Origin of the sequence: Pseudohongiella sp. (genome assembly GCF_040877505.1) — a bacterium.
GTDB lineage: Bacteria > Pseudomonadota > Gammaproteobacteria > Pseudomonadales > Pseudohongiellaceae > Pseudohongiella.
Window position 1 is genome coordinate 313144 of sequence record NZ_JBBDNQ010000006.1, and the last position, 57671, is coordinate 370814.

The 57671-nt window shown below is 54.2% G+C and carries 55 protein-coding genes (2 of these 55 only partly in view); 34 read left to right on the forward strand and 21 right to left on the reverse strand.

Annotation, left to right across the window (positions count from 1 at the left end):
* Positions 1–1585, reverse strand: the 5' portion of a protein-coding gene (gene nadB, locus WD071_RS01565) for an L-aspartate oxidase (RefSeq protein ID WP_368046528.1). It extends 62 nt beyond the left edge of the window; the window shows 1585 of its 1647 coding nt (coding positions 1–1585); the start codon lies at positions 1583–1585; its stop codon lies beyond the left edge, outside the window.
* 179 nt (positions 1586–1764) lie between these two features.
* Between nadB and rpoE the strand changes: the two genes are divergently transcribed.
* From rpoE to WD071_RS01645, 16 genes are all read left to right on the forward strand, one after another.
* On the forward strand, positions 1765–2343 hold the full coding sequence (rpoE, locus tag WD071_RS01570; RefSeq protein WP_368046529.1) for an RNA polymerase sigma factor RpoE: 579 nt from the start codon (positions 1765–1767) through the stop codon (positions 2341–2343).
* Between the two features lie 135 nt (positions 2344–2478).
* Positions 2479–3135: a sigma-E factor negative regulatory protein gene (locus WD071_RS01575; protein WP_368046530.1), complete on the forward strand. Its 657-nt coding sequence runs from the start codon at positions 2479–2481 to the stop codon at positions 3133–3135.
* Between the two features lie 284 nt (positions 3136–3419).
* Positions 3420–4817, forward strand: a complete 1398-nt coding sequence (locus WD071_RS01580; RefSeq protein WP_368046532.1) for a Do family serine endopeptidase — start codon at positions 3420–3422, stop codon at positions 4815–4817.
* A gap of 108 nt (positions 4818–4925) precedes the next feature.
* Positions 4926–6725 (forward strand): translation elongation factor 4, encoded by a 1800-nt coding sequence (gene lepA / locus WD071_RS01585; RefSeq protein ID WP_368046533.1) that lies wholly within the window; start codon positions 4926–4928, stop codon positions 6723–6725.
* Positions 6725–7495: a signal peptidase I gene (gene lepB / locus WD071_RS01590; protein ID WP_368046534.1), complete on the forward strand. Its 771-nt coding sequence runs from the start codon at positions 6725–6727 to the stop codon at positions 7493–7495. Before lepA ends, lepB begins: the two co-directional genes overlap by 1 nt.
* A 46-nt stretch (positions 7496–7541) precedes the next feature.
* Positions 7542–8246 carry a ribonuclease III gene (gene rnc / locus WD071_RS01595; RefSeq protein ID WP_368046535.1) on the forward strand — a complete coding sequence of 235 codons (705 nt, stop codon included), beginning with the start codon at positions 7542–7544 and terminating at the stop codon, positions 8244–8246.
* Positions 8247–8248: 2 nt separating this feature from the next.
* Positions 8249–9139: a GTPase Era gene (gene era, locus WD071_RS01600; RefSeq protein WP_368046536.1), complete on the forward strand. Its 891-nt coding sequence runs from the start codon at positions 8249–8251 to the stop codon at positions 9137–9139.
* Positions 9140–9194: 55 nt separating this feature from the next.
* A complete protein-coding gene (gene recO, locus WD071_RS01605; RefSeq protein ID WP_368046537.1) occupies positions 9195–10025 on the forward strand; it encodes a DNA repair protein RecO in 831 nt (276 codons plus the stop codon).
* Positions 10026–10126: 101 nt separating this feature from the next.
* Positions 10127–10999 carry a cysteine synthase CysM gene (cysM, locus tag WD071_RS01610; protein ID WP_368046538.1) on the forward strand — a complete coding sequence of 291 codons (873 nt, stop codon included), beginning with the start codon at positions 10127–10129 and terminating at the stop codon, positions 10997–10999.
* 9 nt (positions 11000–11008) lie between these two features.
* Complete coding sequence (gene rlmD / locus WD071_RS01615) at positions 11009–12412, forward strand: 23S rRNA (uracil(1939)-C(5))-methyltransferase RlmD (RefSeq protein WP_368046540.1); 1404 nt, start codon at positions 11009–11011, stop codon at positions 12410–12412.
* Between the two features lie 8 nt (positions 12413–12420).
* Positions 12421–14463: a bifunctional (p)ppGpp synthetase/guanosine-3',5'-bis(diphosphate) 3'-pyrophosphohydrolase gene (locus WD071_RS01620; protein ID WP_368046541.1), complete on the forward strand. Its 2043-nt coding sequence runs from the start codon at positions 12421–12423 to the stop codon at positions 14461–14463.
* Positions 14460–15308, forward strand: coding sequence for a nucleoside triphosphate pyrophosphohydrolase (mazG, locus tag WD071_RS01625; protein WP_368046542.1), 849 nt, complete (start codon positions 14460–14462; stop codon positions 15306–15308). Before WD071_RS01620 ends, mazG begins: the two co-directional genes overlap by 4 nt.
* 49 nt (positions 15309–15357) lie before the next feature.
* Positions 15358–16008: an adenylate kinase gene (gene adk / locus WD071_RS01630; RefSeq protein WP_368046543.1), complete on the forward strand. Its 651-nt coding sequence runs from the start codon at positions 15358–15360 to the stop codon at positions 16006–16008.
* A 163-nt stretch (positions 16009–16171) separates the two neighbouring features.
* Positions 16172–17071 carry a hypothetical protein gene (locus WD071_RS01635; protein WP_368046544.1) on the forward strand — a complete coding sequence of 300 codons (900 nt, stop codon included), beginning with the start codon at positions 16172–16174 and terminating at the stop codon, positions 17069–17071.
* A 151-nt stretch (positions 17072–17222) separates the two neighbouring features.
* Complete coding sequence (tsaB, locus tag WD071_RS01640) at positions 17223–17951, forward strand: tRNA (adenosine(37)-N6)-threonylcarbamoyltransferase complex dimerization subunit type 1 TsaB (RefSeq protein ID WP_368046545.1); 729 nt, start codon at positions 17223–17225, stop codon at positions 17949–17951.
* Positions 17951–18775, forward strand: a complete 825-nt coding sequence (locus WD071_RS01645; protein WP_368046546.1) for a class I SAM-dependent methyltransferase — start codon at positions 17951–17953, stop codon at positions 18773–18775. Before tsaB ends, WD071_RS01645 begins: the two co-directional genes overlap by 1 nt.
* On the opposite strand, the gene dapE is transcribed toward WD071_RS01645, so the two are convergent.
* The 5 genes from dapE to map form a co-directional block, all read right to left on the reverse strand.
* The gene (gene dapE, locus WD071_RS01650) at positions 18768–19937 is read right to left on the reverse strand and encodes a succinyl-diaminopimelate desuccinylase (protein ID WP_368046547.1); all 1170 of its coding nucleotides are present in this window, start codon (positions 19935–19937) and stop codon (positions 18768–18770) included. The genes WD071_RS01645 and dapE overlap by 8 nt on opposite strands.
* Before the next feature lie 48 nt (positions 19938–19985).
* A complete protein-coding gene (gene dapD, locus WD071_RS01655; protein ID WP_368046548.1) occupies positions 19986–21026 on the reverse strand; it encodes a 2,3,4,5-tetrahydropyridine-2,6-dicarboxylate N-succinyltransferase in 1041 nt (346 codons plus the stop codon).
* A gap of 84 nt (positions 21027–21110) precedes the next feature.
* Positions 21111–21455 (reverse strand): Spx/MgsR family RNA polymerase-binding regulatory protein, encoded by a 345-nt coding sequence (locus tag WD071_RS01660; RefSeq protein ID WP_368046549.1) that lies wholly within the window; start codon positions 21453–21455, stop codon positions 21111–21113.
* A 4-nt stretch (positions 21456–21459) separates the two neighbouring features.
* A complete protein-coding gene (locus WD071_RS01665; RefSeq protein ID WP_368046550.1) occupies positions 21460–24171 on the reverse strand; it encodes a [protein-PII] uridylyltransferase in 2712 nt (903 codons plus the stop codon).
* A 71-nt stretch (positions 24172–24242) separates the two neighbouring features.
* Positions 24243–25016 carry a type I methionyl aminopeptidase gene (gene map / locus WD071_RS01670; protein ID WP_368046551.1) on the reverse strand — a complete coding sequence of 258 codons (774 nt, stop codon included), beginning with the start codon at positions 25014–25016 and terminating at the stop codon, positions 24243–24245.
* Between the two features lie 221 nt (positions 25017–25237).
* On the opposite strand from map, the gene WD071_RS01675 reads away from it, so the two are divergent.
* From WD071_RS01675 to WD071_RS01705, 7 genes are all read left to right on the forward strand, one after another.
* Positions 25238–26461, forward strand: coding sequence for an acetyl-CoA carboxylase biotin carboxylase subunit family protein (locus tag WD071_RS01675; RefSeq protein WP_368046552.1), 1224 nt, complete (start codon positions 25238–25240; stop codon positions 26459–26461).
* The gene (locus WD071_RS01680; RefSeq protein WP_368046553.1) at positions 26454–28430 is read left to right on the forward strand and encodes a hypothetical protein; all 1977 of its coding nucleotides are present in this window, start codon (positions 26454–26456) and stop codon (positions 28428–28430) included. The genes WD071_RS01675 and WD071_RS01680 overlap by 8 nt, the downstream gene beginning before the upstream one ends.
* Before the next feature lie 91 nt (positions 28431–28521).
* The gene (locus WD071_RS01685; protein WP_368046554.1) at positions 28522–28950 is read left to right on the forward strand and encodes a VanZ family protein; all 429 of its coding nucleotides are present in this window, start codon (positions 28522–28524) and stop codon (positions 28948–28950) included.
* 21 nt (positions 28951–28971) lie between these two features.
* Positions 28972–30036, forward strand: a complete 1065-nt coding sequence (locus WD071_RS01690; RefSeq protein ID WP_368046555.1) for an NAD-dependent epimerase — start codon at positions 28972–28974, stop codon at positions 30034–30036.
* 16 nt (positions 30037–30052) lie between these two features.
* On the forward strand, positions 30053–30670 hold the full coding sequence (locus WD071_RS01695; RefSeq protein ID WP_368046556.1) for a glutathione S-transferase family protein: 618 nt from the start codon (positions 30053–30055) through the stop codon (positions 30668–30670).
* Between the two features lies 1 nt (position 30671).
* The gene (gene dbpA / locus WD071_RS01700) at positions 30672–32054 is read left to right on the forward strand and encodes an ATP-dependent RNA helicase DbpA (RefSeq protein WP_368046557.1); all 1383 of its coding nucleotides are present in this window, start codon (positions 30672–30674) and stop codon (positions 32052–32054) included.
* Between the two features lie 91 nt (positions 32055–32145).
* Positions 32146–32829: a tellurite resistance TerB family protein gene (locus WD071_RS01705; RefSeq protein ID WP_368046558.1), complete on the forward strand. Its 684-nt coding sequence runs from the start codon at positions 32146–32148 to the stop codon at positions 32827–32829.
* Between the two features lie 28 nt (positions 32830–32857).
* Here the strand turns inward: WD071_RS01705 and WD071_RS01710 are convergent, their stop codons facing one another.
* Together WD071_RS01710 and WD071_RS01715 are read right to left on the reverse strand one after the other, a co-directional pair.
* Positions 32858–34195: a UDP-glucose/GDP-mannose dehydrogenase family protein gene (locus WD071_RS01710; protein WP_368046560.1), complete on the reverse strand. Its 1338-nt coding sequence runs from the start codon at positions 34193–34195 to the stop codon at positions 32858–32860.
* Positions 34196–34281: 86 nt separating this feature from the next.
* Positions 34282–35412 (reverse strand): patatin-like phospholipase family protein, encoded by a 1131-nt coding sequence (locus tag WD071_RS01715; RefSeq protein ID WP_368046561.1) that lies wholly within the window; start codon positions 35410–35412, stop codon positions 34282–34284.
* Between the two features lie 104 nt (positions 35413–35516).
* On the opposite strand from WD071_RS01715, the gene WD071_RS01720 reads away from it, so the two are divergent.
* Both WD071_RS01720 and cysB read left to right on the forward strand, forming a co-directional pair.
* Positions 35517–36467: a 5'-nucleotidase gene (locus WD071_RS01720; RefSeq protein WP_368046562.1), complete on the forward strand. Its 951-nt coding sequence runs from the start codon at positions 35517–35519 to the stop codon at positions 36465–36467.
* A gap of 2 nt (positions 36468–36469) precedes the next feature.
* On the forward strand, positions 36470–37447 hold the full coding sequence (cysB, locus tag WD071_RS01725) for an HTH-type transcriptional regulator CysB (RefSeq protein ID WP_368046563.1): 978 nt from the start codon (positions 36470–36472) through the stop codon (positions 37445–37447).
* A gap of 36 nt (positions 37448–37483) precedes the next feature.
* Here cysB and WD071_RS01730 read toward each other — a convergent pair whose 3' ends face one another.
* Entirely contained in the window at positions 37484–38206 is a 723-nt protein-coding gene (locus tag WD071_RS01730) for a phosphoadenylyl-sulfate reductase (RefSeq protein WP_368046564.1), read from the reverse strand.
* Between the two features lie 183 nt (positions 38207–38389).
* Between WD071_RS01730 and thrH the strand changes: the two genes are divergently transcribed.
* On the forward strand, positions 38390–39007 hold the full coding sequence (gene thrH / locus WD071_RS01735) for a bifunctional phosphoserine phosphatase/homoserine phosphotransferase ThrH (RefSeq protein ID WP_368046565.1): 618 nt from the start codon (positions 38390–38392) through the stop codon (positions 39005–39007).
* 23 nt (positions 39008–39030) lie between these two features.
* On the opposite strand, the gene pabB is transcribed toward thrH, so the two are convergent.
* From pabB to WD071_RS01770, 7 genes are all read right to left on the reverse strand, one after another.
* Positions 39031–40440: an aminodeoxychorismate synthase component I gene (gene pabB / locus WD071_RS01740; RefSeq protein WP_368046566.1), complete on the reverse strand. Its 1410-nt coding sequence runs from the start codon at positions 40438–40440 to the stop codon at positions 39031–39033.
* Positions 40440–41102 carry a hypothetical protein gene (locus WD071_RS01745; protein ID WP_368046567.1) on the reverse strand — a complete coding sequence of 221 codons (663 nt, stop codon included), beginning with the start codon at positions 41100–41102 and terminating at the stop codon, positions 40440–40442. Before WD071_RS01745 ends, pabB begins: the two co-directional genes overlap by 1 nt.
* A gap of 27 nt (positions 41103–41129) precedes the next feature.
* Positions 41130–42353, reverse strand: coding sequence for a cupin domain-containing protein (locus WD071_RS01750; protein ID WP_368046568.1), 1224 nt, complete (start codon positions 42351–42353; stop codon positions 41130–41132).
* 51 nt (positions 42354–42404) lie between these two features.
* On the reverse strand, positions 42405–43772 hold the full coding sequence (gene purB / locus WD071_RS01755) for an adenylosuccinate lyase (protein WP_368046570.1): 1368 nt from the start codon (positions 43770–43772) through the stop codon (positions 42405–42407).
* Between the two features lie 64 nt (positions 43773–43836).
* On the reverse strand, positions 43837–44508 hold the full coding sequence (gene hflD, locus WD071_RS01760; protein WP_368046571.1) for a high frequency lysogenization protein HflD: 672 nt from the start codon (positions 44506–44508) through the stop codon (positions 43837–43839).
* Entirely contained in the window at positions 44489–45595 is a 1107-nt protein-coding gene (mnmA, locus tag WD071_RS01765) for a tRNA 2-thiouridine(34) synthase MnmA (protein WP_368046690.1), read from the reverse strand. Before mnmA ends, hflD begins: the two co-directional genes overlap by 20 nt.
* Positions 45596–45600: 5 nt before the next feature.
* Positions 45601–46074 carry an NUDIX hydrolase gene (locus tag WD071_RS01770; RefSeq protein ID WP_368046572.1) on the reverse strand — a complete coding sequence of 158 codons (474 nt, stop codon included), beginning with the start codon at positions 46072–46074 and terminating at the stop codon, positions 45601–45603.
* A gap of 159 nt (positions 46075–46233) precedes the next feature.
* Between WD071_RS01770 and moaC the strand changes: the two genes are divergently transcribed.
* From moaC to moaE, 3 genes are read left to right on the forward strand one after another with little or no spacing between them, the layout of a single operon-like run.
* Positions 46234–46716 carry a cyclic pyranopterin monophosphate synthase MoaC gene (moaC, locus tag WD071_RS01775; RefSeq protein WP_368046573.1) on the forward strand — a complete coding sequence of 161 codons (483 nt, stop codon included), beginning with the start codon at positions 46234–46236 and terminating at the stop codon, positions 46714–46716.
* A gap of 5 nt (positions 46717–46721) precedes the next feature.
* On the forward strand, positions 46722–46973 hold the full coding sequence (gene moaD, locus WD071_RS01780) for a molybdopterin converting factor subunit 1 (RefSeq protein ID WP_368046575.1): 252 nt from the start codon (positions 46722–46724) through the stop codon (positions 46971–46973).
* Between the two features lie 2 nt (positions 46974–46975).
* Positions 46976–47443 (forward strand): molybdopterin synthase catalytic subunit MoaE, encoded by a 468-nt coding sequence (moaE, locus tag WD071_RS01785; protein WP_368046576.1) that lies wholly within the window; start codon positions 46976–46978, stop codon positions 47441–47443.
* Between the two features lie 94 nt (positions 47444–47537).
* Here moaE and WD071_RS01790 read toward each other — a convergent pair whose 3' ends face one another.
* Positions 47538–48095, reverse strand: coding sequence for a pseudouridine synthase (locus WD071_RS01790; RefSeq protein WP_368046577.1), 558 nt, complete (start codon positions 48093–48095; stop codon positions 47538–47540).
* A gap of 149 nt (positions 48096–48244) precedes the next feature.
* On the reverse strand, positions 48245–48466 hold the full coding sequence (cspD, locus tag WD071_RS01795) for a cold shock domain-containing protein CspD (RefSeq protein WP_368046578.1): 222 nt from the start codon (positions 48464–48466) through the stop codon (positions 48245–48247).
* Between the two features lie 229 nt (positions 48467–48695).
* Between cspD and clpS the strand changes: the two genes are divergently transcribed.
* Both clpS and clpA read left to right on the forward strand, forming a co-directional pair.
* Positions 48696–49031: an ATP-dependent Clp protease adapter ClpS gene (clpS, locus tag WD071_RS01800; RefSeq protein WP_368046579.1), complete on the forward strand. Its 336-nt coding sequence runs from the start codon at positions 48696–48698 to the stop codon at positions 49029–49031.
* Between the two features lie 64 nt (positions 49032–49095).
* On the forward strand, positions 49096–51408 hold the full coding sequence (clpA, locus tag WD071_RS01805) for an ATP-dependent Clp protease ATP-binding subunit ClpA (protein ID WP_368046580.1): 2313 nt from the start codon (positions 49096–49098) through the stop codon (positions 51406–51408).
* A gap of 49 nt (positions 51409–51457) precedes the next feature.
* On the opposite strand, the gene infA is transcribed toward clpA, so the two are convergent.
* The 3 genes from infA to trxB form a co-directional block, all read right to left on the reverse strand.
* Positions 51458–51676, reverse strand: a complete 219-nt coding sequence (gene infA, locus WD071_RS01810) for a translation initiation factor IF-1 (RefSeq protein WP_058021674.1) — start codon at positions 51674–51676, stop codon at positions 51458–51460.
* A gap of 68 nt (positions 51677–51744) precedes the next feature.
* Positions 51745–52458 carry a leucyl/phenylalanyl-tRNA--protein transferase gene (aat, locus tag WD071_RS01815; RefSeq protein ID WP_368046581.1) on the reverse strand — a complete coding sequence of 238 codons (714 nt, stop codon included), beginning with the start codon at positions 52456–52458 and terminating at the stop codon, positions 51745–51747.
* 23 nt (positions 52459–52481) lie between these two features.
* Complete coding sequence (gene trxB / locus WD071_RS01820) at positions 52482–53420, reverse strand: thioredoxin-disulfide reductase (RefSeq protein WP_368046582.1); 939 nt, start codon at positions 53418–53420, stop codon at positions 52482–52484.
* 285 nt (positions 53421–53705) lie between these two features.
* Here trxB and WD071_RS01825 point away from each other — a divergent pair, with 285 nt between their 5' ends.
* From WD071_RS01825 to WD071_RS01835, 3 genes are all read left to right on the forward strand, one after another.
* Positions 53706–56030 carry a DNA translocase FtsK gene (locus WD071_RS01825; RefSeq protein ID WP_368046583.1) on the forward strand — a complete coding sequence of 775 codons (2325 nt, stop codon included), beginning with the start codon at positions 53706–53708 and terminating at the stop codon, positions 56028–56030.
* A gap of 78 nt (positions 56031–56108) precedes the next feature.
* Positions 56109–56807, forward strand: coding sequence for an outer membrane lipoprotein chaperone LolA (gene lolA / locus WD071_RS01830; RefSeq protein WP_368046584.1), 699 nt, complete (start codon positions 56109–56111; stop codon positions 56805–56807).
* A protein-coding gene (locus tag WD071_RS01835; RefSeq protein WP_368046585.1) for a replication-associated recombination protein A crosses the window boundary here: on the forward strand, positions 56788–57671 show its 5' portion. Its footprint extends 478 nt past the window's final position; 884 of the gene's 1362 nt are visible here — the first part of the coding sequence; its start codon is at positions 56788–56790; its stop codon lies beyond the right edge, outside the window. The genes lolA and WD071_RS01835 overlap by 20 nt, the downstream gene beginning before the upstream one ends.

The window sequence follows — 57671 nt, forward strand, 5'->3', positions numbered from 1 at the left end:
CCGGGTAGTCGAGCGTAAAATGCAGGCCCCGGCTTTCTTTCCGCATCAAAGCTGACTCTATTATAAGACGTGCCACGAGCACCAGGTTGCGCAGTTCAAGCAGATCTCTTGATATCATATGATGCCGGTAATGCTCATATATTTCCTGTTCCAGCAACTGAATGCGTTTGTGGGCAAGATGCAGGCGCCGGTCACTTCTGACAATACCCACGTAGTCCCACATCATGCGACGAAGCTCATCCCAGTTATGCGAGACCACCACCTCTTCGTGTGAGCGGGTCACGCGACTGTCGTCCCAGTCAGGAATGTTATCCGGCGCGGGCATCGCTGAGTCCAGGCGTGCGCGAATATCGTCTGCAGCGCCAAAGGCCAGTACAAAACATTCCAGCAGTGAATTACTGGCCATCCGGTTTGCTCCATGCAGACCGGTGCAGCTGGTTTCGCCGATGGCGTATAGATTGTCAATACTGGTGCGGCCAAGTTTGTCGACAATGACGCCACCGCACGTGTAGTGTGCAGCCGGCACCACGGGTATGCGATCCGTGGTTATGTCGATGCCAAAATCAAGGCACCTGGAATAAATGGTCGGGAAATGTTCTTTGACAAATTCTGCTGGTTTGTGCGTTATGTTCAAATAAACACAGTCGCATCCCAGTCGCTTCATCTCATGATCAATGGCGCGCGCGACGATGTCACGCGGCGCCAGTTCGCCGCGGCTGTCAAAGGCCGGCATAAAGCGGGTGCCGTCGGGCAGCTCCAGCGTAGCGCCTTCACCACGCAGCGCTTCGGTAATCAAAAATGAGCGCGCGTGTGGGTGATACAGACAGGTGGGATGGAACTGATTGAACTCCATGTTGGCAACCTGACAGCCAGCGCGCCATGCCATCGCGATACCATCGCCGGTCGCGCTGTCCGGATTGGTTGTGTACAGATAAGCCTTGCTTGCGCCGCCGCTGGCGAGCACCACGAAGCGGGCGCGGAACAATTCTACTTTTTCCTGTTCCTTGCAGTAGACATAGGCGCCTACACAGCCAGTGCCGCTGAGGCCGAGTTTCTCGCGGGTGATGATATCGACCGCCAGCCGGTTTTCGAACAGGGTGATGGCAGGATTGCTGAGGGCGCGATCGCGCAGTGTTTCAAATACGGCGCGGCCTGTTGCGTCGGTAGCATGAATAATTCGGCGCTGGCTGTGGCCGCCTTCCTGAGTCAGGTGCAGCGGTTTCAGGTTGTCCCGGTTCAGAGGTCTTGATGCGGCCCCCGTGCCGGCCTCTTCAGCAGACTGCAGCGTGAAGGGGACTCCCTGTTCTACCAGCCAGGCAATCGCATCCTCACTGTGCTCGACGATGTGTCTGACCATCTCCTCGTTGCACAGGCCGGCACCCGAGTCCAGTGTGTCGGCTATGTGGGCATCAATACTGTCGTTCTCATCCAGCACGGCGGCAATGCCGCCTTGCGCCCAGTATGTTGCCCCCTGGCTCAAAGTGCCCTTGCTGAGAACTGCAACACGGGCGAAACCGGCGGTCCTGAGCGCAAGACTGAGTCCGGCGGCACCACTGCCAATGATGAGAATGTCGAAGTCGTGCACGGTGGCGGGTTCCGAGTGGTGCGAGGGAGTAGAATTCTATAGACTCTGAGAACTTTTGCAAATCCCTGCGGTCTTCTGTTGCTGTGGTTTATAATGGGCGGTGTTTGCAGCGACGATAGTGTCGAAGTTCCAGGAGCCGGGAATTTTCAGCGGTTTGATTTTAGGCTCGTAACGGACGTATGAAAAATCAGGATTCAGATAACCAACTGGTAGAGCGTGTTCTTCAGGATGACAAACAGGCGTTCACGTTGCTGGTGCTTCGTTACCAACATAAGGTATTGGGCCTGATCAGCCGCTTTGTGAAGGACCCCCATGAGGCTGAAGATGTGGCTCAGGAGGCATTCTTCAAAGCTTACCGGGCGTTGCCGAGCTTTCGTGGTGACAGCCAGTTCTACACCTGGCTTTATCGGATAGCCGTGAATACTGCCAAGAATTACCTGGTATCAAAGGGACGGCGGCCGCCCAGCACCGATGTCGATATGGAAGATGCACAACAGGTCGACGATAGCAGCATGCTGCGGGAAATGGATACCCCGGACGCTAACCTTGAGAAGGAGGATATGCGGCGGGTGATCAACATGGCGATTGAAGATCTGCCGGAGGAATTGCGAACAGCATTTACCTTGCGTGAATTTTCCGGACTCAGCTATGAAGATATTACCGAGATCATGGGTTGTCCGGTAGGCACTGTCAGGTCACGGATTTTTCGGGCCAGAGAGTCAATTGACAAGCGTATCAAAGAGTTATTAAGATCTTGAAAATATGGAATTTATCTGGTTTTCGTCAGTTTTCTGACAGATTTCCGGCCGGATCGGGAACTCGGCGCAGGCTTTGTGGTCAAAGACCCATAGCAAGTTAACTGACAGGGCGATATTGGCAAGGTGGGCTTTTGTATGAAGCACAACGAAGAAAATACGCAGGACCGGTTGCTGGACCGCGAGGCCCTGTCGGCCTTGATGGACAATGAGCTCAGCGATTTCGAATTGCGTCGTTTGCTGCAGCGTGTTGAGCAGAAGCCAGAGCTGCTGGCGGAATGGGAGCGATTGAGCCTGGTTCGTGCAGCTCTGCAACCCGATCCATTGCGATTTCCGTCTTCTCCTGATTTTGCCAGTCGGGTCATGGCAGACATTGATCAGTCCATCGCACACGCCGGACCGTTGTCTGCATCTGTAGACAGGGTGTCCTCGCCGCGCCAGCCCGGCTCGGCGAACTGGATACGCAATACCTCGCGATTTGCGGTGGCTGCATCAGTAACCTTTGCTGTCTTCATGGGCATGCAGGCAGTGCTGCAAAACCCGGGCGCAGGGGACTCAATGCCGGCCGTGGCATCGGGCGACAGTGCTGACAGTATTCAGACTCAAAATCAACAACTTGCTGTTGATGCTGACGCACAGCAGCGACTCAATGATTATATCCGCAGCGTGACTATTCCTGCACGTGTGGAGTCACAATCCGCTCCGTATAACGTTCTTCTGGACTCGCCTCAGTTGCGGCCGGTGTCAGACCGCGAGTTGGTGGAGCAGGTCGAGCGTGACTCCCGGCAGCCTTGAACCCCCGGCCGCCCGTTAATGTAGAAACAAGAAAGCTGGTAGAAAAAAGCTGATAGAAAAGCTGGCAGAAAGCCAGCACGGATTGACTTGAACACAAAACAGTCCCGATCGGGTCTTTGGTTGAGATGGCAGTGCCCACAACCGAAGACCGGCCGGGACTTTTTTGTGCCCCTCAGATTTTGCTGATTGAACCCCCGGGCGCAAAGCGGTATGTTTAGAGCATTATTCTTTCCTGGTCAGGGTGATTCCCATTTACCCTCAGGTCTGTAAGTGGAGTGTCTGGAATGAGAACGTTGTTGATGATGTCCGTGCTGTTGCTGTCGGCCACACTGAGTTTGCAGGTCAGCGCAAATCTGCCTGATTTTGCCGAACTGGTGGAGGAGAATTCGGTCTCTATCGTCAATATTACGACCCGGCAGCAGGTGCCAGCGCGATCCGGCGCCGAGCAGCGGGACCTGGAAGAACTATTGCGCCAATTGCGGCCGGACGGAATTCCCGATTTGGAACCAGAGAGCGTGCCCGGACGTCCGCGTAGCGGGGTAGGTTCAGGTTTCGTGATGAGCAGCGATGGTTTCATCATTACTAACCATCATGTGGTTGCCAATGCTGACTCAATCACCGTAACCCTGACCGATCGCCGGGAGTTCACCGCAGACATCATAGGAACCGATGAGCTGTCTGATATTGCATTGATCAAGATTGATGCAGAGGGCCTGCGAGCGGTGCGATTCGGTGACTCAGAGGGTGTCCGGGTCGGCGAATGGGTACTGGCCATTGGGTCGCCGTTCGGGCTGGAATTCTCTGCTGCAGCGGGTATTGTCAGCGCCAAATCGCGCAATGTGCCGTCGCGTGGTCCGGCCAACTATGTGTCATTCATTCAGACCGATGTCGCCATCAACCAGGGTAATTCCGGTGGCCCGCTGTTCAATCTTGAAGGTGAAGTCATTGGTATAAATTCACAAATTCTCAGCAGCACGGGTGGCTCCAACGGTATCTCTTTCGCAATACCCAGCAATATGGCACTTAATGTCCTTGAGCAGTTGCGCGAATCCGGTGCAGTCAGCCGGGGCCTGCTCGGCGTTCTGATCAAGGACGTTGATCATGCCCTGTCCATGGCGTTTGACATGCCCCGACCCTATGGCGCATTTGTAGACGACGTGCAGCCCGGCAGTCCGGCTGAAGATGCGGGGGTTCAGAACAATGACATTATTCTCGCGTTTAATGGCATTATTATCGAGCAGTCCTCGCAGCTGCCGTTCTACGTGGGCCAGGTCCGGCCCGGCAGTTCAGCTGATTTGACGGTGATGCGCGATGGCGACACGCTGGAACTGCCGGTCATTGTGGGCGCCTTGCCCGCGAATGACCAGGCCTTCGGCGGCGGACAACCGCCGGAACCGCGTGGCAACAGTCTCGCGTTGAGCGTTGGTGAGCTGGACCCCGGTTTGCAGCAGGAAGTGCCTACCCTGGCGCAAGGCGGGGTGCAGATAGAACAGTTGCGTGACGGCCCGGGCCGCAGCGCCGGGCTGGCGACAGGGGATGTTATAGTGTCGTTGAATCACCAGCCTGTGCGCAATGTCCGGGAGTTCAACCGGATCATGGAGTCGCTGCCTGAGACCGGGTTTGTGCCCATCAGAATCGTTCGTGATGGCCGGGGTACAACCCTGGTGTTGGAGTTGCAATAACCCGCGCAGTGCTCCCTGTTTACACCGTGATACTGCTCGAAACCTCCTGACAGCGCACGGCAGATCATGTAGACTTGGCGCCTCTTGATTGACTGGTGATTCCCTTACGTGACTGATTTAAGCCGCATCCGCAATTTTTCCATTATCGCGCATATTGACCACGGCAAATCCACCCTGGCAGACCGCTTCATACAACATTGTGGCGGTCTGACCCAGCGTGAGATGGCTGAGCAGGTGCTGGACTCGCTGGACATCGAGCGTGAGCGCGGGATTACCATCAAAGCGCAAAGCGTGACGCTGTTCTACGAAGCCAGGGATGGGCAGCGTTATCAGCTGAACTTCATCGATACGCCCGGCCATGTCGACTTCTCCTACGAGGTTTCCCGCTCCCTCGCTGCCTGCGAGGGTGCCTTGCTGGTGGTAGATGCCGGGCAGGGCGTTGAAGCGCAATCAGTTGCGACCTGTTATACCGCCATCGAACAAGGCCTTGAGGTCATTCCGGTGCTCAACAAGATGGATTTGCCGCAAGCTGATCCGGACAAAGTGCGCAAGGAAATCGAAGAAATTATCGGTATCGATGCTTCCGCTGCCGTGAGCGCCAGTGCTAAAACCGGCATGGGTATCACTGATATTCTGGAAGAACTGATCCGCCTGGTGCCCGCGCCCGTGGGTGATCGCGACGCTCCTTTGCAGGCCTTGATCATTGATTCCTGGTTCGATAATTACCTGGGCGTGGTGTCGCTGGTTCGTGTCAAACAGGGAAGCCTGAAAAAGGGTGACAAGATCATCACCAAAACCATTGGCAAGGCGCACGTGGTTGACCATGTGGGTTACTTTGACCCCAAACGTCACGACATGCCCATGCTCCAGGCAGGCGAGGTCGGCTACATCATTGCCGGCATCAAGGAGATCCAAGGCGCACCGGTGGGTGACACCATCACCCATGCCTCAACCCCTGACGCACCCATGCTGCCCGGCTTTCGCCGGATTCAGCCACAGGTTTACGCTGGTTTGTATCCGGTATCAGCGGATGATTTTGAAGATTTTCGTGATGCCCTGGCCAAACTTACCCTGAATGATGCTTCGCTGTTCTACGAACCGGAAAGCTCTGATGCGCTGGGTTTTGGTTTCCGGTGTGGCTTCCTGGGCATGTTGCACATGGAAATCATTCAGGAGCGGCTGGAGCGTGAATATGACATCGACCTGATTACTACCGCACCAACCGTGGTTTACGAAGTAGTGATCCGCAATGATGAAGTAGTGCGTGTTGAAAGCCCGTCGTCACTGCCACCGGTAGCCTCAATAATCGAAACCCGCGAACCTATCGTGCTGGCAAGCATGCTGGTGCCTCAGGAGTATCTGGGCAATATCATCAATCTTTGTGTCGCACGCCGTGGCGTACAACGGGACATGCAGTTTATCGGTAACCAGGTGTCGCTGAGTTATGAGTTGCCGATGGCTGAAGTGGTCATGGACTTTTTTGACAAACTGAAATCTGCCAGCCGCGGTTATGCCTCGCTGGATTATCATTTCATCCGGTTCCAGACCGCCAGTCTGGTGCGACTCGACGTCTTGATTAATGGTGACCGGGTAGATGCACTGGCCCTTATCGTGCATCGTGATCAGGCACAGGGCAAGGGGCGGGCACTGGTCGAAAAAATGAAGGAACTGATCCCGCGGCAGATGTTTGATGTTGCCATACAGGCAGCGATTGGCGGGCAAATTGTGGCGCGGCAGACAGTCAAAGCCTTGCGCAAGAACGTCACCGCCAAATGTTATGGTGGCGACATTACCCGTAAGAAAAAGCTGCTGGAGAAACAGAAAGCCGGTAAAAAGCGCATGAAACAAGTAGGCAATGTTGAAGTCCCTCAGGAAGCTTTCCTCGCCGTTCTAAAGGTGGACAGTTAATGGATATCGATTTTTCGTTAGTATTGGTTGTGCTGGTTGCCATCTGCGGTTTTATCTGGCTGCTTGATGCGCTGCTGTTTGCCCGCGCACGCAAGGAAGCAAGCGAACCAGGGGAGCCGGTGATTGTCGAGTATGCCAAATCCTTTTTCCCGGTGCTCTTTATTGTCCTGATGTTACGCTCCTTTTTGGTGGAGCCGTTTCAGATTCCCTCCGGGTCGATGATCCCGACGCTGGAGGTGGGCGATTTTATTCTGGTCAACAAATATCATTATGGTCTGCGGCTTCCGGTTGTGGGTACCAAGATTGTTGCCAATAACGAGCCTGAGCGTGGTGAGGTGATGGTGTTTATCCCGCCCCACGATGATTCCTACTTCATCAAGCGCGTTGTCGGTCTGCCCGGTGATACCATTGAATATGAGGACAAGGTGTTGCGCGTAAATGGCGAACTCGTTGATGTGGATATCATTGATGAAGTGAACATCGAAACTGCGGGTGGTTTGCGCCCTGGCGTCCTGTTCAATGAAACACTGGGCGATACTCCACATCAGGCTCAGATAATTACCCAGGGTAATCGCAACAGCAGAACACAATGGGTGGTGCCGCCAGGGCACTATTTCATGATGGGCGATAACCGTGACAACAGCGCAGACAGTCGCGTCTGGGGTCCGGTTCCGGAAGAGAATATCGTCGGTAAGGCCTTTGCCGTCTGGATGCACAAGGAGCCGGGGTTGAACCTGCCCACATTCAGTCGCAATCAGCGCATACACTGAGCAGCGATACCAATCTAGTTGCAGCGTAGATGACACGGTGAAACCTATGCGAATCCCTGAGCACGCGCTATCGGATCTCCAGATCAGGTTGGGCTACAGTTTCAACAATAACGACTTGTTGATTCTGGCATTGACCCACCGCAGTGCGGAAAAAAACCACAATCAGCGCCTTGAATTTCTGGGCGATGCCGCTCTGGGTTTTGTGGTGGCTGACGCACTGTATCACTTATACCCCGATTTGCCCGAGGGCGACCTTAGCCAGCTCCGAGCCGCACTGGTAAACCGCGACACCTTGTCTGAACTTGCACGCAGCCTTGCGCTGGGCAATCTTGTAGTGCTGGGCCAGGGTGAGCGCAAGAGCGGAGGGCAGAGGCGTGATTCCATCCTGTGTGATGCCATGGAGGCGATATTCGGCGCGGTATACCTGGACGGTGGTGCTGAGGCCTGTCGTCGGTGTATTCTGGCACTGCTTGACGACCGGATTCAGCAAAATCCCGCAGACGGTGCCAGCAAGGATCCCAAAACCCAGTTGCAGGAAATGCTGCAGGCAAAGGCACTGGCATTGCCCGATTATCAGGTTGTCGCGGTCACGGGTGAAGAACATAATCAGGAATTCGAGGTGTCATGCAATATAGCCCTGCTTGCCCGGAATACCACCGGCAGCGGCCGTACCCGTCGTCTGGCAGAACAACAGGCGGCCCGACAGGCACTACTGGCGCTCCAGGGCATGCAATCAAAGGATAAAAGTTAACGATGGCTGAGCACGAATTGACCCGATGTGGTTTTATCGCAATAGTAGGGCGCCCCAATGTCGGCAAGTCTACCTTGCTGAATCACCTGCTGGAACAAAAGATCAGCATTACCTCACGCAAACCCCAAACCACCCGTCACCGCATTACCGGTATCAAAACCGAGGGTGATACACAGTTTGTATACGTGGATACGCCCGGGTTGCACAAAAATCAGAAAAAAGCGCTGAATCGTGCCATGAACGCCACCGTTACCGAAGTTCTGAAAGATGTTGATGTTGTACTTTTTATGGTAGAACGGTTGGTATTCAACGAAGAAGATGAGATGGTTTTGCAAGCCCTGGAGCACGTGAAAGGACCAGTATTACTGTTGATCAACAAATGCGATCAGATTGAAAATCGTGAGCGCCTGTTGCCACATCTTCAGAAACTTGCCACGAAGCGTGATTTTGCCGAAATCATCCCCCTGGCAGTATTGACCGGACACAACATGTCGACTGTCGAAAATTGTGTCGCGAAATACCTGCCTGCAGGTCCTTTCATGTTCCCGGAAGACCAGGTAACAGATCGAAGCTCGCGCTTTCTTGCCGCTGAACTTATACGCGAAAAAATTACCCGTCAATTGGGTGATGAACTGCCATATGAAGTCAGTGTGGAGATAGAGAAATTCGCGCAGGAGGGAACTGTTTTACATATTCACGGCCTGATTCTGGTCGATAAAGCAGGACAGAAACAGATCATTATTGGTCATCAGGGAGAACGCCTGAAGACAATTGGCAAAGCGGCACGCCTGGACATGGAAAACGCATTTGACAGCAAAGTTATGCTGAATTTATGGGTCAAAGTCAAATCTGGCTGGGCCGATGACGAGCGTGCACTGCAAAGTCTCAATTGAAACACACGGCAGGGATGCTAAATACACAGAGCGATCAATACCGGGGGCGAGCGCTGTGAAACGCATTGATCTGCAACCGGCGTATATTCTGCACAGCCGGCCTTATCGCGATACCAGCCTGCTGATTGACCTGTTGACGCTCGACTACGGACTTTTGCGTGCTGTTGCGCGTGGTGTCCGCGGCCGGGCATCTCGAAAACGCACGGTCATGCAAGCGTTTCAACCCCTTTTAGTGTCCCTGGCCGGCCGGGGGGAATTGCTCAACCTCAATCAGGCGGAGCATGCAGCGCCCGGTTTTCACCTGACCGGTGACAGGTTGTTCAGTGCCATGTATCTCAATGAGTTGTTGCTGCGGTTATTGCAGGCTCAGGAGGCACACCCGCAGATTTACAGACTTTACCAGCAAGCACTGGTTCGCCTCCAGCAGCGGGGTTCTCTGGAGGCCGGTCTGCGCAGTTTTGAGTTCAATCTTTTGCAGGAGCTGGGTTATGGCTGGGACCTGCATCAAGATGTCACCAGCGGCGCAGAGCTGGCCGCTGACCAGTGTTACCTGTTTGACCCCGAATACGGCTACGAGCAGGTTATGGCGCCAGCTGGCCACTGGCCTCCAGCGTTGTTTACCGGGGAAGCGTTGCTTGCATTTGCAGCAGCGGTACAGTGCAGTGACCCGGATGAGCCAGGGACCGACGACATCGACTCGCCGGAAAGTGCTCAGGGCGATGCGCGCAGCGCCGCCAAAAGACTGATGCGGCAAGCGCTGCGACCACATCTTGGTGCCAAACCTTTGCTCAGTCGAACGCTATTTGCTGCCAAAACAGCGACTGATCGGCGCCCTGAGCATGACAGTACCGGTGGTGTCCTACCCCCGGAGCACAATACAGGGTAAAATTGCGCCACTTTTAATTATCGGCAACGTGCATATTTGAATCCATGAGTCATTCCAACACCGATTCCCGACCCCAAAATACGTCCCAAACTTACCCTGCTGTGGACAGCCAGATCGGTAATACGCCTTTGGTGCGTTTGCAGCGCATGGCAGGCGATACCAGCAATACCATTCTGCTGAAGCTGGAAGGCAACAATCCGGCAGGTTCGGTCAAGGATCGTGCTGCTTTCAACATGATATCGCAGGCAGAGTTGCGCGGGGATATCAAACCCGGCGATACGCTGATTGAGGCGACCAGCGGCAATACCGGTATCGCGCTGGCAATGGTGGCTGCAATCAAAGGTTACCGCATGATCCTGGTGATGCCGGAAACAATGTCAGCAGAGCGCAAGGCGTCCATGGCGGCCTATGGCGCCGAGCTGGTGCTGGTCAGTGATGAACAGGGCATGGAAGGTGCGCGCGACCTGGCCGACAGGATGAGCCGTGATGGCAAAGGCAAAATTCTTGACCAGTTTGCCAACGCTGATAATCCGGCGGCGCATTATCTGACTACCGGTCCTGAAATCTGGCGTGACACCCATGGCACAATCACGCATTTTGTCGCTTCAATGGGCACCACTGGCACTATCATGGGAGTTTCACGCTATCTCAAAGAAAAAAATCCCGAGATCAGTGTTATCGGTTTGCAGCCGCGTGATGGTTCCAAAATACCGGGCATTCGACGTTGGCCACAGGCTTATCTGCCACGCATATTCGAGCCAGCACGCGTTGACCGCGTGATAGATATTGAGCAAAGCGACGCTGAAAATACGATGCGGGCGCTGGCCAGAGAAGAGGGCATTTTCTGTGGCGTTTCATCTGGTGGTTCGGTATTCGGGGCACTTCAGCTTAGCCGGGAGCTTGAAAACTCGACTATTGTCGCGATCATTTGCGACCGTGGTGACCGCTATCTTTCTACCGGCGTATTTTCCTGAGTTCACATTATGACTAAATCTCGTCGCCGGCGTCAGAGACTGCCTGCCGAAGCGGTAACCGTTATGATTGAGCGTCTGAGCCACGAAGGGCGAGGCGTGGGCAGAATCGACGGTAAAATTGCATTTGTTGATGGCGCGTTACCGGGTGAAGAGGTAACCGCACGATATACTGCTCAGCGCAGCCAGTACGACGAACTCAAGGTGCAGGACATTCTGCTGGCCTCCCCACAACGTGTGCAGCCGCCCTGTGCGGTGGCGTCAATCTGCGGTGGCTGTGTGTTGCAGCACCTTGCGCCCGAGGCTCAACTTGAGCTCAAGCAGCAGGTGTTGGTTGATCAACTCAAACACACCGGGGGTATTACCACGTACCAGATGCTGAGCCCCATGGCCGCTGACACTGTGTTTTATCGACGCAAGGCAAGGCTGGCGGTTCGTTATGTACACAAGAAAGCTGATGTGCTGGTCGGTTTTCGCGAAACCGCCAACACCTTCATCACTGACATGCAGCATTGCTCTGTTCTGGTCAAACCCGTAGCAGATCTGATCAGCCCCCTGCGCAGCCTGATCCTGTCGCTGGATGCTTGCCGTGATATTCCTCAAATTGAAGTGGCTGTCGGTGAAACACACTGTGTTCCGACTGAAAAAATGTCAGAGGTATTGCGAGTTGCTCTGGTATTACGTCACCTTGCTCCGCTGGGTGACGCCGATTTGAAACGCCTGCAGGCATTCGCGGACATGCATGAAATTGAATGGTTTCTGCAATCAGGTGGTCCGGATACTGTGGAGAAACTCTGGCCCGCTGACGGCCAGACATCGCTCTTTTACTATCTGCCGCAGAGCAGCGATGAATCTGCAACAAAACCGGCGCCAATTGCCATGGAGTTCAAACCGGGTGATTTCACCCAGGTCAATGCCGAGATCAATCGCCGAATGATTGATCAGGCACTTGAATTGATGGATTTGCAGCCACAGGACACTGTGCTCGATCTGTTCTGTGGTCTGGGTAATTTCACGCTGGCCATGGCACTGCGCTGCAAATCCGTCACCGGGGTGGAAGGCAGCCAGGACATGGTGGAACGTGCCGCCCTCAATGCAAAGCGTAATGCAATCGATAACACACAATTCCATGCGGCGAATCTGTTTACCGACTTTGACAGTGAAACCTGGGCCCGGCCAGTCTATAACAAGCTGTTGCTGGACCCGCCACGTTCGGGCGCAATCGAGATCGTGATGCGTATCCGGGAGTTGTTGCCAGAGAAAATTGTGTATGTTTCCTGCAACCCGTCGACGCTGGCAAGAGACGCGGCAGAACTGCAGCGACAAGGCTATGAGTTGATCAGCGCAGGCGTCATGGATATGTTTCCACACACTGGCCATGTAGAATCCATGGCGCTCTTTGTTCTCAAGACGTAAGACAGCCTATGGTCCAGGTACGCGAAGAATACTCCTTTAACTCCGACGGCAGCGTCAACTTCGAACAATGGCTGGCGCGTCTGGAGAGTTACGTCAGCCTGTCCAGGCATGAAGACATTCGCCGTGCCTGTGATTTGAGCTGGGAAGTGGAAAGTCAGACCATCGCCGCCAGAAATGCCTGGTCACCGGGAGTCAGCGCTTATCGCACGGGACTGGAAATGGCCGAGATCCTTGCGCAGCTGCACCTGGACAGTGAAGCGATTATCGTGGCACTGCTCTATCGACCGGTTCGTGAGTCCCGGTTACCGTTGGAGCAGGTGCGCGAGGTATTCGGAACAAACATCGCAACCTTGCTTGAGGGCGTGCTGCGCATGGCGGCGATCAACGAGACCGACACCAGCAAAACCCGTGTACTGGGTCAAAGCCAGGATCAGATGGAGAATGTGCGCAAAATGTTGTTGGCCATGGTCGATGACGTTCGGGTAGCGTTGATCAAACTGGCGGAGCGAACCTGTGCCATTCGCTCCGTCAAAACCGCCAGCAATGAAAAGCGGCAGCGGGTAGCGCGGGAAGTGTTTGACATCTACGCGCCGCTGGCGCACAGGCTGGGCATTGGTCAACTCAAGTGGGAGTTGGAGGATCTGTCTTTTCGTCACCTCCAGTCGGACAACTATAAACGCATAGCCGGCCTGATCGACGAACGTCGGGTAGACCGTGAGCGCTTCATTACGGAAGTTACTGAAGAGTTGCGTCGGCAGTTCAATCGCGCCGGTATTGATGCCGAGATTAACGGTCGCGCCAAAAGCATCTACAGTATCTGGCGTAAAATGCAGCGCAAGCAGCTGGACTTCTCGCAAATTTTTGATATCCGCGCAGTTCGCGTTCTGGTGCCTGAGGTTCGTGACTGTTACGCCGCGCTGGGTATCGTGCATAACCTTTGGCGCGTCATTCCCAATGAATTCGATGATTATATTGCCAACCCGAAAGAAAACGGCTACCAATCGCTGCATACCGCAGTCATTGGACCTGAGAACAAGGTGTTCGAAATTCAGATTCGTACTTTCGCGATGGACGATGATGCCGAGCTGGGGGTTTGCGCTCATTGGCGCTATAAAGAAGGCATCGATGACCCCGACTACCGTGATGGATTCGATGAAAAAATCGAATGGCTCAGACAGGTTTTGGCCTGGCATGATGAAATGGGCATGGTTGGCGGCCTGGCAGAACAATTGCGCAGTGATGCCAGTGCAGACAATCGAATCTATGTATTCACGCCCGAAGGGCATGTGGTTGATCTGATGGCCGGCGCCACACCGCTGGATTTTGCCTACTACGTTCATACTCAGGTAGGCCATCATTGCTCTGGTGCGCGCGTCAATGACAGGATTGTGCCGCTGAACTATCAGCTGAAAACCGGTGATCGGGTGGAAATCCTGTCCAGTGAGCTGAACGAACCAAGCCGCGACTGGCTCAAGCCACATCTGGCGTATGTTAATACGCCTCGCGCTCGCGCCAAACTGGTGCAATGGTTTAAAACCCAGGATCGCGAGCAAAACATCATTTATGGCAAACAATGGCTGGAGACGGAACTGAGCCGACTGGCAATCCGGAACCTGCCTTTTGACGAAGTATCACGGCGCCTCGGTTGCCGCAATGCAGAGGGCCTGTTTGTCTCGATTGGCACCGGCGCGCTCAAGGTACATGAGGTCATTGATACGGCACAGCAGCTGTCTCTGTTGACCAGGAAGCGTGACCTGTTTGCCGACGAGACGCCCGAGCTACCGATAGGCCCGGACAGCCCGGTAAATGTCCACGTTCTGGTCACAGCACGCGACCGCGCCGGACTGTTGCGGGACGTGACAACAATTCTGGCCAACGAGGCGATATACGTGCTGGCGGTCAACACGCGTAGCGACAAGCGCGCGGCAACCGCCTCAATTCAGCTGGAAATAGAAATCTCATCATTCCACAGCCTGTCCCGGGCACTGGATCGTCTGAACGACCTGGACAGCGTAATTGAAGCACGACGCCTGGAGGATGAAGACCTGTGACTGACCATGACAGCAATAGCGGCAAACACGCAGATTCAGTGACGCAACTTGTCAAATTGATGGCCTGCCTGCGCGATCCTGTGCATGGCTGTGCCTGGGATCGCAAACAAACACTGCCTTCCCTTACCCGGCACACGCTGGAGGAGGTTTATGAGGTAATCGACGCGGTAGAGCAGGGTAGCCCGGATAAAATCTGTGATGAGCTGGGTGATCTGCTGTTTCAGGTCGTTTTTTATGCACGTATTGCAGAAGAATCCGGGCAATTTGATCTGAGCGCAGTGGCAGATGCAATTGTCAAAAAACTCCTGCACCGTCATCCGCATATTTTCCCGGATGGCAATCTGGCGAGCTTCGGACAACCTTCCTTGCTCTCTCCCGAGGAAGTAGAGCGTAATTGGGAGAAAATAAAGAATGCTGAACGCGAAGCAGCTGCGCCTAGTGGTGAATCCGTCAGTGTGCTTGATGACGTCGCAAGTGCCATGCCCGCTATCGAGCGAGCCGGTAAACTACAAAAAAGGGCAGCATCGGTTGGGTTCGACTGGCCGCAAATCAGCCAGGTTCTGGTTTGTTTGCAGGATGAAATAGCGGAGCTGCAAGAAGCCATCGCAACGGCTGACACGCAGGAACAGATACATGAATTGGGTGATGTGCTGTTTACTTGTGTTAATCTCGCCCGTCATTTAAAAACAGATCCGGAATCAGCTCTGCGCCAGGCCAATCAACGTTTTGAGAACCGGTTCCGGAAAATCGAGGAGAATGCGCGCCAGGCGGGCAGCAGTGTCGCGGACAGCGACGCTGCTACCCTGGAGCAGTACTGGCGGGCCGCAAAAGAATCTGAAAATTGAAAATCACTACCCACACCTTATCAATATGAGTCTGGAAACTGGAGTAACTATGCGAATTATCTTATTGGGTGCGCCCGGCGCTGGCAAAGGCACGCAGGCACAGTTCATCACATCGGAGCTTGGCATCCCTCAGATTTCCACGGGAGACATGTTGCGTGCTGCGGTCAAAGCCGGCACGCCGCTTGGCAAAAAAGTCGAAGACGTCATGAACAGTGGCGGCCTGGTAACTGATGAAATCATCATTGCCTTGGTCAAGGAGCGTATTGAAGAACCCGATTGCGCCAATGGTTTCCTGTTCGATGGCTTTCCGCGAACCATCCCGCAGGCGCAGGCAATGGTCGATGCAGGCATCAGTATCGACCGGGTTATCGAGATTCGCGTTGCGGATGAAGAAATAGTTTCGCGCCTGAGCGGAAGACGCGTTCATCCGGGTTCAGGTCGTGTCTATCACATTGAGCACCAGCCTCCTGCGCAGGCCGGCATTGACGATGTAAGCGGTGAAGCACTTGTTCAGCGTGACGATGACAAAGAAGTAACCGTACGCAAAAGACTTGCTGTTTATCACGAGCAGACACAGCCGCTGGTGCAGTTCTACAAAAATCTGGAGGAAGAAGGCGCGGGTGTAAAACTGGTCAGTATCGACGGTCAGGCTGATGTGCAGAAAATCAGAAACAGACTTGCTGAAGTACTAAACAGCTAACTGGATTTTTTTACCGGACGATTCCAGTAAAAAAATAGTTAAAATTAATTGCATATTGCTGTATAGCAATATTTTTTTGTGTTATCGTGCGGCTCAAACGTGGCCCAATTTCGCGTTGAAAGTCGAAGGTGGTTTTTTTCCACAGTCTTGGAGAGATAAAAGTATGGCCAAAGTTAAAGCGAAAAAGAAGACGTCTGCCACATCAGCGGTCAAAAAGATTAAAGACGCTGGCCTGGCAAAAGCTCAAGCATCTCTGGCAAAAATAGAGAAAGATGTAGCGGCAAACAAGAAGAAGCTTGAGGCGGCTGAAGCAAAAGCGAAAGCGGCTGCTGCCAAAGCGTCCAAGAATGCCACTGCTACCAGCAAAAAAGCCAAGGCAAGTGCCCAGGCTGCTGCCAAGAAAGCGGGTGCCAACCTGACCGCCGTCAACGCTAAACTGAGAACGGCCCAGGCCCAGGCCAAAGCAGCTGCAGCTGCTGCACGTGCCAAAGCTGCAGCTGAAGCCAAAAAACAAGCTGAAGAGAAGCGTAAAGCTGATCTGGCTGCCAAGGCAGATGCTGATCTGAAAAAAGCTGTTCAGGCATTTTCAACCCAGTGGATGAAAAAGCGCAAGAAAGCGGATGCCGCTAAAGAAGCTGCCCGAATCAAGAAGCAGAAAGCCAAGGAACGCGCTGCCGCCAAAAAAGCTGCAGCTAAAGCCCAGGCCGCTGCCAAGAAGGCTGCCATCAAGGCCAGAGCTGCGGCAAAAGCCAAGGCTGCCCGTGAACGCACTGCTGCCCGCAAAGCTGCAGCTAAAGCCCGCGCTGCGGCGAAAGCAAAAGCTGCACGCGAGCGCGCTGCCGCCAAACGTGCTGCCGCAAAAGCCAAGGCAGCAGCATCCAGGTCAAAGGCTAAAGCCAAGCCCGCTGCCAAAAAAGCTGCTGTAAAAAAGACAGCTGCAAAGAAAGCACCGGCTGCCAAAAAGACCGCGCCTAAAAAGGCTGCTGCTAAAAAGGCACCTGCCAGAAAAGCCGCTGCCAAAAAAGCACCGGCCAAGCGCAAGAAGACAGCTGCCAAAGCCTGATCTGCATCTGAAAAGCGTGCCGATCACCTGATCGGCACGCTTTTTTGTTCTGTGTGACTTGTCGATTGCCCATCGTGGCGGTGCCTGTGCATATGTCAAACCTCTGCCTCTGCCTCTGCCATCTTTCTCCCTGCCATTCCGCATTACGCTTATGACTGCCTTACTTGCCATAGATACGGCGGCTGACATTTGTTCCGTTGCTGTTCATCATGGACGCCGGAAACTGCAACTGAAGAGCCCGGCGTCACGCAGACATGCGGCTGAAGTGTTGCCAATGGTGCAGTCCCTGCTGGATGAGTCCGGGCTGACACTCGCGGAACTGGGCGCAATTGTTATGGTCAGCGGCCCAGGGTCCTTCACCGGCTTGAGAATAGGCACGGCGGTAGCTCAGGGATTGTCTTTTGGCGCCAACATTCCCATTATCCGGATTTCGTCATTGGCGATGCAGGCCCGCACTGCGTTGCGCAGTAGTACTCAACAATCAACAGCTGCAAACATGTATTTTGTCTGTCTGCACGCCCGTGAAGACGAATTTTATTTCGCCTGCTATCTTGATGACGGGTTGTCATCCCCCCGGATATTGCTGGAGGACCAGGTGTGTGATGCGGCAACCGTTCTTCGCAGTCTGGCAGCCGCAAAGTATGGTGAACGTGTCGGAAACGCTGAATGTTACCGTGCCGGCAGCGGTTGGCTGCATCCTTTGCTGCAGCAGGTGGAGGAGAGCGATAGTTTCCCGGTGCCGCTGATAGCTCAACTGGACAGTGATGCCAACATACTGTGTGAGCTGGGCGGACACGCATTTTTGGAGGGCCGGACCGAACCGGTTGACGGCGCCTTGCCCGTTTATCTGAAAGAAGATCTAGCGTACCGGAAGTCATAGTGAACGAATTGGCCGTCCAGTGGGATCGGGGGGATGACAGGGGCGAGCAACTGGCTGAGCGCTTGCAACTACCGCTGGTAAGCGCGCCAGAACGGCATCCCGGGTTATTGCTATCGTATGAGCAACACCGATTGACCCTGAGCCTTCCGTCCGATCGCGGTGCTGGCTCTGTCTGCGTAGATTTTACCGATGCCAGACTCCTGTTCAGGCTCGCTCAGCCTTTGTCGCGGGAAGCCGCGGTCAAGGCTGTCGGCGGCTGCGTTTCGCCTCAGACCGGGGCCACAGCGGCAAACAGGGTGATCGATGCAACGGCGGGGCTGGGACTGGATGGATTGATACTGGCAGCAGCCGGTTGGCAGGTCGATCTGATCGAACAGTCCCCAGTGATACACGCTTTGCTGGAAGATGGTTTGTCGCGCGCACGGCAGGCAGTGGCGCTCCGGGATCAACCATCACAAAATGTCAGGCAAATGTCATCGGGGCTGACGGGAATTCTTGAGCGACTGCATCTGTGTGACCCTGGTGACAGCGCCGTGGTCATGCCAACCCTGGCGCCGGCCAGGGTCATTTATCTGGACCCCATGTTCCCCGACAGGGACAAAGCCGCGCGCGTCAAGAAAAACCGTTATCTGCTACAGCAACTTCACGGTGCCGAAAGTATTGGCAGCGGCCTGTTGCCGCTGGCACTGACTCTGGCGTCCAAAGTTGTTGTCAAACGACCGAGACTTGCGGAATGTCTGGACGGAATCAAGCCTGCCTCCAGTCTGAATGGTAAAACCAGTCGCTTTGATATTTACGTTGGTGCCGCCAGGGAACTCAATTGAGTAGCAGGCGCCGCAGAATACCTTCGTACATCAAGGACAGTTGATCCAGGTCGCTCAGACGAACATGTTCATCGATTTTGTGGATGCTGGCATTGCAGGGTCCAAGTTCCACAACCTCAGCGCCCGTAGGTGCAATAAACCGGCCGTCTGAAGTGCCGCCGGACGTTGATGGCTGCGTTTCCACACCGTTTACCTCGCGCACACTGTCTTTGACGGCTTCAATCAGGCGATCATTGCCGGTCAGGAATGGCAAACCCGACAATTTCCATTCGAGGCTGTAGTCAACCTCATGCGCATTCAGAATAGCTTCTGCACGTTCGCGGATATCGGCTTCGCTTAGCTCGGTTGAAAAACGGAAATTGAAAGTGGCTGACAACACGCCGGGTATGACATTGTCTGCACCGGTACCCGATTTTATATTGGAAATTTGGAATGTTGTCGGCGGAAACGCAGCATTGCCGTTATCCCAGGTTTCCCGCGTCAGGGCCGCAAGCGGCAACATGGCGTCATGGATAGGGTTTTTTGCCAGATGAGGATAGGCAACATGCCCTTGTACGCCATGCACAGTCAACAAACCGTGCAACGAACCCCGGCGGCCAATCTTTACCACGTCCCCAAGTATTTCGGTGCTGCTGGGTTCACCGACGATGCACCAGGTGATTTTTTCTCCCCTGGCTTCCAGCGTTTCAATGACTTTTCGGGTGCCATCAACGGCGGCACCTTCCTCGTCGCCGGTTATCAGAAATGCAATTGATCCCCTGGGCTGTGACCCTGTGGATTCGCAATGCGCAGCAAAGCGCTCGCAAGCGGTAACCATGGCAGCCAGACTGCCTTTCATATCAGCGGCGCCACGAGCGTATAACAAACCATCCCTGAGAACAGGATCGAAAGGCGGGGACTGCCAGCTTTCTTCCGGACCCGTGGGTACCACATCGGTATGACCGGCAAAACAGATGACTGGACCTGCATCTCCAGATCGGGCCCAGAAATTGTTGACCTCGCCAAAACGCATGACTTCATTTTTGAAACCGATGGCCTCCAGCCTGTCCATCATCAGCTTATTGCAGCCCATGTCGTCAGGGGTGACGGAAGGAATTTTCAACAGCTGGATAGCCAGCCGGGCAGTGGGGGTCAAGGTCTGGCTTGCCGGATTCTGACTCATTCGTTCATGCTCTGTGTCTGTCGTTGACGTGCGTTATTGAAGTGCTGCTCAATTGTTTGAGTGCAGCTCCTCATTAAGTGCGATTCTGGTTTTGTTGCTTTTGCATTCCACAGCGCCGGTCTGGGAGTTGCGTCTGAACAGAAGATCATTCCTGCCCGATAATTCTTTTGCCTTGAGCAGCTCAACAAGCTTGTTTTCGTTATCAAGCAGACTGACCTTGGTGCCGCCTGTCACATACAGACCAGCTTCAACGATACAACGGTCACCCAAGGCTATGCCTATGCCGGCATTGGCCCCGATAAGGCAATCGCGACCCACTGCGATAATAGCCGTACCGCCGCCTGACAGAGTACCCATGGTAGAGCAGCCACCGCCCAGATCGCTGCCCTCACCAATCATGACACCTGCCGATATACGACCTTCGATCATCGCAGTACCTTCGGTGCCGGCATTGAAATTGATGAATCCCTCATGCATTACCGTTGTGCCTTCCCCGACATACGCACCCAGCCGGACCCGGGCGGTATCAGCGATTCGCACGCCCGCCGGAACAACATAATTGGTCATCTTGGGGAATTTGTCGACTGACATGACATCAATCAATTCACCCCTGGCACGCGCCTGCAACTGCCGGGCGGGCAGGTCTTCCAGTGTAATGGCACCCTGATTGGTCCAGGCGATATTGCGCAATACACCAAAAGCGCCTTGCAGATTCAGCCCGTGCGGTTTGGCCAGCCGGTGCGACAGCAGTTGCAACTTCAGGTAAACCTCAGCAATGCTTGTCGGTGATGTATCGTCAGCGATAAACGTGGCAACGATGCTCTGATTACTGTCGGCAACTGTATCAAGGACATCAGCGAGTTTGCTGTCCGCGGTTATATGCGGATCGCTTTGCAAGGCGCCAAGCTGCGCTCTGGTTAGCGTGATGCATTGATTGCCGCTGGTATACCCGCAGGCACGGACAATGGCAAGCAGGGCGTCTGTGGCAGGGTCTATCGCCAGATAAGGGTAGTATACTTCGATGATTTCCTGCCGGACATCGGTTGTCGCGACCCCCAGTCCGAAGCTGTGCAATTGCGGTGCGCTCATGGGTAAAAAATTCTCCTTGGTATGTACTGTTGCTCGAGCAGGCCAGACACATTCGACATCCGGCGACTGCAAATCAGGGTTTCATCACGATGCCAGCGTCAACAACTGGTCATATCCAATCAGCCAGTCGCGGGAGCCGGTGAAGGCGATAGGGCGTTTGATCAGCGCCGGATAACTCATGATCAACTGGGGCGCCAGAGCCGGATCGGTCAGTTTCTGTTGCAGCTCCGGTACCAGTTTGCGCCAGGTTGTTCCACGCTTGTTGATCAGGTCTTCAATGCCAAATACGGATACCAGTGTCTCTGCCAGGTCGAGATCCAGACCCTGTTTGCGATAGTCGTGCAGTACCCACTCGATATCCTGTGAATCGAGCCATTTCCCTGCTTTACGCATGGTGTCGCAATTACTGATGCCATATAAAGTAATCATGTTTTTATGTCGCCAGTTCCAGTGACAAGGCCTGTCGCAGGCGTTCTATCTGTTCCGGGTCGGTAATGGGCTTGTCATTGACGTCGGCGATGAAAAACAGGTCCTCCACGCGCTCACCCAGCGTGGCAATGCGGGCATTCAGCAATTGAATGTCCTGCTCTGCGAATACCTTGCCGATCGCTGCCAGAATACCGGGTTTGTCAATACAGTTAAGCTCCAGCGTAGACCATGGCAGCCCATCCTGATTGATAACATCAATTTCCACCTGCTGACCGAAATACTGCAACTTGCGCGAGGCACGCTTTTTGGCAACACTCAGATGCGCCGATGGCTCAGCGAGATACTGCCGCAGTATTTTTTTGATTTCCTCGATTCGGCGCGGGTTATCACCGATGGAGGTGCCATCACCCTCAAGCACAGAATACGTGTTCATGCAGTAGTTTTTGCTTGAGGTAAAAATTCGCGCATCCTGAATGTTAAGCCCAAGTTGTTCCATGGCCGCCGCACTGCTGGCAAAAAGATGATTGCGGTTGATGGTATAGATGAAAATATGTGTGGCACCTTCAGCCAGGGTGTCAGTTGTGTCCTGTACCAGCACCAGTGTATCTTCACCGTTTTTGGAGGCTTTGTGTCGGGCAATGGATTCGGAATGCCAGGCAATATTGGCAGCGGATTCGCGCACAAAATATTCGTCGTCAGTATTGTCCCAGATCGCCAGCACATCAGCGTCCCTGATACCTCTGAGGCGTAGCTTTTCGAGGGCGCTTTCCTGCTTGTCTTTAATGCGATCAGCGCGATCTATCGGGTTCTCAAGCCCGCGGCGCAAGGCCTTTTTAGTACTCAGGTACAGTTGTCGCAGCAGTGAGGCTCGCCAGGCGTTCCATAGCGTCGGGTTTGTGGCATTGATATCCGCAACCGTCAGAGCATACAGGTAGTCCAGATGCAATTTGTCGCCGACCTGCAGCGCAAAATCGTGTATCACTTCCGGGTCGGAAATGTCTTTGCGTTGCGCGGTCATGGACATCAACAGATGTTTGCCTATCAGCCAGGACACCAGTTTGGCATCCCATGCGCTCAAATGATGGCGCTGGCAAAACAGCGTTGCATCCTCCATACCCAGCGTCGAGTGATCACCGCCCCGGCCCTTGGCGATGTCATGGTACAGACCGGCAATGTACAGCAGCTCAATTTTGGGCAGTTTATTGACAATATGTGCGGCAATCGGAAAGTTTTCTTCGGCTTCCGGCAGACGAAAGCGGCGCATATTTTCGACGACCTGAAGTGTATGCGCATCAACGGTATAGATATGGAAGAGATCATGTTGCATCTTACCGGTGATGGCGCCAAATTCCGGCAGATACCGGCCCAGTACGCCGTAACGCGCCATGCGCCGCAATTGTGATGTCAGGTCGTGCGGGGATCGCAACAGCTCCATGAATAAGGAGGTATTGCGGATGTCATGCCGGAACTTGTCGTCAATCAATACCCTGTTTTCACGAATCAGCCTGATGGTGGAAGCGCGCACACCCTTGATTTCAGGGTTTTGAGCCATCAACACAAAAATCTCCATCATGGCAAAGGGGAATCGTTTGAATACCTCGCCACTACGCACTTCAATGTAGCTGTTACGGACCTGAAAGCGATTGTTGATTTCCGTTACTTCGGCTTTCTCGCCGGCCCGCAGAATGGCTTCGTCAAACAGCTGTAAAAGCATATCGTTCATTTCGCGCAACGTTGCGACGGCACGATAATACTCCTGCATTAACTTTTCTATTGCCAGACTCTTTTTATCATCTGCGTAGCCAAACATCGTCGCCAGTTCGCGTTGTTTATCGAATAAAAGACGATCCTCCTTGCGACCGGCAAGCAGGTGCAGACCATAACGCAGCTTCCATAAAAGCTTTTCACCCTTGATAAGTTGTTCATATTCCGAAGGCAGCAGGAATCCCAGTTTTACCAGGTCGTCAAGGTTATTGGCGTCGTAATGTCGCTTCGCAATCCAGCCTATGGTCTGGATATCGCGAAGACCACCGGGTGAGGTTTTGACATTGGGTTCAAGGGCATAGTCAATATCATAGTATTTATTGTGCCGCGCGATTTGCTCGTCGCGCTTGGCGGTAAAAAAGTCGCGCGCTGGCCACACTTCATCAGCCTGGGTAACTTCAATCATCTCCTGGCGCAGGCAATCCGGATCATTGTCAGGCCCGACAATGGTGCGTGACTCCATCAGACTTGTGGTCACCGTGATGTCTTTGACGGCCTCGTCGCGACATTGTGCAATCGTGCGCACACTTTGTCCGATCTCCAGATTTATGTCCCACAGAAAGGCGAAAAAGCCGCTGAGTGCATTGCGGTTTGCCGCTGCCTGGTCATCACGCATCAAGAACAGCAAATCGATATCCGAGTGCGGGTGCAACTCGCCGCGTCCATAACCACCGACCGCAAGCAGGCTCAGGTCATTGGCATTGACCCAGTCAAATTGGCGCCAAGCGCGCTTCAATATCTGGTCCATGAACCAGGCACGGCCCAGCACAAGACTTCGGATATCGGCCCCGGCCCTGTAACGTGCATCCAGTTCATCGCGGGCATGCATCAGTGCGTCCTTGAAAACCTGCACCGCAGGTTCACCGGACTGCAGTCTCTGCTCGACCGCATCGGCATCGAACAGTTGCTGGTCCGCAGACGAACCAGCATCGACCATCTGGGTTTCACTCATCAATCACTACCTCGGAAATTTGGCTGATGTCCTGCTTCTGTGTGGCTGCTTTAGACCCGGTATGGCGATCGTCAGAAGGGCTCTTCGGGGCGTCGGGTCAACACCTCCACACCGGTCGCCGTCACTGCCAACGTATGCTCCCACTGTGCTGACAGCCGGCGATCACGTGTGGTCACGGTCCATCCGTCAGCTTTGGACAATTTTGTGTGGCGCTCGCCCAGATTGATCATGGGTTCAATGGTAAAGGCCATGCCCTCTTCCAATTTTATGCCGGTACCGGGCTTGCCGTAATGCAGTACCTGAGGATCTTCATGAAACACGCGGCCGATACCGTGGCCGCAATACTCCCGGACCACCGAGTAGTTGTTGGCTTCTGCGTGCGTCTGGATAATATGGCCGATATCACCGAGCTGAACGCCCGGTCGCACGATCTCAATTGCCTTGTAAAGACACTCCTGCGTGACTTTGACCAGGCGTTTGGCATGGGATGCAGCGTCGCCAACAAAGAACATTTTGCTGGTATCGCCATGATATCCGTCTTTTATGACCGTGATGTCGATATTGAGAATGTCACCATTTTTCAATATTTTGGCGTCACTGGGAATACCGTGGCAGACAACCTGGTTCAGGGAGGTGCAGATCGATTTCGGGAAGCCGTTGTAGTTAAGCGGGGCAGGGATGGCCTGCTGCACGTTGACAATGTAATCGTGACAGATACGGTCCAGCTCGCCGGTGCTGACACCGGGTGTGACGTGCGACCCGATCATTTCCAGCACTTCCGCTGCCAGGCGACCGGCGATGCGCATTTTTTCGATTTCGTCCGAGGTTTTTATGCTGACAGGCATTGCGCTCTCTCTAAAATGTACAATCAGACCGGGTATTGTAAGAGCTAAGCTGTGCCAGAGCAAACCAGCTGCACTGGCACACGGGTGGCCGGTTTCAGCGAGCAAACAGGCCATCGCTCAGGCCATCGCTCAGACCATCGCTGCCAAGCGCCGTGAAGTTCTGCGTTAAAAATGTTAGTATATATCAACTCCAGTATAGGTATTCCCAACAGGAGTGATAAATGAAGAAAGATACAAGCAAAGGTTATGTCGCATTATTGGGTTGGAGCCTGGCCGCCGTTGAGGCTGCAGAGGGCTTTGACCGGCGCTATGTTGTGGTCGCGCCTGACTGGGCTCAGGAGTATTGTGACAAGCATGATATTCCTTACATCCCATGGAATTTTGAGCGCCTGAATGATCGCTCAATGGAGATAGCACAACTGCTGCAGGACAAGGGTGTGGATGTTGCGATCCCGTTATTTGAAGAAACGGTTGAATGGGCCGGTGCTATCAATGCGGTGCTGATGGACAATCCCCGCCTGTTTGGTCAGTCCATCCTGTTCCGTGATAAGTCACTGATGAAGCGTAGGGCCCAGCTGGGTGGCATTCGTGTCGGCATCTTCGAGGAGGCTCACGAAAAAGAAGACGTTGTCCGCTTTCTCAAGCGCGTCAACCAGACCCTGCTCAAGCTCGATGGTGACCCCAATGACCCGATTCACCTCAAGGCTTTCGACAAAGCTGGTTGCCTGGGGCACAGAGTGGTCAGAACACCGGACGATGTCTACTCCATCCCCGACGAAGAGTTTCCCATCCTGATGGAAAGCCACCTCGATGGCTGGGAGTTTGCGGTCGAGGCGTGGGTCCACAACGGCAAGATCAGATTTCTGAACATTTCAGAATACGTGACTCTTGGGTATTCCGTATTTGTGCCGGCAACACCGGATCTGGAAAAGTACCGGCCACAGATTATTGAGCAGGTGGAAAAACTGATCAAGACCTTCGATATTCAGTTTGGTTTTGTTCATCCGGAATATTTTGTCACCAGTGACAATGAGATGTACTTCGGCGAAGTAGCGTACCGGCCGCCGGGTTTCAAGGTTTTTGAGTTGCTGGAGCGGGTATATGGCTTTAATGCTTATCAGGCACTGATTTTGTCCTTTGATCCAAAAACAACGGATGAAGAAATCACCGCGTACTTCCCGAAAGCAGTTGAAGATGCCAAATGTCACGCCGGTTGTTTTGGCGTGTACCCCCGTCGCCGGGTGGTCAGCCGCATGGAGCTGCCTGAGGAAACGGAAAACCACCCTTACTTTGAATCGCATGAACTGACGCAACCGCTGGAAGAAACTGTGACAAAACGTACTGCTTTCGGCACCCACTGGGGACTCCTCTACTTTACCGGGGATGATCCATACAAGATGCGTGATCTGCTGAAACAACAGGAAGAACTGGATTTTTATGTCTGAAACGCAACTGGCAGATCTGCTGCCACGCATGGATGAAGCGTTGCAAGTCATGGCGGAAACGCCTGATCTTAGCAAATCCCTGAAAATACGCCGCGTTCTCGATACCGCACGGCGTGTTCTCATGCTACCCGGGGGCTGCGAAGCACTTGAACAGCGCGCTCAACAGGTAGACGCAAGCGGGGTATTTCTGGGCACAGACTGGGCTGACCCGCATATACTGGTAGCGTCGCTGACAAGTTATGCGTTCCAGACCCGTGACCCTGACGTACTGGTGCTTGAAGCCTTGAGTGAGCTACGGCTGCTGGCCGTAGCACGTGGCGACTATGCCCATGCGTCGATCTCTTCGGTACAGGCGCATCATTTCCTGACTCAGGTGCTCGCCCTGAATCTTGAGCTGATGTTTCAGGGTATCGATGAAGCCCGGCGCACGGCGCAGGGGCGGGCGGCGGTGATTCCCGACTTTCTGCTTCGTCACCTGGCCGAACGCATCGGTTACGAGCACATCATCGACAGTCTAATTGAGGAAATCTGGCGGGTGTTGAAACAACGTCCCATTCAGGTTGACACCGTCAAGCAGATGATCACACAGATCGCAGTCTGTCAGCTTAACCCGGAGATAGAGTTTCGCAGCAGCGGGCAGGGTGCCGACCGGTTGGTCAGCGCCCTGTTTGGCCCCACCGAAGCGAGCCGTGAGGATCCCGGCCTGCCGGTGTATCTGGAACGTCTTGAACATATGGACCAGGGTGCACTGCAGTCTGAAGCAACCGGCATGTCGCGGGCGATGCATGACACGGGCCTGGTATCTGCCTACCACGTTGTGTTGTTGAGGCACCTGTGCGCGGAGGAGGGCTTCGCCCACCTGGTGCACGATGCCATGGGTTTATCCAGCACCGGTCGTGAATGTCTTCTATGTTATCGGCCACTGGTGATGGAGCTGATTGACCAGGCTATCCACCCGGAGACAGCTCAGGCTCTGTATGGTCTGACCCTGATGCTCGAGCGTGGCATTTTGTATCAGTCGCCGGTGGCGCCGGCTTTATGGCGACAGTTGTCCCTGATTCTGAACCCTGCTGCCCAGCAGCGACTGAAACTGGCCTATGGGGACGCGCAACCACCGCGCGTTCGCCTGCTGGAAGGGGTGCTGTGTATGCTGGGTCTGCCTCTGGGCGTGGGGCAAGGCAACAACCCTACCTGCCAGTCTGCCCGTGCCCTGTCGATGTGGGCTTACAATGATCCGGATTATCTGCTGCAGATGGTAGTCTGGGCAGCCCGTGATGATGAAATCATGATGCATTTTGAAGGCCAGCCCATTTCTTCCAGTGACAGCCAGGCCGGCCTGGCCTCGGGTCTGGTGCTGGATCTTGATCCGGTGTCGTTGTTGGTGGTACCCCACCTTGACCGGATTTATGCTGAAATGGGTCGGCGCTGCGTGGGGCGTGACGAAGACCCGCACCGTTGGATCAATCCGGAGTTTCATGGCTGGTGGACCGGTCGCGGGTTTCGTATAGCCGTTGATGTAGCCACCGGATTTTTGCAGCACTTTGACGAGTTTCTGCGTTATTTCTACGCATCGTATCATCCCTACTTTAATGACAACCAGCCAGTCATTCATCCGCAACCGGCCGGAATTGCTATCACCGATACCGCCGGGCGCTTTATTGGCTGGCATGCGATAACCATTCAGCGCGTAGGGCTGGACCCCGATCAAATCATGCGCGTGTATTTTTACAACCCGAACAACGATAGCGGGCAGGATTGGGGACACGGCGTTGTGGTCAGCACCGCTGGCAGTGGCGAAAGGTTTGGCGAGGCTTCACTGCCCTTCGAACAATTCGCCTCACGCCTGTATATCTTCCACTATGATCCGCTGGAGCCAGGCAATCCGACTGCGGTAGAGCAAAAGCTGCTTGACGAAATCACTGTGATGGTTCATGAAAGCTGGGCGTCGGCGAGAATTCCGGAATCCTGACCGTTCCTGGTGTATGATAGCCACCTGCTAAACAGCAGTAGCTGATTGCTGTCAGGGAACGGTCGTGCATATGCGGAACACAGGAAATGGCATGTCAAAAGCACAAAGCATTGCGTGGCTCATGCTTGTGCTGACGACATGTGTCTTGTTGCTTCCCGGGTCAGCGATAGCTGCTATCGCGGCCCTGCTTGAGCCCGCATTCGACTCGCTTCGGGCCTGGAAAAGCACTTGGTGGCCATGGCCAGTGTCTGACCCGGGCAGCAGCGGTCTTGCGCTTGACAAGGTTTCTCATTTTTTTCTGTTTGCTCTGTGTGGCGCGCTTTTCTTCCGGGCCTGGCAGTTTAATCTTGGATTGGTCAGGATTCTTGCAATATTGCTCGCGTTCGGTGTCGCGACTGAAATAGCACAGTATTTCATACCGGGCCGCAGCATGAGTGTGGGCGATATGATTGCCGATGCCGTTGGACTTGCCACCGGTATTTTTATTTATGCCAACATCCGGCGAATAAAAGCCGCCTGATTCAATTTACTAAGGATTAAAATGAAAATTCTTGTTACCGGAACGGCGGGGTTTATTGGGTCACATCTGGCAAAACGCCTGCTGGCACGAGGCGATGAAGTTGTCGGCCTTGATAGCATCAATGATTACTATGATCCGCGAGTCAAATTCGGCAGACTCGAACGGGCCGGCGTGACTGACACGGATATACCTTTCGATTTGCCATTTAATGAAATGCTGCAGTCGACTTCGTTGCCGGCTTATCGATTTATCCGAATGCAGTTGGAGGACGCCGAAGCAATGCAGGCCCTGTTCAAAGCAGAGCGCTTCGATGCCGTGTGTCATCTCGCTGCGCAGGCGGGCGTGAGGTATTCACTGGAAAATCCGCGCGCCTATATTGACGCGAATATTGTGGGTTTCCTGAATATTCTGGAGTCATGCCGCCACCACGGTGTGGACAACCTCTGCTACGCATCCAGCTCCTCTGTTTATGGCCTCAACGAAAGCCTGCCATTCTCAACCAGTGACAGTGTTGACCATCCGATAAGTCTGTATGCTGCCAGCAAAAAATCCAACGAATTGATGGCCCATACGTACTCACATCTGTTCGGCATTCGAACCACGGGGTTGCGGTTTTTTACCGTGTATGGCCCGTGGGGGCGTCCGGATATGGCTCTGTTCCTGTTCACCAAAGCCGCGCTCGCGGGAGAACCAATCAAGGTTTTTAACAACGGTGAAATGCTGCGTGACTTTACCTATATCGATGACATTGTTGAAGGTCTGGTGCGTGTTATCGACAACCCCGCATCCGGCAATAACAAGTGGGATGCAAAACGCCCTGAACCCGGCTCGTCATCGGCGCCGTTCAAGATATACAACATAGGCAACAACAACCCGGTGAAACTGATGGACTTTATTGAAGCCATCGAAAAAGCGATTGGCAAACCGATAGAGAAAATCATGTTGCCGTTACAGGCTGGCGATGTGCCTTCAACCTTTGCCAACGTTGACGACCTGGTTGAAGACCTGGATTACAGGCCGGCCACGCCGGTGCAACAGGGTATCGATAATTTTGTGGTCTGGTACCGCGATTTCTTTAAAGTCTGACTTCACGGAGTAAAACATGATTACACTGCATCACCTGCGCATAGGGCGTTCGATTTTTACAGTTTGGCTGCTCGAAGAGCTGGGCGTTGAGTACGATCTTAAGGTCTATCATCGCGACCCTAAAACCATGCGTGCGCTGGACGACCTGAAACAGATTCACCCCCTGGGTAAGTCTCCGGTAATTGAAGATAACGGCCTTGTCATATCCGAGTCCGGCGCAATTACCTCCTATCTGCTGGAAAAATTTGATCGTGAATTCAAATTTTCACCACCACGTTCCGACCTGGAGCAGTGGGGCAGGTTCACGCGCTGGCTGCACTATCCGGAAGGGTCTGTGTTCACGCCGTTGCTCATCCGAATGTTGCTGTTACGCAGTGGTGCATCACATGAACTACTGCAGGGATTCAGTGACAAGGAAATAGCATTGCATATGAATCATATTGCCGACCAGTTGGCTGGCAACAAGTACATTCTGGGGGACACGTTCAGCGCCGCCGATATCGGTATTTCGTACATGATCTCCATGGCCAGGCGCCTGGGCGTTTCTGCTGATTATCCGACGCTGGAGGCCTATCTTGCACGTAATCAGAGCCGTCCGGCCTGGATATCTGCCACAGAAAGAGCGGTAGAGTAAAATGGCAAAAAATGATTTCGCGTCACTCCAGCTAAAACCAGAGCTGTTTGCCAATCTGGAAACGCTGGACTACACCCGCATGACTCCGATTCAGTCCCTGAGCCTGCCGTCGGTGCTTGCCGGCAAAGACGTCATCGGGCAGGGTAAGACCGGATCCGGAAAAACCGCAGCCTTTGGCCTGGGCCTGTTGCAAAAACTGGACCCTAAACGTTTCCGCATTCAGACATTGGTGCTGTGTCCCACCCGCGAACTTGCCGACCAGGTTGCAGTGGAAATACGCAGACTCGGCAGGGGTATGCACAATGTTAAGGTCCTGACCTTATGTGGCGGGGCACCGATTGGTCCGCAAATTGGCTCGCTGGAGCACGGTGCACATATCATTGTGGGCACGCCCGGACGTATTGAAGACCATCTGCGTAAAGGCACGCTTAAGCTTGATCATGTGGATACCCTGGTTCTCGATGAAGCTGACCGAATGCTGGAGATGGGTTTCCAGGAAGCGCTGGAAGCCATTGTTTCGCAAATACCCGCTACCCGTCAGACGCTGTTATTCAGTGCCACATTTGCAGATGATATGCAGCGCATTGCCAGGGGCATGATGCGCGATCCGGTCATGGTTGAGGTCGATGCGGAGGAGGATGCATCCAGCATCGACCAGCGTTTCTACAAGGTGGGAGGGGATGTTGACCGGTTCACCGCACTGCGACTGTTATTGCAGGACATCCGCCCCGAGTCCGCTCTGGTCTTTTGCACCACAAAACGCGATGTAGATGATGTGTGTCAGCAGCTACAGCGCAGCAATTTCAGCGCCATGGCGCTGCATGGTGATATGGAACAGAGAGACCGGGACCGGACCCTGATACTGTTCAGTAACAACAGCGTGTCCGTCCTGGTGGCAACGGACGTGGCGGCACGAGGGCTGGATATTGATGCACTGGATCTTGTTGTCAATTATCATCCGGCCCGGGATACGGATACTCACGTACACCGCATTGGCCGTACCGGCAGAGCCGGCAGCCAGGGGCTCGCGTGTACCCTGTTTGATGCGTCGGATGCACATAAAATTGCGCGATTGGGGGTGACAGGTGATCCGGTAAAAAACCCACGACTACTGCCACCACTGACCCTGCTTGATCAGAAAACACCATACCCGCCAATGCAAACCCTGCAGATAGACGGTGGCAAGAAGCAAAAATTGCGCCCCGGCGACATTGTCGGCGCTTTGACCAACAACAATGAAATCACATTTGAGCAAATCGGTAAAATCAATGTAACGGACAACAGTGCCTATGTCGCAGTACGGCAGGCGGTGACAAAACTGGCACAACAAAAGCTGACCGACGGCAAACTCAAGGGGCGTTCTTTCCGCGTTCGCAAGCTTTGACGGGCGATGAGCACCCGAGCAGCAAAGGCTTGGTGACTGGTGAATGTTTCGCTACAATCTGAGCCTGAAATCATTTCCAGCAGAGGTCACAATGATAGACGCAAACAGTTTCTTGCAGCAGTTCATGGGCGGCAATACCGGCGCCGGCCAAGGCCAAAACAAACCGTCATCGGGTACCGGTAGTTTTGCCAAAGGCGCTTTGACTGGCGGTGTGCTGGGGCTGCTGGTAGGCAACAAGAAGGTCCGAAAAATGGGTGGTGGCATGCTCGCCTACGGCGGTGCCGCCGCTGCTGGTGCACTGGCCTTCAAGGCCTACCAGAACTGGCAGCAGGGCAAACAGGTTGCCACGGCGCCGGTTGCGACCGATCGCGACATGCAGCACGTAGATTCGCGCTTTTTACCTCAGCAAACCTCTGCGACGGCAGACTCTGGCAATTTCGCGCTGACGCTGGTGATGGCAATGATCGCAGCGGCCAAGGCTGACGGTCATATTGATGCCAAAGAACAAACCCACATTTTCGAACAGGTCGAGAAAATGTCGCTGGATTCGGAAAGCAAAGGGTTTGTTTTCGACGCTCTACGCCAGCCTGCCGACATGGCGCAGCTCGCCAGGAATGTACAGGGTATCGAGCAGGCTGCCGAGGTCTATCTGGTGTCCAGGTCCGTGCTGGATATTGATCATCCGGCTGAGCGGGCTTACCTTCAGGCGCTGGCTCACCGACTCGACCTGCCCGCAGACCTGGTAGCTCACCTGGATCACCAGGTCACTGGTTAGCGCATAAGCGTATTCATACAAACAGCCATCATTTGCGCAAGGAAGCGCCGCGACCGATGGCATAGTAGGTCAGACCGGCGGCGCTGACTGTCTCCGGGTCGTAAACGTTGCGGCCATCAAAGATGACTTTATCTGCCAGCGTTTCCGCCAGCCAGTCAAAATTGGCCGCGCGGAAATGCTGCCACTCAGTACACACTATCAATGCATCCGCGCCTACCAGCGCTGCGTCTCGAGTTCCTACCAGGCGCAGGTCGCTCCGTTGACCATACAGGCGCTCTACCTCCTGCATGGCCTCCGGGTCATACGCCTGAACAATGGCACCTGCCTGCCACAAAGCTTCCATGATCACCCGGCTGGGCGCTTCACGCATGTCGTCTGTTTTGGGCTTGAATGACAGCCCCCACATGGCAAAAGTCCTGCCTTTGATGTCCCCCTGATAATGGCGTTTGATCAGGTCCACGATGCGCTGCTTTTGCAGGTTATTGACGCTCTCGACGGCCTGAAGAATGTTCATCTGCATGCCGTGTTCCCTGCCAGTGCGTTCCAACGCCTGCACGTCCTTGGGGAAACATGAACCACCGTACCCAATGCCGGGGTAGATGAACTGATAACCAATGCGTGGGTCAGAGCCTATGCCGTGCCGTACCTGTTCTATATCCGCACCAAGTAACTCGGCCAGGTTCGCGATCTCGTTCATGAAGCTGATCTTGGTCGCAAGCATGGCATTGGCCGCATATTTGGTCAGTTCAGCGGCCCGGATATCCATGAATATCATACGATCGGAGTTGCGATTAAACGGCGCATACAGCTCGGTCAGGTGTTTGCGTACTGTCGCTGAGTCGGTGCCCACAACAATACGGTCCGGTTTCATGAAGTCGTTGACTGCCGCGCCTTCTTTCAGAAATTCCGGGTTCGAGGCGATATCCACCTTCAGGCCGGAGCTGCGCGCATCCAGTTGTATCTGCAGGGCTTCACGAACTTTATCTGACGTACCCACGGGGACTGTCGATTTGGTAATAACGGTTTTGGGTGTTGTCATCAAACGTCCGACCTCGGACGCCACGCTGAGAACATATTTCAGGTCAGCTGAACCGTCCTCGTCGGGCGGGGTACCCACAGCAATAAAAATCAGATCTGCAAAGTTCACGGCTTCAGCAGCATCCGAGGTGAACCTGAGATTACCCAGCTTGCTGTTTTCCACCACCATAGGCTCCAGGCCAGGTTCATAAATGGGTATGCTGCCCTGACGCAGTTTTGCAATTTTATCGCTGTCAACGTCCATGCACATGACCTGGTGACCTGAGTCAGCCAGGCAGGTGCCCGAAACCAGACCAACGTAGCCGGTGCCAAAAATTGTGACCTTCATATATCCCGGAATCCTTGAACTAAAAGTGACTTGGGGAGTTTAGTGCACCAACGGTGTCACTGTCATGACATAATCAGAAATCCCGGTCAGCCATGGAAAAAGGCTCTGATCTGTTCACGTTTTGCCAGTGCATCAGCGATGCCCAGATCCATCAGTGCCTGACAGTAGTCCTTTTCAAACATCAACAGACTGGCAATAGAGCTGGCGTTGGTATCACGTATGAACAGTCTGATTGAGCGGGGCAATGAACTGTAATGATCCTCCGCAATCCTGTTCAGATCCAGGCTCGGCGTGATATCCAGCAGTTCCACCGGACGCACATCGAGATCTGCCGAGGGCAGGCATTTTGGAATCATGGCGTTGTAGCGGCGCAATACCGCCATGTCACTCTCCAGCGTATCAACAAAGGCACTGTTCAGAACATGCCCTATGATCTGCGACAACGACGGGTGGTTCACCTGGTCACCTTTTGCCGGACGCCGGGTACGACTGCCACTGACCCCGATGGCGAGAATTTTTGTGGCGCCCATGTGAATAGCCGGGCTCAAGGGAGCGAGCTGCCGGATGGCGCCGTCGCCGAAAAACTCCCTGTTGATGCGGACCGCTGGAAACAACGTTGGTATCGCGGTTGAAGCCAGCAAGTGCTTGTGGCGCAGATCCGTGCGGATACCCAGTCTGTGAGGCCGATGCCAGTTCGGTATGTCGCGGGTGCTCTGGAAAAAGGAAACCGACTCACCGCTGGTGTAACCGGACGCAGTCACGACCAGACTCTCCAGGTGACCTGCAGCCATGTTGCTGTTGATGCGCTCAAGGCGCAGCACTTCCTGTAGCAGTTCCTCCAGAGGTGAATTGTCCAGCAAAGAGGCTGGCGTGCGGCGCCTGCGATTCGACAATACCGAAAACACCCAGTTTGATGCACTGCTGATGAGCCCCACCGAATCAAGTTTGTAAACCTGATCACTACGCATATTGCCCCATACGTATTCCAGCATCCTGATGCCTGTGCGAAACTTGTGGGCCTGGGTGGCAATGCCGATGGCATTCAGGGCGCCCGCCGAGGTGCCGGAAATGATACCAAAAGGGTTGGGCGCATCCTTGCCCAACACCGTTGCAATTCCTCGCAGGGCCCCGACCTGATACGCTGCCCGGGCGCCTCCGCCGGATAGCACAAGTGCGCTTTGGGACTGCGTATTACTGGCCGAATGCGAAACCTGCATAGCTTGCTAGTTCCTTGTCAGGCAATTTTGCCTGCGCGATGATTCCAGCGTAGAATTCTACCCCGCCGGGGCTGAAATACCAGTGTCGTATAGGGATAGGCTACATGTCTGACAAAAAAAATATTGATAAACTGGTCATCGCCATATCATCCAGAGCACTGTTCGATCTTGATGACAGTCACCGGGTGTACCAGGAACAAGGCCTGGAAGCGTACCAACAGTACCAGATAGCCCATGAAAGTGAACCGCTGCAGCCAGGCGGTGCTTTCAGCCTGGTGAAAAAACTGTTGCACCTCAATGCACAGCTGGATACGCAGCGCGTCGAAGTTATCCTGTTATCCAGAAACAGTGCCGACACCGGTCTGCGTATATTCAATTCTATCGAACACTATGATCTGGCCATCACCCGTGCCGCATTCTCGGGTGGCGCCAGCCCTTATCGCTATATCTCCGCATTTAATAGCCATCTGTTTTTGTCCATGGATGGCGCGGATGTACGGCATGCTCTGGAGCAGGGGGTGGCGGCGGCGACCATTCTGCCATCGGCGACGACAATGGCCAGTGATGACAAGTTAAAATTTGCCTTCGATGGCGATGCAGTCCTGTTTTCCGATGAGGCTGAGAGAATATATAAAAGCGAAGGTCTGGAGGCATTTGCCCGCAGCGAAAAGCAGTCGGCAAACCATCCCCTGTCAGGCGGTCCCTTCAAACCTTTTCTGGCCGCACTGCAACAGCTGCAAATGGAATTTGCCCCAGGCGAGTCACCTATCAGGACCTGCCTGGTGACGGCCCGATCTGCGCCTGCACATGAGCGGGTGGTACGCACTTTACGGGCCTGGAATATTCGTATCGATGAGTCTCTTTTTCTGGGCGGAATGGACAAGGGTGTGTTTCTCAAGGCATTTGACGCTGATGTGTTCTTTGATGACCAGGAAGGGCATTGCGATTCAGCCCGGCATCACGTGGCAACGGGCCATGTTCCCCATGGTGTTGCCAATGAAGCGCCGGCGCAGAATAACCCCGGCGTTGACAACACTGGCGACAAACCGGGATAAACATGAAACTTCAGCAGCTGCGTTATATCTGGGAAGTGTCCCGTCAGGGTTTGAGTGTATCAGCGGCTGCCCACCGCCTGCACACGTCACAATCCGGCATGAGCAAGCAGATCCTGGCTCTGGAAGAAGAGCTGGGCGTGAAGATTTTTGTGCGCAATGGCAAACACCTTGTTGGCATGACAGAAGCTGGCCAGGCGATAGTGGAAAAGGCAGGGCAGGTACTTCTGCAGGCTGAGAATATCCGCCGCACTGCAGCAGAATTCGCGGATGAAAGTTCGGGCAGTCTTGCCATCGCAACCACGCATACACAAAGTCGCTATGTGTTGCCGCCCGTCATCTCCGCGTTCATCGAGAAATACCCCGGGATATCACTGCAGCTTCATCAGGGCACCCCCTATCAAATAGCCGAAATGGCAGCCAAAGGTTCTGCTGACTTCGCCATCGCTACCGAGGCCATGAACAAGTTCAGCGACCTGCTGATGATTCCCTGTTACCGTTGGAACCGCGCTGTGCTGGTGCCACGCGGTCACCCTCTGACCGGGCTTGGCCGGCTGACGCTGGCCGATGTGGCTGCGTATCCGCTGGTAACCTACGTGGTTGGTTTTACCGGACGCTCACGACTTGATGATGCGTTTGCTGTTCAGGGTCTTAGCCCCAGGGTAGTGTTTACCGCGGCAGATGCGGACGTTATCAAAACCTATGTTCGTCTTGGCATGGGGGTAGGGATCATTGCCAATATGGCGTACGACGCTGACAAAGACAGTGACCTGATCGCTCTGGATGCCAGCGGCCTCTTTGACTACAGCGTAACCGGTATCGGATTTCGGCGCGGTACCGTGCTGCGGGCTTACATGTTTGATTTCATACAGATGTTCGCTACTCACCTGACGCGTCCGTTGGTTGAACGCGCGATTCAAAGTAAAAACCAGGCAGACGTTGACGCGTTGTTTGCCGATACCGCACTTCCCGAGCTCGGCTAAAGTTCTGCTAAAGTTCTGCTAAAGAAAGGGCCGACGCTATTCAATGATGTTGATTTTGTGCAAACCGCATTCTTTCGCGGTGGCTTCCTCCCACCACCAGCGACCCTCGCGCTCATGCTGATTGGGACCAATGGGTTTCGTGCAGGGCTCACAACCTATGCTGACAAAACCCTGATCGTGCAGCGAATTGTAGGGCAGATCAAACATGCGGATGTAGTCCCAGACATCCTTTGAGCGCCAGTTCGCGAACGGATTGAATTTCAGCAGTGTCTTGCCCGGCGCAGCGAAGGTTGTATCCAGCTGGGCAATGGGAACATCGCTGCGGGTAGGGCTCTGGTCCTTGCGTTGTCCGCTGATCCAGGCATCTACAGTGGCCAGTTGTCGACGCAAAGGCTCGGTTTTGCGGATGGCGCAGCATTCTTCGTGCCCGTCTTCATAGAAGCTGAACAGGCCTTTGGAGCTGGTCAATTTTTGAATGGCGGTTGCATCCGGATAAAGAAAATCCAGATCCAGTTGATAGTCTCGCCTGACTTTGTCAATAAAACGGTAGGTTTCCGCGTGCAGGCGTCCGGTATCAAGTGTGAACACCTTGATGTCTTTTTTTAATTTCCAGGCCATGACAACCAGCGCGACGTCTTCGGCGCCACTGAAAGAGACTGTGACCCCGGGAATATCCGCCAGCACCTGACGGAGAATGTCCTTGGGCTCCATTTTTTGAAATTGTTCATTTAATTCAACAATGTTTTTAGCACTTATCATGTTTTACCTTCGTATTACCTCGGGTCGACTTGCGGTATTGTAGGGGGCAATGATGCTGCTTGCACGTTTTTGTCGGTCAGTAGCGTACCGGATACTGGCATGTGGGCCGGTGTAACTATAAAATTGCGCCTTTGCGACAACATCGCTGTCGTCTGACAACTGAACCAGTGAGAGGTATTTTGCGTGGAGATCGCCTGTCTTGATCTTGAAGGTGTGTTGATTCCGGAAATCTGGATTGATTTCGCGGAGCGCACAGGTATTGATGAACTGAGGGCTACCACGCGTGATATCCCGGATTACGACGTACTGATGCAGCAGCGCCTGCGCATACTGCGCGAACACAAACTGGGGTTACCCGATATTCAGGAAGTGATCTCGGGTATGGCGCCGATGCCCGGTGCGCGTGAATTTGTCGATTGGCTGCGCGAGCGCTTCCAGGTTGTCATTCTGTCTGACACCTACTACGAATTCGCTCAACCCTTGATGCGGCAACTGGGCTTCCCCACGTTGTTCTGCCATCGACTGGAGATCGACCAGGCGGGTATGATCGTGAACTACCATCTGCGCCAGAAAGATCCCAAACGTGAATCAGTAAAAGCCTTTCACAGCCTGAAGTATCGGGTTATCGCAGCCGGTGACTCATACAATGACACCACCATGCTGGCCGAAGCAGAGGCAGGCATTCTGTTCCGGGCCCCGGACAATGTCATCCGCGAGTTTCCGCAGTTTCCGGCGGTCCATGAATACGAGGATCTTAAACTGGAGTTTCTCAAGGCCAGCGCGCGGGCTCTTAGTCTCTGAGTAAAGCTAGTCTCTGAGTAAAGTCACAGTGCCAGCAGGGCAGCAACTTTGTCATACGCTTCCTGGTATTCGCGTGTCACGTCTGAGTCGGCGACGATGCCACCACCACCCCAGCAAAAGATATGGTTTTTGCTGCAAAGCAGGGTGCGGATACTGATATTGCTGTCCATGTGACCGCGATAGTCGCAGTAGGCAACACTGCCGCAGTAAATCGCGCGCGGCAGTGGTTCAAGTTCAGCAATGATCTGCATGGCTCTGATTTTGGGTGCGCCAGTGATGGACCCGCCCGGGAAACAGCGTTTGAGCAAAGTCAGCGGACTGACATTCGCCGGCAGTTTGCCAGTGACGGTACTGATCAGGTGGTGTACCTGGGAGAAACTGTGAAGCTTGAACAGATCCCGGGTTTTTACAGAACCTGTCTCGCACACACTGCCCAGGTCATTGCGCAACAGATCGACAATCATCAGGTTCTCCGCCCGGTCTTTTTCGCTGGCCTGCAATTCGTCACTGAGTCTTTTGTCGATCACGGGGTCTTGCGAGCGCTTGCGCGTGCCTTTGATTGGCTGGGTGATGACAAACTGCTCAGTCACAGATACAAAGCGCTCCGGGGACAGACTCAGAACCTGGGAATCGCCTGTGTCTATATAGGCGGAAAACGGACTGTGACTGCGCTGCCGCAAGCGCAGGTAGGCCATCAGGGGGGGGCCGCTGAATTGTGCGGCAAACGGGATAGCGAGATTGGCCTGATAACAGTCGCCGGCGTATATCCAGGTTTTGAGTCTGTCGAAGGCAATACGATACTGAGCCGCGGACAGCTGTGCCTGAAATGGCCCCGACAGGGCGAACTCGGCATATGACTCACACTGCTTTGCGCGCGTGTCACCACTCAGTTGCAGCAAAACCTGCTGGCGGATAACCTCCGGGCACTCAGGCAAAATGAACAACGTGGTGCTGCCAGTGTGGTGATCAACGATAATTGCCCACTGATACAGACCACAGTGGGAAACGGGTGTTTGTTGCAGGATAGCGCCAAGCTCATGCGTGCTGACAGCTCTGCCGTGTGTTGACGCTGAGTCATAACCCAGACACGTTATCACCCCGCCACAAAAGGGCAGATGCGCCAGTTGGCCCACATCTCGCTCTGATGGCCTGCTCGCCTGCAGCAGGTTTTGTGACTCGGTGAAGATACAGGTCCGCGCTGTCACGATCTGCCACGGGCTATCGAAATCACGCTGCTCCAGTATTAACTGATGGTTGTCTGCGCGCAGGCGTAGTTGACGGCTTGGCAGCGCGCTCAGGATATCGTAGCGGCCCTCAGCCTGATTGCCCAGGCCACTGTCCAGACAGGCTGCACCGGGCAGGGCAGCAACCCGTCTGATCAGTTCACTGCTATCGCGCTGATAAGGCAAAGACTGCAGTATGAGGTCTGGCATCAGGGGACTCTGTCGACCCGCACAGCCACTGCTTGCGGGATTGACTGCTCTTCGCTGTCAGCGCCAGTCAATGGTGGATTGATAACCTGCCATACCCCCAACGGCACGGTGATTATAAGACTGCCCATAATGCCAGTGACATTGTCCGGCACAAGGTTGACGGCAGCATTGCCATCGATGATTTCAGCCGCAATAGTGACACGCCGATTATCGCTGTTCCCGTCGCCTGTCAGTACACCGGCGACAAAGACGAGTTCTTCTCCTTCAATAGCCTGGCTTTCCTGGGGGCCCTGTTCCTGCAGATCCTGTAAACCGAGGTCTTGCTGATCCGATTGCAGATCGCTGCTGTCAGTTGTGTCGGACTGGTAGGCAAAATCGACACCGATAATCAGGCGTCGCGGTGGCACATCGGTGTCTGCAATCATCTCTTTCAGTTGCCGCAGGTTGGCCTCGGTCGTGGCAATGACAAGTTTGTTGTCTATCTGCCCGATACTGCCACGGGGATCCAGCGCAGAATCGACCATGTCACGAACCCGGGAAGGATCACGATGGATAATTGACAAAATTTCAATCACCGCACGCTCACCGGCGCTTTCCTGCGCCTCTGCAACAGGCAGCAGCAATGTCAGTGTCCAAAAAAGAGCCGAGGTAAAGAATTTCATAAAATGCCAGTGTCCATGTTTCGATGCTCAGCCAACGATCAGGCAACCTCGATTGTACAGTGTCAGCAACAACTGTGCTGCCTCTTCGTCACCATAGCAGGCTGCAACCACATCCGGATCCAGTGACTCGGTATGACCCGGCGCGCTCAATGCCTGCAACAGGCTGAGCAGACGCCAGTTACAGCGGTAACATTCACCATCAACAAACAACTCAGCCTCAGCGCTGCCAAGCGCATAAGCGTAGCGTGAGCCCGGTACTTTGAACACTTCAGCACCCTTATCAAGTGCCTCACGCAGCGTGATAATATCGGTGATGATGGTTGCACCTTCTTCGCTGTCATGGTCGTGATCATGATCTCCGTGCTGGCCGCAGCAGGGTGCCTGCTCATCCGTCGCATAGCGTGGTGTTGTCATGGTTTTGCCAAACCATTGCCGGATCAGCGCAGGATTGTCTACCATGCTTAACACCAGCTCACGCAGGTGCGTTATGACATCTGAGGATATTTCGCCAGGATGTAATGGCAGGTGAGGGCAGATATCAATATAACGCTGATCCTCGGTCAGGCCATCAAGGATTTCATCGGCCAGGCCGCTGACTATATCGGCATGTGAGGGCGCGCGGAAGCCGACGGAGTAGGTCATGCTGTTGCCGATCGCAACACCATAATGCGATACCCCGGGCGGCAGGTACAGAATGTCACCGGGGCCAACAAGCCATTCCTGCTGGGCTTTGAAGTCCTTCAGCAAACGCATGCCGCTTTCATCGCGGCGCGCTGTCATGCTGTTGCATACGGCGCCGGTCTGCCAGCGTTTCTGGCCCATACCCTGAATAAGGAACACATCATAATAGTCGAAATGCGGGCCAACATTACCTTGATCGGTAGCGTAGCTGATCATGACATCGTCTGTCCGCCATGTCGGGATGAAATCAAAGTCAGACAACAGGGCGCTTACCTCATCCACCCAGTGATCAACTGCCTGCACCAGCAGACTGTAATGCGTTTGTGGCAGCGCCTCAAATTCATCTTCGGTAAACGGACCTGTGCGCAAGTGCCAGGTGTCCTGCTCTGTATCAACTTGTATCAGTCGCGACTCAATCTCCTGTTCGCAAGCCAGGCCAGCGAGTTCTTCCGGTGTAATCGGGTCAACAAAGGCCAGTTCCCCGGCCCGAATTAGCAATGGTTTCTTTTGCCAATAGTCACGCAAAAATAGCTGCCGATCAAAATCGGCAGGCAGTACAGAATCAATCACGAATCACCCTCGTTGGAATATCGGCCTGGTGTCACACATGGCGGCGGTCAATTAAATGGATTTTGCCTGGGCAACAGCATTGCCGATATAATTTTCCGGGCGCAGCGTGCGTAGCTCTTTGCGCGCAGCTTCCGGAATGTCCAGGTTGTCGATAAATTCTCCAAGCACTTGCGCATCTATGGTTTGACCGCGTGTCAACTCCTTGAGTTTTTCATAGGGTTTTTCAACGCCATAACGACGCATCACGGTCTGGATAGGTTCGGCCAGAATTTCCCAGCTGTTGTCCAGGTCTGCCAGCAGTCGCTGTGAGTTCAGGCTCAGTTTGCTCAACCCCTTGAGGGTGGCGTGATAGGCAATCAGGCTGTGCGCAAAACCGGTGCCGACACTGCGCAGAACGGTGGAGTCCGTCAGGTCGCGCTGCCAGCGCGAAATGGGCAGTTTTTCTGCCAGATGCTGCATGATGGCATTGGCAATGCCCAGGTTACCCTCAGAGTTTTCGAAATCAATCGGATTGACCTTGTGCGGCATGGTCGATGAGCCTACTTCGCCGGCAATAGTACGCTGCCTGAAGTAGCCCAGCGAAATATAACCCCAGATATCGCGATCCAGGTCAATCAGAATGGTGTTGAAGCGGCAACAGGCAGCAAACATTTCTGCGATATAGTCGTGCGGTTCAATCTGGGTAGTGTACGGGTTCCAGTCCAGACCCAGTTTTTCCACAAAACTTTTTGCACTGGCCTGCCAGTCAATATCGGGATAGGCGGCGAGGTGGGCGTTATAATTACCAACGGCGCCATTGATTTTGCCCATCACGGGACTGTCAGCAAGCTGCGTCAGCTGTCGCTGCATCCGGTAAACAACGTTGGCCAGCTCTTTGCCAACGGTTGTTGGTGACGCGGTTTGACCATGTGTGCGTGACAACATCGGCTGTTCTGCGGTGTCGTGCGCGAGCTCACGAAGACGGTCCAGCAGTTGATGCATCACTGGCAGCATGACCAGGTCGCGGCCGTCACGCAGCATCAGGGCATAAGACAGATTATTGATGTCTTCCGACGTGCAGGCAAAGTGGACGAACTCCACCTGTTGCTTCAGATCCGGATGGTCAGCGATCTTTTCCTTGATGAAATACTCAACAGCTTTGACATCATGATTGGTTGTGCTTTCAATTGCCTTTACCCGTTGGGCATCGACTTCAGAGAAGTTCTTGATGATGCTTTCCAGAAGCTCATTGCCCGTATCGCTGATTGGCGGAGCTTCGCTGATACCCGGATGTGCAGTCAGATGTTGCAACCAGCGAATCTCGACTATGACACGATACCGAATCAGGGCATATTCGCTGAAGCATGCGGCCAGGGCCTCGGTTTTACCACGATAACGACCATCGACAGGTGAGATGGCGGTGAGGGTTGATATGCTCATGGGCCTGATAATTCCTTGCTTGAATGATGAATGTGACTGAACCTGACAACGGCGCCTGACACTGTCAGTTAATCAGTTTGCGCCTGATGCCGCTCAGGGTTTCACGAATGTGTTTTTTGTAAAAAAACAGATGCCAGCGCCGACCGCCCAACTGATGCCAAAGGAATGCCGAGCGGATGCCCGCCAGCAACAATGCACGAATCTGATCGGCGACCACGTGATCCCGCAAATGTTCAGGATTGCCGGCCACATGAATGCGAAAGCTCAGTTTGCTGATGGTGTCCTGGTAAAGTCGCGCCAGCGCCGAGCAGTCGGCATGCAGCGCCTGTATAGGCATATCTTCAGCCATAGGCTCAGCATCCGGCCCGTCAGGTAGCAGGCGGGTCAGACGATCCGCAATGGTCGCCTGCATCGCCTTTTCTCCCGACAGGCGCTGCTGCAGAACCAGCATACCAAGCATGTAACGCACAACTTCCGCGTTTTCCTTCAGACCGGCGCTGTCAAAGCTGTGTTGAAGTGTCTTGATGCCCTGATTGAGGTCAGCGATAGTCGGGTACACCTGAGCAACCGAGTCCGGGTTCATCAGATACACAGGCCGCAGGCAGGCGCGCATGGTATGGCGTGAGGCACTGCCCTCGGTGGCCAGTTCATGCACCAGTACCGCACACTGCGTCACGGCAGCCAACGCGATATTACGATATTCCCAATCCGAAAACTCAGCGGTAATACTGCTCAATGACGCCCCCTCCCAGACAGACTTCGCCCTGGTAAAATACGATTTCCTGACCCGGCGTGACTGCCCGTTGTGGTGTGTCGAAGCTTACCCGGATATAGCCGCTTTCAGCATCTGCTTCGACCAGGCAATCCTGGTCAGCCTGCCGGTAGCGTATTTTTGCCGTACACCGCAAAGGTAACGTCGGTCTTTGGCGATTGATCCACGCCACCTGGCTTGCCTGCAACTCGGACGAAAACAGGGCAGGGTGATCACTGCCCTGAGCCACAATCAGACGATTACGCGGCAAGTCCTTGCCAACGACATACCATGGGGCTTCGTTATGATCACTCAGGCCACCGATGCCCAGACCCTGGCGCTGACCGTAGGTATGATACATCAGCCCATGATGTTTGCCGATAATCTGACCGTCGACGGTCTCGATGTCGCCGGGCTGTGCCGGCAGATATTTTTGCAAAAAATCCTTGAACTTGCGCTCGCCGATAAAACAGATACCGGTACTGTCTTTTTTTGCGCTGGTGACAAAGGCATGTTCAGCTGCCAGGGCACGCACTTCTGATTTTTCCAGATGCCCGACCGGAAACAGGCTTCGCTCCAGGCAGGCCTCACTGACCGCACACAGGAAATAGCTCTGGTCCTTGTTGTTGTCCAGACCTTTCAGCAACCTTGTTTCGCTGTTGTTGCTCTGGCGGCGCACATAATGTCCGGTAGCGATGTAATCAGCACCCAGCTCAGTGGCATATTCAAGGAAGGCCTTGAACTTGATTTCGCGGTTGCACAGAATATCCGGATTGGGGGTTCGGCCCGCCCGATATTCGGCCAAAAAATGTTCGAACACACCATCCCAATATTCAGCGGAAAAATTGGCCGTGTGCAAAAATATTCCAAGACGGTCACAGACCGCCTGTGCGTCAGCAAGATCGACCTTTGCCGTGCAGTATTCGGTGTCGTCATCTTCTTCCCAGTTTTTCATGAACAGGCCTTCGACCTGATAACCTTGTTGCTGCAGAAGCAGGGCAGCAACGGAAGAATCAACACCACCGGACATGCCAACAATAACCTTGGTGTTGCTGTGATTGTGTGGGTTCATACTGCTCATGTTTGACTCAGGTTTCTGACCAGGCTCAGGGGGTAGACCTGGCCGTTTAAATAGTCTTCGATAACACACATGACGGCAGGGCTGCGCAGTTGTGCCTGCCGGGCCTGTAACTCTTCAAGGCTGAACCAGTGAGTGCGGATAATATCGCTGTCCAGAGGCCGGTCTTTGTCATGATAAAGTGCGCGGGCGGCGAAACAACTACGGATGTAACAGGTACTGCCATCTGTCGATTCGCTCTGGTACAGGCCAATAAAGCCGGTCAGTTCGACATGCCACGCGCTTTCCTCCAGCGTTTCACGGACAGCCGCCTGCGCCAGCGACTCAGCCGGCTCCAGGTGGCCAGCCGGCTGATTAAAAACCACCCGCCCGTCGCTGATTTCTTCGACGATCAGAAACTGCGGGGCGCTGGTCTCTCCGGAGACAGGTTTTTCAACCACAACAGCAACGGTTTTGTGGGGATGCCAAAGCATACGGGGGCTCTTGTTTAAGTGTTGCACCACAAAACAAGTCTTGCAGGCGACCAAACGAGGTCGGCATTGTACCCGAAAACACCGGATTATGCCTCCACTTCGTCGCCAATTCAGGTGATAATGGCCGCGCAGTGAAATAAACCAATAACAGGGAATACGATGAGTGAATTGACACACCTGGACGCACAGGGCAACGCCCGAATGGTCGATGTGGGTGGTAAAATCGTGACAACGCGTGTTGCAACGGCAGCCGCTGAAATCAACATGAACCCCGAAACGCTGGCGTTGATTGCCGGTCATGGCCATAAAAAAGGGGATGTGCTGGCAGTAGCAAGGATCGCTGGTATCCAGGCAGCCAAAAAGTGTTCCGAGCTCATTCCGCTCTGCCACCCGCTAATGTTGACGTCCGTAGGTGTGGAGTTTGAACTGGACCACGCTGGCAGTCGGGTACTGATCCATGCCTATTGCGGCCTCGATGGCAAAACCGGGGTTGAAATGGAGGCACTGACAGCGGCATCTGTTGCGGCATTGACCATTTACGATATGTGCAAGGCCGTAGATAAGAACATGGTCATCGGCAATATACGCGTTCTTGAAAAAAAGGGCGGTAAATCAGGCGACTACACAAGAAAGGCGGAATAGTTATCATGTTCAGGGTTCATTATTTTGCCAGCTTACGGGAAAAGCTGGGCAGCGCCGGAGAGTCTCTGGAAGCCGCCGATGATATCAATACAGTAGCAGACCTGATCGCCGTCCTGACCCGGCGTGGTGGCGCATGGAACCTGCTTGCCGACAGCAGAGAGGTTCTTGTCGCCGTAGATCAGGCGGTAGCCGATCGCGACCAGACATTAAACGGCGATGAAGAGGTTGCGTTTTTCCCGCCCATGACCGGAGGCTGACGATGACAACAATGATACGGGTAGACGTGCAGCAACCGGACTTCGACCTGGCGGCAGAGTATTCCATGCTGCGAGACATAGCTGATAATCCCGGCGCAATCGCGATCTTCAGTGGCCTGGTGCGGGAGCTCCATGACAGTCCGGCAGCCGGGCAGAGTCTGACTCTTGAGCACTATCCGGGCATGACAGAAAAAGCATTAAAAGATATTGCCGAGCGCGCGGCCGATCGCTGGCCTCTGTCTGTGTGTCGTATCATTCATCGTGTCGGCACGCTGTTACCCAAGGAGCAGATTGTGCTGGTGGCCACTGCCAGTGCTCATCGGGATGCGGCATTTGATGCGGCCCGGTTCATCATGGACTATCTCAAGACATCAGCGCCATTCTGGAAAAAACAGGTGGCAGGGGCACAGGACTACTGGGTAGAAAGCCGGGCCTCAGACCATCAGGCTGCTGCCCGCTGGGAAAAGTAAACGTATCTCCCCGTATTGCGGCCCTTTATCACCACCTGTTAACACTATCTGTTATCACTATCCGATACCACAGCGTGTTATTACTATCAGCAGGTTATTGCCACCAGCGTGCCGGTAAAGTGATGGTTTTGTAATCGCCCGGCAACAGATCATCAAGCTGCCAGTTACCAATACGCTGGCGAACCAGACGCAAAGTCGGAAAGCCGACAGCGGCGGTCATACGTCGTACCTGCCGGTTGCGACCTTCGTACAAGGTCAGCGCCAGCCATGATGTCGGGATCAGCTTGCGCTCGCGAATGGGTGGGCTTCGTCCCCATATCGAAGGTTCCGTGAGCCTTTCGGCGCCGGCCGGCCGGGTGAGGCCATCTTTTAAATTGACGCCCTGGCGCAGTCTGAGCAAGGCTTCTTCAGTTACCTGGCCTTCAACCTGTGACCAGTAGACCTTGCCCAATTTGTGGCGGGGGTTGCTGATTCGTTGCTGGGTCTCTCCGCAGTCCGTCAGCAGTAGCAGGCCTTCTGAGTCTTTATCCAGGCGGCCTGCAGGATAGAAACCCGGCGCTTGCAGGTAGTGCGCCAGGGTTTCCTCGGGCACGGCTCCACTGAACTGGGATAGCACATTAAAAGGTTTGTTGAAGAGTATCAATTGTGGCATGCAGCTGATTATAGAGGATTTCGACAGCGCGCGTGAGACGCACGGGAAATGCAGGGCGCTGGGGGGAGTTGGGGGAGGGTAAAGCGACGGCAGCCGCGCCTGGCTGACTACCGCCGCCTGTTCAGACCGAAAACGTTAACCCCAGGCACTCAGGCCTGTTGCTGTTGTTCAGAGGGTCTGATATTGGTTGCGTGAAGGCCCTTGGGCCCTTCCAGAGTTTCGAATTCAACGGGTTGTCCCGCTTTGAGTGTTTTGTATCCATCCATACCGATAGCTGAGTAATGTGCGAACAGGTCGCTGCCACCGTCGTCCGGCAGGATAAAACCAAAACCCTTTGCGTTGTTGAACCACTTAACTTGCCCCGTAGCCATTGTAATACTCCGTTCTACGTATAATTTTATTTTAATTGTCGTACACGTCAGGCTCTTTGGCCCTAGTGTTGTCCTTAACGGTTTTTGCTTTCCCTGTCAAAGCGTATTATTCACCATTTTTGTCTAATTGCAACAGCTTGTAATGAAGCAGTAGACTAAAGTGCCTTGTGATAAGCTGTCTATGACCCCATATCAAGTTCACGCAGTTGCGAATTGGTAGTCAAAAGTTATGTCTGACGACAAACCGAACCACCCGGATGATGGTCGCGAAGGCGATCTGGCAACAGCTGCCAGCAAGCCCAAACTGGCCAAGCCACCACTTTATAAAGTACTCATCTTCAATGATGACTATACACCCATGGATTTTGTTGTTGTCATTCTGGTTGAGTTCTTCCATATGCCGACCGAAAAAGCCACTCAGATAATGCTCAAGATTCACACCGAAGGCAAAGCTGTATGCGGCGTCTTCAGCAGGGATGTCGCAGAAACCAAGGCGCAGCAGGTCAATGATTTCTCGCGAGAGAATAATCAGCCACTGCTTTGTCATGTTGAGGTTGATCAGTGAGTTCAGTTGGGCTTATGCTGACTATTAGGCGTGCATCAATGGTACCGCCGGGGAGAACTAAGCGATGTTAAGTCGGGATTTGGAAGTAACTCTGAACAGCGCTTTTTCCAGCGCTCGTGGCAGGCGTCATGAGTACATGACTGTGGAACATTTGCTGCTCGCATTGCTCGATAACGATGTCGCAGTTGACGTATTGCTGCACTGCGGCGCGGATCTGGCCCGGCTGCGTGCCAACCTTGTTGACTACATCGACAGTACCACGCCGGTGGTACCGGAAGAGGAATCCGAACGTGACACGCAGCCCACACTGGGTTTCCAGCGCGTTCTGCAGCGCGCCGTGTTTCATGTGCAATCCTCCGGCCGCCAGGAAGTCAGCGGCGCCAATGTCCTGGTTGCCATCTTCAGTGAGCAGGAAAGTCAGGCAGTGTATTTGCTGGGGCAGCAGGACATTGCCCGTCTGGACGTGGTGAATTACATAAGTCACGGTATCAGCCGCCATGCCGCTGGAGAAGGCGGTCCGGGGCAGGGTGCGCAGGAAGGACAGCCTCAGGACGGTCATGACGGGGAAGAGGACAGTAGCAGCAGTGCCAGCGCGCTGGACACCTATGCCACCAATCTCAACGAAATGGCGCGTCAGGGCAAAATTGATCCGCTTATCGGCCGTGAAAAAGAGGTCACCCGTGTCATTCAGGTGCTCTGTCGTCGTCGTAAGAACAATCCGCTGCTGGTGGGTGAGTCCGGTGTTGGCAAAACTGCCGTCATCGAAGGCCTTGCGCGTCAGATCGTGGAAGATCAGGTGCCCGATGTGCTCAAAGGCAGCGTCATTTACTCCCTGGATCTTGGGGCACTGCTGGCGGGCACCAAGTACCGTGGCGATTTTGAGAAACGTTTCAAGACCCTGCTGGCTGAACTGAAGAAAAAACCCGAATCTGTGCTTTTCATTGACGAGATCCATACCATTATCGGGGCTGGTGCTGCCTCAGGTGGCGTCATGGATGCTTCCAATCTGCTCAAACCCATATTGACGTCCGGTGATCTGCGCTGTGTCGGCTCGACTACCTACCAGGAATACCGGGGAATTTTCGAGAAAGACCGGGCATTGTCGCGCCGTTTCCAGAAAATTGATGTGGAAGAGCCCGACGTTGAAACCACTTACAAAATCCTCAAGGGCCTCAAGTCGCGCTTCGAGGAACATCACGAACTGCGTTACAGCGACAATGCACTGCGTGCGGCCTCGGAGTTGGCGGGACGTTATATCAACGACCGTTTCATGCCGGACAAAGCCATTGATGTGATTGACGAAGCCGGTGCCTGGCAGCGCCTGTTGCCGGAAAGCCGTCGCAAGAAACTCATACAGGCAACTGACATGGAAAAAGTGGTGGCTTCGATTGCCCGGATTCCGCCGCAACATGTCACCACCTCCGATGTGGAGAACCTGAAAACACTGGAAACCAATCTGAAGATGGTGGTGTTTGGTCAGGACGAAGCCATTGGGTCGCTGGCGACAGCAATCAAGTTATCGCGTGCTGGCCTGAATACGCCCGACAAACCCATCGGTTCGTATTTGTTCTCCGGCCCGACCGGGGTCGGTAAAACCGAGGTCAGTCGCCAGCTCGCCCGCATCATGGGCATCGAACTGCTGCGTTTTGACATGTCTGAATACATGGAGCGGCACACGGTGTCGCGCCTGATTGGTGCCCCTCCGGGCTATGTCGGTTTTGACCAGGGCGGCCTGTTGACGGAGGCGGTCACCAAACATCCGCACTGCGTGTTGTTACTCGATGAGATCGAAAAAGCGCACCCGGACGTGTTCAACATTCTGCTGCAGGTGATGGATCACGGTACGCTGACGGACAACAATGGCCGCAAGGCAGATTTCCGCAACGTGATTCTGATCATGACCACCAATGCCGGGGCGCAGGAAATGTCGCGCGCTTCCATTGGTTTTACGCACCAGGATCACAGCACCGACGGTGCAGAGGTCATCAAGAAAAGCTTTACTCCGGAATTCCGCAATCGTCTTGATGCAGTGGTGCAATTCGGCCCGCTCAACAAGGAAACCATTCGTACGGTGGTGGACAAATTCCTGGTTGAACTGCAAGTGCAGCTGGACGGCAAAAAGGTAACGCTGCACGTAGACGAAAGTGCACGTGAATGGTTCGCCGAGCACGGTTACAGTCCGGCCATGGGTGCACGACCGATGGGCCGCCTGATTCAGGAAAAACTGAAAAAAGCACTGGCAGAGGAAATTCTGTTTGGTCGACTCAGCAGTGGTGGCGAGGCGATCGTTTCTATCCGCAACAATGAGGTTGAGCTGGAGATTCGCGGTCGCGGTGAGAAAGCTGAAGGTAAGGAACTGAGCTCAGCGGATAGCTAAGCCCATAGCATTCGTGGGGGCTGATCCCGCACTGCCGGCGATTCGGGAATTAACGGGCGCGGTAGGTAATACGGCCTTTGGTCAGGTCGTAGGGTGTCAGTTCCACTTTCACCATGTCACCGGTGAGAATGCGAATGTAGTTCTTGCGCATTTTGCCGGAGATGTGTGCGGTCACAATATGACCGTTTTCCAGTTTTACACGGAACATGGTGTTGGGAAGGGTGTCTACCACTTCGCCTTCCATCTCAATCTGGTCTTCTTTAGCCATCTAAAAGAATATCTCACTGCGAAAATTAAGCGCGTATTTTGCCTGATTACAGCCAATTTGGCAAAGCATTAGTGTTTTTCCAGCACTTTATTGTCAAATACCCAGGGTGCAGACCGATTCCCGGCATCCCGCCATTTGTGAAGTACGTGCTGAAATTCTGCTCTCGACATTGTTGTGGCGCCCAGGCTTTGCAGATGATCCGTTGGCATTTGACAGTCAATCATCTCAAATCCCCAATCTTCCAGCTGTTTTGCCAATGCGACAAACGCGAGCTTTGACGCGTTCGGGGCCAGACTGAACATGGATTCGCCAAAAAACAACTTCCCCATGGCAATCCCGTACAGACCACCCACAAGCGCATCGCCCCGCCAGATCTCAACCGAGTGGGCGTGCCCCAGTCGATGCAAATCCGTGTATGCCACCTGCATCTCATCTGTGATCCACGTGCCTTCGCGCTCTGCCCGCAAGGCTGCGCAGTGGTAAATGACATCCGCAAACGCTGTATCCATGGTCACCCGGAGCCGTGTCTGCCGGATCAGCTTGGCAAGACTGCGTGCAACATGAACCTCTGTCGGCTTCAGAACCATGCGTGGGTCAGGTGACCACCACAAAATGGGGCTGCTGTTGTCATACCAGGGAAAGATGCCACGGGCATAGGCGGCAAGCAGGCGTTCCGGCGCCAGATCACCACCGGCGGCAAGCAGGCCGGGCGGGTCATCAAAGGCCTGACTGACCGGCGGAAATTCCAGATTGTCCGGTTTTAGCCAATAAATGGATGTCATAAGGCGCCGGTGCCCGGGAGTGTTTATTGATCCAGAAACTTCTCAGCATCCAGCGCGGCCATGCAGCCAAACCCTGCCGAGGTAATTGCCTGCCGATAGACGTGGTCGGCGATATCCCCGGCGGCAAAAACACCGGCAACACTGGTTTGCGTTGCATTGCCATCGGTGCCACTGTGGATTTTCAAATAGCCGTCTTTCATATCAAGCTGACCTTCAAAAATATCGGAATTGGGCTTGTGACCAATGGCAATAAACACGCCATCCACGGTCAGGCTTTGTTTGCCACCGTCCTTGGTGCTGACGATATCAATACCAGTGACGCCCATATCGTCGCCGGTGACTTCGCTGAGCGTGTGATCCCACAGGATGGTAATGTTCTCGCGCGCAAACAGCTTGTCCTGCAGAATTTTTTCGGCACGCAGGCTGTCACGACGATGTACCAGCGTCACGTGTGACGCAATGTTGGACAGGTACAGCGCCTCTTCAACGGCGGTATTGCCGCCACCAATGACTGCAACCGGCTTGTTACGATAGAAAAAGCCGTCACAGGTAGCACAGGCACTGACACCTTTACCCATAAAGGCCGACTCCGATGGCAGACCCAGATATTGCGCCGAGGCGCCGGTAGCGATGATCAGCGCATCACAGGTGAACACTCCGCTGTCGCCATGCAGGACAAACGGGCGCTGCCCCAGCTCAACTTTGTTGATGTGATCAAACACGATCTGGGTGTTAAAGCGCTCAGCGTGCTCTTTCATGCGCTCCATCAGCGCCGGGCCCTGAAGCCCTTCGACATCCCCCGGCCAGTTGTCAACATCCGTGGTCGTGGTCAGCTGGCCGCCCTGGACGATGCCCGTGACAAGCAATGGCTGGAGATTGGCGCGCGCCGCATAGACGGCCGCTGTGTATCCGGCAGGGCCGGAGCCCAGAATGATCAGGCGATGGTGTGCAGGTGCGCTCATAAATCAATGTTTCCCCGTGCAGTCTTGACAAGTTATTGCGCAGACCCTTCGCAGGGCAGCGCAAACGCGGCATTATACAGTCAATGGTGGCAGGGCGCTTGATTATCAAGGTATTGCTGATCGTGTGATCAGGGAGGCAGTTATTGCCAATCGCAATGTGATATTCTGACCCTGTTGCCTCGCATCCGGGGCCGCGATAATTTGACTGGCGCCATAAAACCATTATGATAGCGCTTACTTACCTTGAAAAAGATTTAAATTAACTACGCAGGCGACTGATAAATTTTGAAAAATGCCTCTAAACAGAAAACGGTAACGGAAGACCGGCTCAGTAGTCTGTCGCAGCGCATCGTGCGCGAAGGTGCTTTGATCAGCGCTTTTTTGCTCGGCGTAGTGCTGTTGGTGGCACTGCTCAGTTACTCGCCGCAGGATCCCGGCTTTACCACCACCGGATCGGGCGAGCCGGTGCAGAACGCCATCGGTAATATGGGCGCATGGCTGGCTGACGTGCTGCTGCACATGTTCGGATATTTTGCCTACATGTTTCCACTGGCACTGGGGTTCAAGGTATTTACTTTGTTCAGGGATGCTTCGCGCGCGCGGGAATTCTCCTGGCTGGTTGTCTCTCTCAAGGTTATGGGTATTGTGTTGCTGGTAATCGGTGCCTGCACCCTGGCGACATTGCACTTTGCCATTCCGCAGGACAATACCTGGCCGGCCGGGGGCCTTATCGGTTCGGCCATGGCTGACGCTAGTATGCCGGTACTGGCCATGTTCGGCAGCACCCTGGTTTATCTGTGTATTTTTCTGTTCGGCCTGACTGTCACCTTTGAAATCTCCTGGCTAAAGATGGTTGATCGCATCGGTTACCTGACCATGAACGGTGCCACTCTGGCGGCAGATGCTCTACGTGCCTGGCAGGAAAAGCGCGAGGAAAACAACAAGGTTCGCCAGGGTGTGGAAAAACGCAAAAAAGCACTGGACGTTCGTATTGAGAAAGACAAGACGCGCACACCGCCGCGTATTGAGCCGGTGATCAGCGCACCCGCGCAGCGCAGTCAGCGCGTGGAGAAGGAACGGCAGACCAGGCTGTTCACTGACAGTGCGCCCGGCGATCTGCCGGCAGTCGGCCTGCTTGATGAGAACAAGAGTGCTGGCAACAAGGGGTATTCCACAGAATCACTTGAGGCCATGTCCAGACTGCTTGAACTCAAGCTGCAGGACTTCGGCATCGAAATCGAAGTCACTGCGGTCAACCCCGGCCCGGTCATCACGCGTTTTGAAGTGCAGCCCGCGCCCGGCATCAAGGCCAGTCGCATCACCGGCCTGGGTCGTGATCTGGCGCGCTCACTGGCAATTGTCAGTGTGCGGGTGGTGGAAGTCATTCCGGGGAAAACCGTCATCGGCATTGAAATTCCCAACGAACACCGGGAAATGATCATGCTCAGTCAGGTGCTGTCATCACCTGAATTCGACAAGGCCCAGTCAGTGCTGAGCATGGCGCTGGGTCACGATATTGTGGGCAAACCGGTTATTGTTGATCTGGCCAAGATGCCACACCTGCTGGTTGCCGGCACCACCGGGTCGGGTAAATCAGTGGGCATCAATGCCATGATCCTCAGCCTTCTCTACAAGTCGACACCCGAACATGTGCGCATGATCATGATTGATCCCAAGATGCTGGAATTGTCCGTTTATGACGGTATTCCGCACCTGTTGACACCGGTTGTGACTGACATGAAAGACGCTGCCAATGCCTTGCGCTGGAGCGTGGCGGAAATGGAGCGTCGCTACAAGTTGATGTCTGCACTGGGCGTGCGCAACCTCGCTGGTTACAACAAAAAGGTGCAGGATGCGATCAAGGCAGGAGAGCCTATCATGGATCCCATCTGGCGCCCGGACCCAATGGCATTGCAGGACGACCAGCAGGCCCCGGAACTGGAGGCTCTGCCCCATATTGTGGTGGTGGTCGATGAGTTGGCCGACATGATGATGGTGGTGGGCAAGAAAGTGGAGGAGCTTATTGCCCGCATCGCACAGAAAGCCCGTGCCGCCGGTATTCACCTGATTCTGGCCACACAGCGGCCATCAGTCGACGTGCTGACCGGTCTGATCAAGGCCAATATCCCGACCCGCTTATCCTTCATGGTGCAATCTAAAGTGGATTCACGCACCATCCTGGGTGAAGGCGGTGCCGAGCAGTTGCTGGGCAATGGCGATATGCTTTTTCTGCCGCCCGGCGGCGGACTGGCCAAACGGGTTCACGGCGCCTTTGTCAGTGATGAAGAAGTACACCGGGTCGTGGCTGACTGGAAATCACGCGGCGAACCGGTTTATGTAGACGAAATCACCCAGGGTGTCGAAGAACGCGATATGAATATGGGCGGCAGTGCAAGTGAGGGCGGCGAAGAGGATGATGCCCTGTACGATGAAGCCGTGGCCTTTGTCTGCGAATCACGCAAGGCCTCCATTTCTGCCGTGCAACGCAAACTGCGCATTGGCTATAACCGCGCCGCACGCATGATTGAAGCCATGGAAGCAGCCGGTGTTGTGTCCGAAATGGGCAGCAACGGCAGCCGCGAAGTTCTCGCGCCACCAGCGCCACGTTGATCATCAGACGTGTCCAGTTACCGAGGTATGCCAGTGAAGTCGTATTTCCTGTCTTTTCTAATTAGCGTCAGCCTGACGATGGCGTCCTTTGCATTTGCAGATCACCTGTTGATAGCAGGTGCTTCCGAAAACCCGGACACAGCTGCGGAGCAAACCCCGGCTACACACCTGGACCCGTCCTCTGACGCCGGTCAGTTGACAGCTCTGCTCGCCGACCTGGAGACTTTTCGCGCTGATGTGCGGCAACTGATAACCGAGTCCAGTGGTGGTGTGCTGGAAGAGAGCGACATACTGTTCATGCTCAAGCGGCCTCATGGATTTTACTGGGAAACTCAAGCCCCGTTTCCCGAGCTCATTGTCACCAATGGCAGCACCCTGTGGAACTATCAGCCTGACCTGCTGCAGTTAACGATAGAGGATTGGGATCCCGATGAATCGGAATTGTCGGCGCAACTGCTTGGCGGTGACACTCGCGCAATCGTTGACGACTACAATATTGATAGGGTGCCGGTCGCCGATAATGGCCTGGAGTTCGTGTTGCGGCCACTGGATCCTGCCAGCCTTTATGAACGCGTCATACTGTTCTTCTCAGACGGGCTACTGGAATCGATACTGCTGATCAATACCAACGGGCAGCGCACCTTGTGGGAGTTTTACAATCGGCAGATCAATGAACCCATTGATGACGCAATATTCAATTTTGTAGCGCCAGACGACGATTTACTGGACGTGATCGACAACCGGTCACCTGCCAACCATGCAACAGACCAGCTTTGACGAACTGACAGACGGCAATGATGGCGAGTTGCTGACTCAGCCTCTGGCCGCACGCATGCGCCCGCGCACGCTGGATGAATACATCGGGCAATCCCATATCCTCGGACCAGGCAAACCTTTACGCGAAGCCATCAGTCGGGGATTGCCGCATTCCATGATTCTGTGGGGCCCGCCGGGCACCGGCAAAACCACGCTGGCACGCATGGTCGCTATTGCCAGCAAGGCCAGCTTCGAAAGTATTTCGGCGGTTCTGTCCGGGGTAAAAGAGATCCGGGCAGCTGTCGAGCGCGCCAGGCTGCGCAAGCGGCAAAACGGACAGGCGAGCATATTGTTTGTTGATGAGGTTCATCGCTTCAATAAAAGTCAGCAGGATGCATTTTTACCTCATATCGAAGACGGTACGCTGATCTTTGTTGGCGCCACCACGGAAAACCCTTCTTTCGAGCTTAATAACGCCTTGCTGTCCCGGGCCCGGGTCTACGTCCTGAAAAGCCTTAACGATCAGGAATTGACAGCTGTGCTGACCCAGGCCCTGCAAGACCCCGCCAGAGGGCTGGGTAAACGTCAATTGCATGTTGATGACCAGGCCATTGACCGGCTGGCCACGGCAGCAGACGGTGATGCTCGCAAAGCACTAAACCTGCTGGAAATCGCTGCCGACCTGGTAGGCGTCGGCGATGTTGTTGATGATGACATCCTGGAGCAGGTGCTACTGGGCAGTCCGCGTCGCTTCGACAAGGGCGGCGACCTTTTTTATGATCAGATATCAGCCCTACACAAGGCAGTTCGCGGATCCTCACCCGATGCATCACTGTACTGGTTACTGCGCATGCTGGATGGCGGTTGCGACCCCTTGTATGTCGC

Coding starts and splice junctions, on each gene's coding strand:
- WD071_RS01635 (WP_368046544.1), top strand. CDS start 16,172: ATGGCCAAAGTTAAAGCGAAAAAGAAGACGTCTGCCACATCAGCGGTC.
- rlmD (WP_368046540.1), top strand. CDS start 11,009: ATGACTAAATCTCGTCGCCGGCGTCAGAGACTGCCTGCCGAAGCGGTA.
- clpS (WP_368046579.1), top strand. CDS start 48,696: ATGTCTGACGACAAACCGAACCACCCGGATGATGGTCGCGAAGGCGAT.
- WD071_RS01695 (WP_368046556.1), top strand. CDS start 30,053: ATGATTACACTGCATCACCTGCGCATAGGGCGTTCGATTTTTACAGTT.
- adk (WP_368046543.1), top strand. CDS start 15,358: ATGCGAATTATCTTATTGGGTGCGCCCGGCGCTGGCAAAGGCACGCAG.
- dapD (WP_368046548.1), bottom strand. CDS start 21,026: ATGAGCGCACCGCAATTGCACAGCTTCGGACTGGGGGTCGCGACAACC.
- WD071_RS01710 (WP_368046560.1), bottom strand. CDS start 34,195: ATGAAGGTCACAATTTTTGGCACCGGCTACGTTGGTCTGGTTTCGGGC.
- WD071_RS01680 (WP_368046553.1), top strand. CDS start 26,454: ATGTCTGAAACGCAACTGGCAGATCTGCTGCCACGCATGGATGAAGCG.
- cspD (WP_368046578.1), bottom strand. CDS start 48,466: ATGGCTACGGGGCAAGTTAAGTGGTTCAACAACGCAAAGGGTTTTGGT.
- moaD (WP_368046575.1), top strand. CDS start 46,722: ATGTTCAGGGTTCATTATTTTGCCAGCTTACGGGAAAAGCTGGGCAGC.
- pabB (WP_368046566.1), bottom strand. CDS start 40,440: ATGCCAGACCTCATACTGCAGTCTTTGCCTTATCAGCGCGATAGCAGT.
- cysB (WP_368046563.1), top strand. CDS start 36,470: ATGAAACTTCAGCAGCTGCGTTATATCTGGGAAGTGTCCCGTCAGGGT.
- WD071_RS01675 (WP_368046552.1), top strand. CDS start 25,238: ATGAAGAAAGATACAAGCAAAGGTTATGTCGCATTATTGGGTTGGAGC.
- WD071_RS01790 (WP_368046577.1), bottom strand. CDS start 48,095: ATGCCACAATTGATACTCTTCAACAAACCTTTTAATGTGCTATCCCAG.
- clpA (WP_368046580.1), top strand. CDS start 49,096: ATGTTAAGTCGGGATTTGGAAGTAACTCTGAACAGCGCTTTTTCCAGC.
- infA (WP_058021674.1), bottom strand. CDS start 51,676: ATGGCTAAAGAAGACCAGATTGAGATGGAAGGCGAAGTGGTAGACACC.
- lolA (WP_368046584.1), top strand. CDS start 56,109: ATGGCGTCCTTTGCATTTGCAGATCACCTGTTGATAGCAGGTGCTTCC.
- WD071_RS01580 (WP_368046532.1), top strand. CDS start 3,420: ATGAGAACGTTGTTGATGATGTCCGTGCTGTTGCTGTCGGCCACACTG.
- WD071_RS01690 (WP_368046555.1), top strand. CDS start 28,972: ATGAAAATTCTTGTTACCGGAACGGCGGGGTTTATTGGGTCACATCTG.
- rnc (WP_368046535.1), top strand. CDS start 7,542: ATGCGAATCCCTGAGCACGCGCTATCGGATCTCCAGATCAGGTTGGGC.
- WD071_RS01705 (WP_368046558.1), top strand. CDS start 32,146: ATGATAGACGCAAACAGTTTCTTGCAGCAGTTCATGGGCGGCAATACC.
- WD071_RS01730 (WP_368046564.1), bottom strand. CDS start 38,206: ATGATAAGTGCTAAAAACATTGTTGAATTAAATGAACAATTTCAAAAA.
- moaE (WP_368046576.1), top strand. CDS start 46,976: ATGACAACAATGATACGGGTAGACGTGCAGCAACCGGACTTCGACCTG.
- era (WP_368046536.1), top strand. CDS start 8,249: ATGGCTGAGCACGAATTGACCCGATGTGGTTTTATCGCAATAGTAGGG.
- moaC (WP_368046573.1), top strand. CDS start 46,234: ATGAGTGAATTGACACACCTGGACGCACAGGGCAACGCCCGAATGGTC.
- WD071_RS01575 (WP_368046530.1), top strand. CDS start 2,479: ATGAAGCACAACGAAGAAAATACGCAGGACCGGTTGCTGGACCGCGAG.
- WD071_RS01685 (WP_368046554.1), top strand. CDS start 28,522: ATGTCAAAAGCACAAAGCATTGCGTGGCTCATGCTTGTGCTGACGACA.
- dbpA (WP_368046557.1), top strand. CDS start 30,672: ATGGCAAAAAATGATTTCGCGTCACTCCAGCTAAAACCAGAGCTGTTT.
- aat (WP_368046581.1), bottom strand. CDS start 52,458: ATGACATCCATTTATTGGCTAAAACCGGACAATCTGGAATTTCCGCCG.
- mnmA (WP_368046690.1), bottom strand. CDS start 45,595: ATGAACCCACACAATCACAGCAACACCAAGGTTATTGTTGGCATGTCC.
- tsaB (WP_368046545.1), top strand. CDS start 17,223: ATGACTGCCTTACTTGCCATAGATACGGCGGCTGACATTTGTTCCGTT.
- WD071_RS01620 (WP_368046541.1), top strand. CDS start 12,421: ATGGTCCAGGTACGCGAAGAATACTCCTTTAACTCCGACGGCAGCGTC.
- WD071_RS01720 (WP_368046562.1), top strand. CDS start 35,517: ATGTCTGACAAAAAAAATATTGATAAACTGGTCATCGCCATATCATCC.
- dapE (WP_368046547.1), bottom strand. CDS start 19,937: ATGAGTCAGAATCCGGCAAGCCAGACCTTGACCCCCACTGCCCGGCTG.
- WD071_RS01660 (WP_368046549.1), bottom strand. CDS start 21,455: ATGATTACTTTATATGGCATCAGTAATTGCGACACCATGCGTAAAGCA.
- WD071_RS01770 (WP_368046572.1), bottom strand. CDS start 46,074: ATGCTTTGGCATCCCCACAAAACCGTTGCTGTTGTGGTTGAAAAACCT.
- map (WP_368046551.1), bottom strand. CDS start 25,016: ATGCCTGTCAGCATAAAAACCTCGGACGAAATCGAAAAAATGCGCATC.
- lepB (WP_368046534.1), top strand. CDS start 6,725: ATGGATATCGATTTTTCGTTAGTATTGGTTGTGCTGGTTGCCATCTGC.
- WD071_RS01745 (WP_368046567.1), bottom strand. CDS start 41,102: ATGAAATTCTTTACCTCGGCTCTTTTTTGGACACTGACATTGCTGCTG.
- WD071_RS01665 (WP_368046550.1), bottom strand. CDS start 24,171: ATGAGTGAAACCCAGATGGTCGATGCTGGTTCGTCTGCGGACCAGCAA.
- rpoE (WP_368046529.1), top strand. CDS start 1,765: ATGAAAAATCAGGATTCAGATAACCAACTGGTAGAGCGTGTTCTTCAG.
- WD071_RS01715 (WP_368046561.1), bottom strand. CDS start 35,412: ATGCAGGTTTCGCATTCGGCCAGTAATACGCAGTCCCAAAGCGCACTT.
- purB (WP_368046570.1), bottom strand. CDS start 43,772: ATGAGCATATCAACCCTCACCGCCATCTCACCTGTCGATGGTCGTTAT.
- trxB (WP_368046582.1), bottom strand. CDS start 53,420: ATGAGCGCACCTGCACACCATCGCCTGATCATTCTGGGCTCCGGCCCT.